Annotated in this window: 51 protein-coding genes, 4 tRNA genes, 1 other RNA gene and 2 pseudogenes (1 of these 58 only partly in view); 23 read left to right on the top strand and 35 right to left on the bottom strand. The window is 67.2% G+C overall.

Annotation, left to right across the window (positions count from 1 at the left end):
- Positions 1-35, bottom strand: the start of a protein-coding gene (locus AC1DZQ_RS06085) for a DUF488 domain-containing protein (protein ID WP_476962665.1). Its footprint begins 355 nt before the window's first position; 35 of the gene's 390 nt are visible here — the first part of the coding sequence; its start codon is at positions 33-35; its stop codon lies off the left edge, out of view.
- 95 nt (positions 36-130) lie between these two features.
- Between AC1DZQ_RS06085 and valS the strand changes: the two genes are divergently transcribed.
- Positions 131-2,749: a valine--tRNA ligase gene (gene valS, locus AC1DZQ_RS06080; RefSeq protein WP_476962664.1), complete on the top strand. Its 2,619-nt coding sequence runs from the start codon at positions 131-133 to the stop codon at positions 2,747-2,749.
- A gap of 127 nt (positions 2,750-2,876) precedes the next feature.
- On the opposite strand, the gene AC1DZQ_RS06075 is transcribed toward valS, so the two are convergent.
- The 7 genes from AC1DZQ_RS06075 to AC1DZQ_RS06045 form a co-directional block, all read right to left on the bottom strand.
- Entirely contained in the window at positions 2,877-4,784 is a 1,908-nt protein-coding gene (locus AC1DZQ_RS06075) for a glycoside hydrolase family 15 protein (protein WP_476962663.1), read from the bottom strand.
- 352 nt (positions 4,785-5,136) lie between these two features.
- Positions 5,137-5,754 (bottom strand): mycothiol-dependent nitroreductase Rv2466c family protein, encoded by a 618-nt coding sequence (locus tag AC1DZQ_RS06070; protein WP_476962662.1) that lies wholly within the window; start codon positions 5,752-5,754, stop codon positions 5,137-5,139.
- 129 nt (positions 5,755-5,883) lie between these two features.
- Positions 5,884-7,167, bottom strand: coding sequence for an ATP-dependent Clp protease ATP-binding subunit ClpX (clpX, locus tag AC1DZQ_RS06065; protein WP_476962661.1), 1,284 nt, complete (start codon positions 7,165-7,167; stop codon positions 5,884-5,886).
- 131 nt (positions 7,168-7,298) lie between these two features.
- Positions 7,299-7,958: an ATP-dependent Clp protease proteolytic subunit gene (locus AC1DZQ_RS06060; protein ID WP_026266422.1), complete on the bottom strand. Its 660-nt coding sequence runs from the start codon at positions 7,956-7,958 to the stop codon at positions 7,299-7,301.
- A 38-nt stretch (positions 7,959-7,996) separates the two neighbouring features.
- On the bottom strand, positions 7,997-8,635 hold the full coding sequence (locus tag AC1DZQ_RS06055) for an ATP-dependent Clp protease proteolytic subunit (RefSeq protein WP_028277848.1): 639 nt from the start codon (positions 8,633-8,635) through the stop codon (positions 7,997-7,999).
- A gap of 298 nt (positions 8,636-8,933) precedes the next feature.
- Entirely contained in the window at positions 8,934-10,328 is a 1,395-nt protein-coding gene (gene tig / locus AC1DZQ_RS06050) for a trigger factor (protein WP_476962660.1), read from the bottom strand.
- A 67-nt stretch (positions 10,329-10,395) separates the two neighbouring features.
- Positions 10,396-10,470 (bottom strand) — tRNA-Pro (locus tag AC1DZQ_RS06045).
- A 130-nt stretch (positions 10,471-10,600) separates the two neighbouring features.
- Here AC1DZQ_RS06045 and AC1DZQ_RS06040 point away from each other — a divergent pair.
- Positions 10,601-10,671 (top strand) — tRNA-Gly (locus AC1DZQ_RS06040).
- 79 nt (positions 10,672-10,750) lie between these two features.
- On the opposite strand, the pseudogene AC1DZQ_RS06035 reads toward AC1DZQ_RS06040, so the two are convergent.
- The 3 genes and pseudogenes from AC1DZQ_RS06035 to AC1DZQ_RS06025 form a co-directional block, all read right to left on the bottom strand.
- Positions 10,751-11,669, bottom strand: a pseudogene (locus tag AC1DZQ_RS06035) (Fpg/Nei family DNA glycosylase).
- A complete protein-coding gene (locus AC1DZQ_RS06030) occupies positions 11,669-12,160 on the bottom strand; it encodes a ribose-5-phosphate isomerase (RefSeq protein WP_476962659.1) in 492 nt (163 codons plus the stop codon). The pseudogene AC1DZQ_RS06035 and the gene AC1DZQ_RS06030 overlap by 1 nt, the downstream one beginning before the upstream one ends.
- Before the next feature lie 216 nt (positions 12,161-12,376).
- Positions 12,377-13,378: a hypothetical protein gene (locus tag AC1DZQ_RS06025; RefSeq protein WP_476962658.1), complete on the bottom strand. Its 1,002-nt coding sequence runs from the start codon at positions 13,376-13,378 to the stop codon at positions 12,377-12,379.
- A 532-nt stretch (positions 13,379-13,910) separates the two neighbouring features.
- On the opposite strand from AC1DZQ_RS06025, the gene pepN reads away from it, so the two are divergent.
- Together pepN and AC1DZQ_RS06015 are read left to right on the top strand one after the other, a co-directional pair.
- A complete protein-coding gene (gene pepN / locus AC1DZQ_RS06020) occupies positions 13,911-16,466 on the top strand; it encodes an aminopeptidase N (protein ID WP_476962828.1) in 2,556 nt (851 codons plus the stop codon).
- Between the two features lie 81 nt (positions 16,467-16,547).
- Positions 16,548-17,033, top strand: coding sequence for an OsmC family protein (locus AC1DZQ_RS06015; RefSeq protein ID WP_476962657.1), 486 nt, complete (start codon positions 16,548-16,550; stop codon positions 17,031-17,033).
- 33 nt (positions 17,034-17,066) lie between these two features.
- On the opposite strand, the gene AC1DZQ_RS06010 is transcribed toward AC1DZQ_RS06015, so the two are convergent.
- Positions 17,067-18,080 (bottom strand): NAD-dependent epimerase/dehydratase family protein, encoded by a 1,014-nt coding sequence (locus tag AC1DZQ_RS06010; RefSeq protein ID WP_476962656.1) that lies wholly within the window; start codon positions 18,078-18,080, stop codon positions 17,067-17,069.
- Between the two features lie 132 nt (positions 18,081-18,212).
- On the opposite strand from AC1DZQ_RS06010, the gene AC1DZQ_RS06005 reads away from it, so the two are divergent.
- Both AC1DZQ_RS06005 and AC1DZQ_RS06000 read left to right on the top strand, forming a co-directional pair.
- Positions 18,213-18,872 (top strand): mechanosensitive ion channel family protein, encoded by a 660-nt coding sequence (locus tag AC1DZQ_RS06005; RefSeq protein WP_476962655.1) that lies wholly within the window; start codon positions 18,213-18,215, stop codon positions 18,870-18,872.
- A 4-nt stretch (positions 18,873-18,876) separates the two neighbouring features.
- Positions 18,877-19,335: a globin gene (locus AC1DZQ_RS06000; RefSeq protein ID WP_476962654.1), complete on the top strand. Its 459-nt coding sequence runs from the start codon at positions 18,877-18,879 to the stop codon at positions 19,333-19,335.
- A gap of 21 nt (positions 19,336-19,356) precedes the next feature.
- Here the strand turns inward: AC1DZQ_RS06000 and AC1DZQ_RS05995 are convergent, their stop codons facing one another.
- Positions 19,357-20,016, bottom strand: a complete 660-nt coding sequence (locus AC1DZQ_RS05995) for a DUF8185 domain-containing protein (RefSeq protein ID WP_476962653.1) — start codon at positions 20,014-20,016, stop codon at positions 19,357-19,359.
- A gap of 62 nt (positions 20,017-20,078) precedes the next feature.
- Between AC1DZQ_RS05995 and AC1DZQ_RS05990 the strand changes: the two genes are divergently transcribed.
- Entirely contained in the window at positions 20,079-21,041 is a 963-nt protein-coding gene (locus tag AC1DZQ_RS05990) for an acyl-CoA thioesterase (protein WP_476962652.1), read from the top strand.
- Between the two features lie 110 nt (positions 21,042-21,151).
- Here AC1DZQ_RS05990 and ettA read toward each other — a convergent pair whose 3' ends face one another.
- The 3 genes from ettA to AC1DZQ_RS05975 all read right to left on the bottom strand — a co-directional run bounded on the left by ettA (position 21,152) and on the right by AC1DZQ_RS05975 (position 24,050).
- Positions 21,152-22,834, bottom strand: a complete 1,683-nt coding sequence (ettA, locus tag AC1DZQ_RS05985) for an energy-dependent translational throttle protein EttA (RefSeq protein WP_476962651.1) — start codon at positions 22,832-22,834, stop codon at positions 21,152-21,154.
- A gap of 74 nt (positions 22,835-22,908) precedes the next feature.
- Positions 22,909-23,019: a DUF6993 domain-containing protein gene (locus tag AC1DZQ_RS05980; protein WP_476962650.1), complete on the bottom strand. Its 111-nt coding sequence runs from the start codon at positions 23,017-23,019 to the stop codon at positions 22,909-22,911.
- Between the two features lie 452 nt (positions 23,020-23,471).
- A complete protein-coding gene (locus tag AC1DZQ_RS05975; RefSeq protein WP_476962649.1) occupies positions 23,472-24,050 on the bottom strand; it encodes a single-stranded DNA-binding protein in 579 nt (192 codons plus the stop codon).
- A gap of 243 nt (positions 24,051-24,293) precedes the next feature.
- Between AC1DZQ_RS05975 and AC1DZQ_RS05970 the strand changes: the two genes are divergently transcribed.
- Positions 24,294-24,366, top strand: a tRNA-Arg gene (locus AC1DZQ_RS05970).
- A gap of 178 nt (positions 24,367-24,544) precedes the next feature.
- Here AC1DZQ_RS05970 and AC1DZQ_RS05965 read toward each other — a convergent pair.
- Positions 24,545-25,561 (bottom strand): magnesium and cobalt transport protein CorA, encoded by a 1,017-nt coding sequence (locus AC1DZQ_RS05965; protein WP_476962648.1) that lies wholly within the window; start codon positions 25,559-25,561, stop codon positions 24,545-24,547.
- 191 nt (positions 25,562-25,752) lie between these two features.
- Here AC1DZQ_RS05965 and AC1DZQ_RS05960 point away from each other — a divergent pair, with 191 nt between their 5' ends.
- Together AC1DZQ_RS05960 and AC1DZQ_RS05955 are read left to right on the top strand one after the other, a co-directional pair.
- A complete protein-coding gene (locus tag AC1DZQ_RS05960; protein ID WP_476962647.1) occupies positions 25,753-26,223 on the top strand; it encodes a LapA family protein in 471 nt (156 codons plus the stop codon).
- Positions 26,224-26,288: 65 nt separating this feature from the next.
- Positions 26,289-26,921 carry a GNAT family N-acetyltransferase gene (locus AC1DZQ_RS05955; protein WP_476962646.1) on the top strand — a complete coding sequence of 211 codons (633 nt, stop codon included), beginning with the start codon at positions 26,289-26,291 and terminating at the stop codon, positions 26,919-26,921.
- Here AC1DZQ_RS05955 and map read toward each other — a convergent pair.
- Positions 26,918-27,685, bottom strand: a complete 768-nt coding sequence (map, locus tag AC1DZQ_RS05950; protein ID WP_476962645.1) for a type I methionyl aminopeptidase — start codon at positions 27,683-27,685, stop codon at positions 26,918-26,920. The genes AC1DZQ_RS05955 and map overlap by 4 nt on opposite strands.
- Positions 27,686-27,762: 77 nt before the next feature.
- On the opposite strand from map, the gene AC1DZQ_RS05945 reads away from it, so the two are divergent.
- Complete coding sequence (locus AC1DZQ_RS05945; RefSeq protein WP_476962644.1) at positions 27,763-28,446, top strand: DNA alkylation repair protein; 684 nt, start codon at positions 27,763-27,765, stop codon at positions 28,444-28,446.
- On the opposite strand, the gene mptB is transcribed toward AC1DZQ_RS05945, so the two are convergent.
- Positions 28,443-30,083: a polyprenol phosphomannose-dependent alpha 1,6 mannosyltransferase MptB gene (gene mptB / locus AC1DZQ_RS05940; RefSeq protein WP_476962643.1), complete on the bottom strand. Its 1,641-nt coding sequence runs from the start codon at positions 30,081-30,083 to the stop codon at positions 28,443-28,445. The two genes, AC1DZQ_RS05945 and mptB, sit on opposite strands and share 4 nt — an antisense overlap.
- A 168-nt stretch (positions 30,084-30,251) precedes the next feature.
- Between mptB and orn the strand changes: the two genes are divergently transcribed.
- From orn to def, 4 genes are all read left to right on the top strand, one after another.
- Positions 30,252-30,884, top strand: a complete 633-nt coding sequence (gene orn, locus AC1DZQ_RS05935; RefSeq protein ID WP_476962642.1) for an oligoribonuclease — start codon at positions 30,252-30,254, stop codon at positions 30,882-30,884.
- Positions 30,885-31,085: 201 nt separating this feature from the next.
- Positions 31,086-31,158, top strand: a tRNA-His gene (locus tag AC1DZQ_RS05930).
- 200 nt (positions 31,159-31,358) lie between these two features.
- Complete coding sequence (locus tag AC1DZQ_RS05925) at positions 31,359-32,513, top strand: acyl-CoA dehydrogenase family protein (protein ID WP_476962641.1); 1,155 nt, start codon at positions 31,359-31,361, stop codon at positions 32,511-32,513.
- Between the two features lie 39 nt (positions 32,514-32,552).
- Entirely contained in the window at positions 32,553-33,125 is a 573-nt protein-coding gene (gene def / locus AC1DZQ_RS05920; protein ID WP_476962640.1) for a peptide deformylase, read from the top strand.
- Between the two features lie 176 nt (positions 33,126-33,301).
- On the opposite strand, the gene AC1DZQ_RS05915 is transcribed toward def, so the two are convergent.
- The 8 genes from AC1DZQ_RS05915 to rnpB all read right to left on the bottom strand — a co-directional run bounded on the left by AC1DZQ_RS05915 (position 33,302) and on the right by rnpB (position 40,793).
- A complete protein-coding gene (locus AC1DZQ_RS05915) occupies positions 33,302-34,003 on the bottom strand; it encodes an alpha/beta fold hydrolase (RefSeq protein WP_476962639.1) in 702 nt (233 codons plus the stop codon).
- A gap of 9 nt (positions 34,004-34,012) precedes the next feature.
- Positions 34,013-34,471 carry a DUF1579 family protein gene (locus AC1DZQ_RS05910; protein ID WP_476962638.1) on the bottom strand — a complete coding sequence of 153 codons (459 nt, stop codon included), beginning with the start codon at positions 34,469-34,471 and terminating at the stop codon, positions 34,013-34,015.
- A gap of 84 nt (positions 34,472-34,555) precedes the next feature.
- Positions 34,556-35,428 carry a polyphosphate kinase 2 gene (gene ppk2, locus AC1DZQ_RS05905; protein WP_476962637.1) on the bottom strand — a complete coding sequence of 291 codons (873 nt, stop codon included), beginning with the start codon at positions 35,426-35,428 and terminating at the stop codon, positions 34,556-34,558.
- A gap of 168 nt (positions 35,429-35,596) precedes the next feature.
- Complete coding sequence (locus AC1DZQ_RS05900) at positions 35,597-36,394, bottom strand: HNH endonuclease family protein (protein ID WP_476962636.1); 798 nt, start codon at positions 36,392-36,394, stop codon at positions 35,597-35,599.
- A 125-nt stretch (positions 36,395-36,519) separates the two neighbouring features.
- Positions 36,520-36,729 (bottom strand): hypothetical protein, encoded by a 210-nt coding sequence (locus AC1DZQ_RS05895; RefSeq protein WP_476962635.1) that lies wholly within the window; start codon positions 36,727-36,729, stop codon positions 36,520-36,522.
- Between the two features lie 88 nt (positions 36,730-36,817).
- Positions 36,818-38,308 carry a glyceraldehyde-3-phosphate dehydrogenase gene (locus AC1DZQ_RS05890; protein WP_476962634.1) on the bottom strand — a complete coding sequence of 497 codons (1,491 nt, stop codon included), beginning with the start codon at positions 38,306-38,308 and terminating at the stop codon, positions 36,818-36,820.
- 231 nt (positions 38,309-38,539) lie between these two features.
- Complete coding sequence (locus AC1DZQ_RS05885; RefSeq protein ID WP_476962633.1) at positions 38,540-40,207, bottom strand: GMC family oxidoreductase; 1,668 nt, start codon at positions 40,205-40,207, stop codon at positions 38,540-38,542.
- A gap of 192 nt (positions 40,208-40,399) precedes the next feature.
- Positions 40,400-40,793: RNase P RNA component class A (gene rnpB / locus AC1DZQ_RS05880), an RNA gene on the bottom strand.
- 110 nt (positions 40,794-40,903) lie between these two features.
- Here rnpB and AC1DZQ_RS05875 point away from each other — a divergent pair.
- The 3 genes from AC1DZQ_RS05875 (at position 40,904) to AC1DZQ_RS05865 (ending at position 43,495) form a co-directional block, all read left to right on the top strand.
- Positions 40,904-41,749 (top strand): SPFH domain-containing protein, encoded by an 846-nt coding sequence (locus tag AC1DZQ_RS05875; RefSeq protein WP_476962632.1) that lies wholly within the window; start codon positions 40,904-40,906, stop codon positions 41,747-41,749.
- A 25-nt stretch (positions 41,750-41,774) separates the two neighbouring features.
- On the top strand, positions 41,775-42,668 hold the full coding sequence (locus AC1DZQ_RS05870; RefSeq protein WP_476962631.1) for an alpha/beta hydrolase: 894 nt from the start codon (positions 41,775-41,777) through the stop codon (positions 42,666-42,668).
- A 62-nt stretch (positions 42,669-42,730) separates the two neighbouring features.
- Positions 42,731-43,495, top strand: coding sequence for a YaaA family protein (locus tag AC1DZQ_RS05865; protein ID WP_476962630.1), 765 nt, complete (start codon positions 42,731-42,733; stop codon positions 43,493-43,495).
- A gap of 60 nt (positions 43,496-43,555) precedes the next feature.
- Here the strand turns inward: AC1DZQ_RS05865 and AC1DZQ_RS05860 are convergent, their stop codons facing one another.
- A complete protein-coding gene (locus AC1DZQ_RS05860; RefSeq protein WP_476962629.1) occupies positions 43,556-44,293 on the bottom strand; it encodes a zinc ribbon domain-containing protein in 738 nt (245 codons plus the stop codon).
- A 62-nt stretch (positions 44,294-44,355) separates the two neighbouring features.
- Positions 44,356-45,285: a Nif3-like dinuclear metal center hexameric protein gene (locus tag AC1DZQ_RS05855; protein ID WP_476962628.1), complete on the bottom strand. Its 930-nt coding sequence runs from the start codon at positions 45,283-45,285 to the stop codon at positions 44,356-44,358.
- 99 nt (positions 45,286-45,384) lie between these two features.
- Between AC1DZQ_RS05855 and msrA the strand changes: the two genes are divergently transcribed.
- The 3 genes from msrA to epsC all read left to right on the top strand — a co-directional run bounded on the left by msrA (position 45,385) and on the right by epsC (position 47,529).
- Positions 45,385-45,909, top strand: a complete 525-nt coding sequence (gene msrA / locus AC1DZQ_RS05850) for a peptide-methionine (S)-S-oxide reductase MsrA (protein WP_476962627.1) — start codon at positions 45,385-45,387, stop codon at positions 45,907-45,909.
- A gap of 65 nt (positions 45,910-45,974) precedes the next feature.
- Positions 45,975-46,910 (top strand): cysteine synthase A, encoded by a 936-nt coding sequence (gene cysK, locus AC1DZQ_RS05845; protein ID WP_476962626.1) that lies wholly within the window; start codon positions 45,975-45,977, stop codon positions 46,908-46,910.
- Positions 46,911-46,944: 34 nt separating this feature from the next.
- Positions 46,945-47,529: a serine O-acetyltransferase EpsC gene (epsC, locus tag AC1DZQ_RS05840; protein ID WP_018773413.1), complete on the top strand. Its 585-nt coding sequence runs from the start codon at positions 46,945-46,947 to the stop codon at positions 47,527-47,529.
- Positions 47,530-47,543: 14 nt separating this feature from the next.
- On the opposite strand, the gene AC1DZQ_RS05835 is transcribed toward epsC, so the two are convergent.
- Both AC1DZQ_RS05835 and gndA read right to left on the bottom strand, forming a co-directional pair.
- Positions 47,544-48,386, bottom strand: coding sequence for an oxidoreductase (locus AC1DZQ_RS05835; protein WP_476962625.1), 843 nt, complete (start codon positions 48,384-48,386; stop codon positions 47,544-47,546).
- A 115-nt stretch (positions 48,387-48,501) separates the two neighbouring features.
- Positions 48,502-49,938: an NADP-dependent phosphogluconate dehydrogenase gene (gene gndA, locus AC1DZQ_RS05830; RefSeq protein ID WP_018773415.1), complete on the bottom strand. Its 1,437-nt coding sequence runs from the start codon at positions 49,936-49,938 to the stop codon at positions 48,502-48,504.
- Positions 49,939-50,214: 276 nt separating this feature from the next.
- Between gndA and AC1DZQ_RS05825 the strand changes: the two genes are divergently transcribed.
- Positions 50,215-50,943: a FadR/GntR family transcriptional regulator gene (locus tag AC1DZQ_RS05825; protein WP_476962624.1), complete on the top strand. Its 729-nt coding sequence runs from the start codon at positions 50,215-50,217 to the stop codon at positions 50,941-50,943.
- 41 nt (positions 50,944-50,984) lie between these two features.
- Here AC1DZQ_RS05825 and AC1DZQ_RS05820 read toward each other — a convergent pair whose 3' ends face one another.
- From AC1DZQ_RS05820 to AC1DZQ_RS05810, 3 genes are read right to left on the bottom strand one after another with little or no spacing between them, the layout of a single operon-like run.
- Positions 50,985-52,049 (bottom strand): L-idonate 5-dehydrogenase, encoded by a 1,065-nt coding sequence (locus tag AC1DZQ_RS05820; protein ID WP_476962623.1) that lies wholly within the window; start codon positions 52,047-52,049, stop codon positions 50,985-50,987.
- Entirely contained in the window at positions 52,049-52,819 is a 771-nt protein-coding gene (locus AC1DZQ_RS05815) for an SDR family oxidoreductase (protein WP_476962622.1), read from the bottom strand. Before AC1DZQ_RS05815 ends, AC1DZQ_RS05820 begins: the two co-directional genes overlap by 1 nt.
- 13 nt (positions 52,820-52,832) lie before the next feature.
- Complete coding sequence (locus tag AC1DZQ_RS05810) at positions 52,833-53,792, bottom strand: NAD(P)-dependent oxidoreductase (RefSeq protein ID WP_476962827.1); 960 nt, start codon at positions 53,790-53,792, stop codon at positions 52,833-52,835.
- An 83-nt stretch (positions 53,793-53,875) separates the two neighbouring features.
- Here AC1DZQ_RS05810 and AC1DZQ_RS05805 point away from each other — a divergent pair, with 83 nt between their 5' ends.
- Positions 53,876-54,940 carry a D-2-hydroxyacid dehydrogenase gene (locus AC1DZQ_RS05805; RefSeq protein WP_476962621.1) on the top strand — a complete coding sequence of 355 codons (1,065 nt, stop codon included), beginning with the start codon at positions 53,876-53,878 and terminating at the stop codon, positions 54,938-54,940.
- Positions 54,941-55,162: 222 nt separating this feature from the next.
- On the opposite strand, the pseudogene AC1DZQ_RS05800 reads toward AC1DZQ_RS05805, so the two are convergent.
- Positions 55,163-55,395 (bottom strand): annotated as a pseudogene (locus AC1DZQ_RS05800) (hypothetical protein); the annotation flags it as partial.

The following is a 55,395-nucleotide window of genomic DNA, read 5'->3' as shown; positions in this document are numbered from 1 at the left end:
AAGATTCCGGCAGAACTTCCTTGAGAATTGCCCATCTGCGCATGCTACTGCAGGGCCGCTAGCAGTCCTCAGTACTCTCAAACATCCCACCGTTGGTACGTTCGGGTGGAAATAATGGAGAATTGAGCCCATGGCTGAAGACACGCAGGGTACAGACACGCCCACCACCGCCCCCATCAACGTTCCGGACAAGCCCGCCCTGGAGGGGCTGGAAGTCGCGCTCACGCAGCGCTGGCTTGACGAAGGGACCTACAAGTTCAACCCGGACACCACCCGGGAGCAGGTCTACTCGATCGACACTCCCCCGCCCACGGCGTCGGGATCCCTCCACGTCGGACACATGTTCTCCTACACGCAGACCGACGTCGTGGCGCGCTACCAGCGCATGACCGGCAAGAACGTCTTCTACCCCATGGGCTGGGACGACAACGGCCTGCCCACCGAGCGCCGCGTGCAGAACTACTACGGCGTGCGCTGCGACCCCACCGTCACGTACGACGCCGGCTACCGCCCCCCGGCCGAGCCCGCCAAGAACCAGCGCGACTTCGACGTCGTCTCGCGCCGGAACTTCATCGAGCTGTGCGAAGAGCTCGCTGTCGAGGACGAGAAGGTCTTCGAGCACCTGTTCCGGACCCTGGGCTTGTCCGTGGACTGGGACCTGACCTACCGGACCATCGATGACAAGTCCCGCGCGATCTCGCAGCGCGCCTTCCTGGCAAACCTGGCCGCCGGCGACGCGTACATGGCCGAGGCGCCCACCTTGTGGGATGTCACGTTCCGCACCGCGGTGGCCCAGGCCGAGCTTGAGGACCGCGAAGTCGCCGGCGCCTACTACCGCTACCCGTTCTTCACCGAAGACGGCGAGAAGATTTACATCGAGACCACCCGACCGGAGCTGTTGGCTGCCTGCGCCGCGCTTGTGGCGAACCCCGACGACGAGCGCTACAAGCCGCTGTTCGGCAAGAAGGTCACCTCTCCACTGTTCGGCGTCGAGGTAGAGGTCAAGGCCCACCCGCTCGCCAAGGCGGACAAGGGCTCTGGCGCCGCGATGGTCTGCACCTTCGGTGACCTCACCGACGTCACCTGGTGGCGCGAACTGCAGCTGCCCACCCGCGCAATCGTGGGCCGCGACGGCCGCATCCTCGGCGAGACCCCGGAGTGGATCACCACCGAAGAAGGCCGCGCCAACTTCGCGGCCATCGCCGGCAAGACGGTGTTCAGCGCCAAGGAAGCCGTGGTGGAGCTCCTGGCGGCCGCGGACCTGCTCGACGGCGAGCCCAAGAAGATCATGCACCCGGTGAACTTCTTCGAGAAGGGCGACAAGCCCCTCGAGGTCGTTACCTCGCGCCAGTGGTACATCCGCAACGGCGGCCGCGACGAGGACCGCCGCGAAAGGCTGATCGGCCGCGGCAACGAGATCGAGTTCCACCCCGCCTTCATGCGCTCCCGCTACGAGAACTGGATCTCGGGGCTCAATGGCGACTGGCTCGTGTCCCGCCAGCGCTTCTTCGGCGTGCCGGTACCGGTCTGGTACCCCCTGGATGCCGCCGGCAACCCCGAATACGATGCACCGATCGTCCCGTCCGACGCGCAGCTCCCCGTGGACCCCGCGGCGGATGCGGCCCCCGGCTACGAGGAAGCCCAGCGCGATGTGCCTGGCGGCTTCACCGGAGACGCGGACGTCCTCGACACCTGGGCCACGTCCTCGCTGACGCCGCAGATTGTGGGCGGCTGGAGCACCGACGAGGCGCTCTTCGCGAAGGTCTTCCCCTTCGACGTGCGCCCGCAGGCCCATGACATCATCCGAACCTGGCTGTTCTCCTCCGCCGTCCGCGCGGACGCGCTGCAGAACACCGCACCGTGGAAGCACGCGGCCATCTCCGGCTGGATCCTGGACCCGGACCGGAAGAAGATGTCCAAGTCCAAGGGCAACGTCATTGTGCCCACGGATGTGCTGGAGGAGTACGGCTCGGACGCGGTGCGCTACTGGGCGGCCTCGGCCAAACTCGGCGCGGACACCGCCTACGAGATCGCGCAGATGAAGATCGGCCGCCGCCTGGCGATCAAGCTGCTCAACGCCTCCAAGTTCGTCCTGAACCTGGGTGCCACCGAGGACTCCGTCGTTTCCGGTGACCTGTCGGTCCTGAGCAACCCGCTGGACCGGGCCGTCCTGGCCCAGCTCGCCGACGTCGTCACCCAGGCCACCAAGGCGTTCGAGGGCTACGACTACGCCCGTGCCCTGCAGATCACCGAGAGCTTCTTCTGGAACTTCACGGACGACTACGTGGAGCTCATCAAGGACCGCGCCTATGGTGCGGCCGGCGAGGAGCAGCAGGCGTCCGTGCTGGCCGCCCTCGCGACGAGCCTGGACACCCTCCTGCGGCTCTTCGCGCCGTTCCTGCCGTTCGCCACGGAGGAAGTCTGGGGCTGGTGGCGCACCGGTTCCGTGCACCGCGCCCAGTGGCCCTCCGCCATAGCGGTCGACGGCGACACGACCCTCCTGGCCACTGTCGGTACCGCGCTCAGCGGCATCCGCAAGGCCAAGTCAGAGGCCAAGGTCAAGCAGCGCACCGAGGTGCTGTCCGCGACGATCACGGCCTCGGAATCCCTCACGACCCAGCTGAAGGCTGGCCTCGCCGACCTCAAGGCCGCCGCCAACGCGCGTGAACTGGCGCTCGTCGCCGGCGAGGGCGAACTGGCCGTCAGCGACGTCGTACTGGCACCTGCCGAGCCGCCTGCCCAGGCATAAGGCCGGCGGGCCATCCGGAAACTGATTTCCGGAGACTGACGCTGATTTCCGGAAACTGACGGGGGCGCCGTGCCAGGGAAACCTGGCACGGCGCCCTCATTTGTTCCCACCAAGCCCTCCGGCAGGGTTAGGGCGCAGCGGCGCGGTCCTCGGCCTGGCTGATCGCCCAGGCAGCGTTGACGAGGCCGATGTGGCTGAAAGCCTGCGGGAAGTTGCCCAGGAGCTCGCTGCTGTCCGGGGCGACCTCTTCGGCCATCAGGCCCAGGTCGGTGGCAAACGCGGCCGCCCGCTCGAAGACGGCCCGCGCGCGTTGGGGGCGTCCGGCGAGGGCCAGGGCGTGCGCCAGCCAGAACGTGCACAGCAGGAACGTGCCCTCCTCCCCTGCCATGCCGTCGTCGGCCAGGTAGCGGTAGACGAGGCCGCGAGGGTCCGTCAGCCGGTCCTCGATCGCCTCAATTGTGGCGATGATGCCCGGATCATCGGCCGGCAGGAATCCCACGATGGCGAGCATTAAGGCGGAGGCATCGAGGTCCTCGGAGCCGTACGCCTGGGTGTAGGCATGCGCCGCCGCGCTCCATCCCTCGGTGCGGATGGACGCCGCAATCTCATCCCGCGCCTGGGTCCAGCGCGGAATCCTTTCGGTTGACTGCAGGATTCCTGCCAGGGAGATCGCGCGGTCCACGGCGACCCAGCACATGAGCTTGGAGTGCAGGTAGTGGCGCGGTTCGCCGCGGACTTCCCAGATGCCGTGGTCCGCGGACCGCCAGCGGGCGGCGGCCGTGTCCGCGGCGTCGGCGAGGAACTTCCGGGTCTCCGGTGCCAGCTCCGCGAGATACTCCGGCAAGGTCGCGGCGGCGTCGAGGAGCTCGCCGTAGACGTCGAGCTGGCGCTGGTTCCAGGCGCCGTTGCCCACCCGGACCGGGGAGCTGGCGCGCCAGCCCGGCAGGTGGGCGAGCACGCGTTCGGGGAGTTCCCGCTCCCCGCCAATGCCGAACATGATCTGCAGTTCCTCGCCGGCGGCCAGTTGGTTGGCGGCCGCGGTGGCCAGGAACTGGAAGAACCTTCCGGCCTCGTCCGGGCACGCCGCCACCCAGAGGGCCTGCAGGGTCATGCTGGCGTCCCGGATCCAGCTGTAACGGTAGTCCCAGTTGCGTGTGCCGCCGGCCACCTCCGGCAGCGACGTGGTCGGGGCGGCCACGATCGCGCCGCTCGGGTAGTAGCTCAGCGCCTGCAGGATCCTTCCGCTGCAGGCGACGAGCTCCTGCCACGGGCCGCGGTAGTTCTGGTGAATCCCGGACCAGCTGGTCCAGCCCTGCACGGTGTCCTCAACCCTGCGCCCAATCTCAGCCTGGCTCCAGAACATAGGGGCGCCGTTCCCGCCTGCCTTGGCGTCGCCGGTCTTGGCGTCGCGGGTCTGGGAATCGCGGGTCTGGGAGTGGAGGGCAAAGCCTGCAACGTCTCCGGCGCGGAGGCTGAGGCGTGCGCGCACAGTATCAGTCTTGGCGTCGGTACTCAGCTGGAACGCTGCCGGGGTCGAGACCGACAGCACCACGTCCCCCGCACGGACCAGGAACCCGCCGTCGGCGCCACGGAGCAAGGGCCAGGTGAGCACCGGCCTGGCGAGGCCGTAGTCGGGCCGGGCGCACAGGACGACGTCGACATCGACGGAGCCCTGTGTGCAGGACACCTGGCGCAATAGGGTGCCCGGGGAGTCTGCGCCGAGCTCGTGGCCGCGCCGGCCCTCCCCTAGGGCGAGGGCATCCGTGACGGTCACGCATCCCCCGGCGGTGGTGTGGGTGGTTTCCAGGACCATCGTGGGTCCGAGGTAACGCCGGGTCGTGGAGTGGGCGCCGGCGGGCCGGATCGACCAGAATCCCGCCTCCGGGCCGAGGATCCGCCCAAACACCGAGGGGCTGTCAAAGCGGGGGAAGCACAGCCAGTCCACGGAGCCGGCCACGCTCACCAGCGCACCTGAGCAGCAGTCGGACAGGAGGGCGTAAGCCGCGATTGGTTCACTGCTCTGGACGCTACTCATTGGCACACTCTGACCAGTTTTCGGGCAAAGGGGAAGCCCCATCAGCGTTAGCCGTTGGTGGGGCTTCGACTTTTCGATTGTCACGTGACGTCTTAGACAATCTGGCGGGATCCTTAGACTTCCAGGTCTTCCTACCTCGTCACTGGTAGCCATCATCTGACTTTGCCGAAGGCTGCGTCGGATGAGTGTCACTGAATCTTTGGTTCCCGCGTCCCTCTTCTTGCGAAGTGGGTAAGTTCTATTGTTGTCCCCCGGTTTGCGATGCACAAGGGCCCCGGTAGAACTACATCGGAGTAGTTCTACCGGGGCTCCCGAAAGGCCGGGCAGGGTGCCCGTCGCGCTGCCTTCAGGCCTAGTTGAAGACCGGGCTTTCGGTCCGGCTGCGCTTGATTTCGAAGAAGTAGGGGAAGGATGCCAGGGTCACCGTGGCGTCCCAGATCTGTCCGGCTTCCTCGCCGCGCGGGATGCGGGTCAGGACAGGGCCGAAGAAGGCCGTGCCGTTGAAGGCGACGACGGGGGTGCCGACGTCCTGTCCGACCAGCGAGATGCCTGCCTCGTGGCTGGCGCGGAGCTGCGCATCGAATTCGTCGCTCTGGCCGGCGGCCGCAAGCTCGGCCGGCAGGCCTGCCTCGGCCAGGGACTTGGCGATCACCTCGTCGATATCCTTGATGCCCTCGTTGTGGATCTTGGTGCCCATGGAGTCGTAGAGCGGCTTGATGTACTGCGCACCGTGCTGTTCAGCGGCGGCGGTGATGACGCGGACGGGAGCCCACGCCTTCTTCATGAACTCGCGGTACTGCTCGGGCAGCTCCTCGCGGCCCTCATTGAGCACGGCGAGGCTCATCACATGCCACTCGGTCTTGATGTCGCGGACTTCTTCGACTTCGCCAATCCAGCGGGAGGTGACCCAGGCGAAGGGGCACATCGGGTCGAACCAGAAGTCGGCTTTGTTGGTCAAGGTTTCAGACACAGGTGTTCTCCTTTAGGAAGTCTGCGGGGATGGCGCGCTGGCGTGGATCACCTACACGGCGCACCAAAGGTCACAGCGACCGGTACGGATGATTTATTCCGAGTGAGCTATTCCAATTGAGGCAGGCGATCAGGCGGACTTGCGGCGCTTGACCTCGTCGTGGGCGATCAACGTGGGCGCTGCCTTCTTGGTCACGACCTCTTCCGTGATCACGACGCTGGCGACGTCGTCGCGGCTGGGGAGGTCGAACATGACCGGGAGCAGGACTTCCTCCATGATGGCGCGGAGCCCACGGGCTCCGGTGCCGCGCTCCAGTGCCTGGTCGGCAATGGTGTTGAGGGCCTCGTCCTCGAAGATGAGCTCGACGCCGTCGAGCTGGAACATCTTTTGGTACTGCTTGACGAGGGCATTCTTCGGCGTGGACAGGATCTGGATGAGCGCCGCGCGGTCCAGGTTGGAGACGGTGGTGATGACGGGCAGGCGGCCGATGAATTCCGGGATCAGCCCGAACTTGAGCAGGTCTTCCGGCATGACCTCGCCGTAGGAATCCGTGGTGTTCTTGACTTCGTTGAGCGGGGCGCCGAAGCCGATGCCCTTGCGCCCGGACCGCGAACCGATGATGTCCTCGAGCCCCGCGAAAGCGCCGGCCACGATGAACAGCACGTTGGTGGTGTCGATCTGGATGAACTCCTGGTGCGGGTGCTTGCGTCCGCCCTGCGGCGGGACTGAGGCCACCGTGCCCTCGAGAATTTTCAGGAGCGCCTGCTGCACGCCCTCGCCCGAGACGTCCCGGGTGATGGACGGATTTTCGCTCTTGCGTGAGATCTTGTCGATCTCATCGATGTAGATGATGCCCTGCTCGGCCTTCTTGACGTCATAGTCAGCGGCCTGGATGAGCTTGAGGAGGATGTTCTCAACGTCCTCGCCGACGTAACCGGCCTCCGTCAGGGCCGTCGCGTCGGCCACGGCGAACGGGACGTTGAGGCGGCGGGCGAGGGTTTGGGCCAGATACGTTTTGCCGCAGCCGGTGGGGCCGATCAGCAGGATGTTGGACTTGGCGATCTCGACGTCGTCGTGGTGCACGCCGTCGGCGAGGCTGCCGCTCTTCGGCGCGTGGCCGGCCTGGATCCGCTTGTAATGGTTGTAGACCGCGACGGCGAGCGACCGCTTGGCGGGTTCCTGGCCAATCACATATTCCTGCAGGAAATCAAAGATCTCGCGGGGCTTGGGCAGTTCGAAACTGCCCAGGTCAGCTACTTCCGCGAGTTCCTCTTCGATGATCTCGTTGCAGAGTTCGATGCACTCGTCGCAGATGTAGACGCCGGGCCCGGCAATGAGCTTGCGGACCTGCTTCTGGCTCTTTCCGCAGAAAGAACACTTCAGCAGATCAGTGCTCTCGCCAATCCGAGCCATGTGTGAACCCCTTTAGTAGCTTGCTGCTGGCTGTGACATGATCCACTCTAGGTCACTTTGGGCCCGTTGGGTGGAAAGCGGACACCGGTGCGGCCAAGTAAAACTGCCGCACCGGCGTCGCGAATTGCTGATTAGCGCGCGATTGCCTGGGGCTTGATCTTGCGGGAATCCAGGACCTGGTCAATGAGGCCGTACTGCATGGCCTCGGCGGCCGTGAGGATCTTGTCCCGCTCGATGTCATTATTGACCTGCTCCGGCGTCCGGCCGGAGTGCTTGGCCAGCGTGTCCTCGAGCCAGGAGCGCATGCGCATGACCTCGGCGGCCTGGATCTCCAGGTCCGAGGCCTGCCCGCCCTGTCCGCCGGACAGTGAGGGCTGGTGGATCAGCACGCGGGCGTTCGGCAGCGCCAGGCGCTTGCCCGGCGTGCCGGCCGCGAGCAGCACGGCGGCGGCGCTGGCCGCCTGGCCAAGGCAGACGGTCTGGATCTCGGGCCGGATGTACGTCATGGTGTCGTAGATCGCGGTCATGGCGGTGAAGGAACCGCCCGGCGAGTTGATGTACAGCGTGATGTCGCGGTCCGGGTCGGTGGACTCGAGCACCAGCAGCTGGGCCATGACGTCGTCCGCCGAGGCGTCGTCGACCTGCACGCCGAGGAAGATGATGCGGTCCTCGAACAGCTTGGTGTACGGGTCCTGGCGCTTGAAGCCGTAGGGGGTGCGCTCTTCGAACTGGGGCAGCACGTAGCGGCTGCTCGGCAGGTTGCCGGCAGTCGAACCGAAGTTGTAGTTCATGTTCATTGCTCCTGAATTCATTGCTGTCTACCTGCCGGTCAGTTCTCGGTGGCTGTCGCAGCGCCGCCGCTGTTGCCGGAGCCGTTGGCGTTGGTTCCGCCGCCGCCGGCCACGGATCCGGCGTGCGCCGCGATCTTGTCGAAGAAGCCGTATTCGAGGGCTTCCGGGGCCGTGAACCACTTGTCGCGGTCGTTGTCCTTGAGGATGGTGTCCACGCTCTGGCCGGTCTGGTCAGCGGTCAGCTCGGCCATGACCTTCTTCATGTGCAGGATCAGCTCGGCCTGGATCTTGATGTCCGACGCCGTGCCGCCGATGCCGCCGGAGGGCTGGTGCATGAGGATGCGGGCGTTGGGGGTGGCGTAGCGCTTGCCCTTGGTGCCGGAGGAGAGCAGGAACTGGCCCATGGACGCGGCGAGGCCGGTGGCAACCGTGACAACATCGTTCGGGATGAACTGCATGGTGTCATAGATGGCCATGCCGGCGGTGACGGAACCGCCGGGTGAGTTGATGTAAAGGTAGATGTCCCGTTCGGGATTCTCCGCCGAGAGCAGCAGCAGCTGGGAGCAGATCGCGTTGGCGTTGTCGTCGCGGACCTCGGAGCCGAGCCAGATGATGCGCTCTTTCAGCAGGCGGTTGTAAATGTAGTTATCCTGGGCTGCCGGATCGACCGTGGCCATCCGGGGTGCCCCTGCTTGCTGTGACATATGTACTTACCTCTCGCTGGCGACGGTGACGCCACTGGACGACGTCACTGAACTTTCCTACAGCGACACTAACCGTTTTCACGCCCGCTTTGTTCGCTGGCGCCGGGCTGTTCGCTGACGGCGCACGATTGCCGGGACCGCGCACGCCGGGTCCCGATGGCGCGGCCTTCGCGGCCCTGAACGGAGCGTCCCGGCGGGGCATGGCCGCAAAGGCGCGGGCTTAAAACGAACGGCCCCCGGATCGGTGATCCGGGGGCCGTCAGCGGTAATGCTAGAACTTCACTGCTGCGGGGTCATCGCTCGGCGTGGCCTCGGTGGCTGCATCTTCTGCGGCTGCTTCTTCCTCAACGGACTCGGCGGCCGGGGCAGCCTCGTCGCCGGGGCGGACGAAGTCGCTCAGGTCAACCTTGTTGCCCTCGGAGTCGGTAACCTCGGCCTGGCCCAAAACGACGGCCAGTGCCTTGCGGCGGCGGACCTCGGAAACCATCATGGGCACCTGGCCGCTCTGATCGATGATCTGGGCGAACTGGTTCGGGTCCATGCCGTACTGGCTGGCGGTGGTGACGATGTAGTCGATCAGCTCGTTCTGGCTGACGTTGACTTCTTCCTTTTCGGCGATGGCGTCAAGGATGATCTCGTTCTGGAAGGCGCGCTCGGTGTTGGCCTTGACCTCGGCGCGGTGCTCCTCGGTGTCGTGCTCACCTTCACCGTGGGCGTTTTCGGCGTTGAAGTGCTGCTCAAGCTGCTCTTCGACGATCGAGGCCGGGACGGGAACCTCGACGAGCTCAACGAGCTTGTCCAGGACCTTGTCGCGGGCCTCGACGCCCTGGTCTACAACCTTGGACTCGGCGGCCTGCTTGGCGAGGTCCTCACGGAGTTCGGCCAGGGTGTCGAATTCGCTGGCGAGCTGGGCGAAGTCGTCGTCGGCGACGGGGAGCTCGCGCTCCTTGACAGCCTTGACGGTGACCTTGACCTGAGCGGACTCGCCGGCGTGCTCGCCGCCGACCAGCGTGGTGTCAAAGATGGCGTCTTCGTCGGCGCTGAGGCCGGTGACGGCCTCGTCGAGGCCTTCGAGCATGGTGCCGGCGCCAACCTGGTAGGACAGGCCGGAGGCGGAGTCAACGTCGGCGCCGTCGATCGAGGCTGCGATGTCGATCGTCAGGAAGTCACCATCGGCGGCCGGGCGGTCCACGGACTTCAGCGTGCCGAAGCGGCCGCGGAGCTCGTCCAGCGCCTTGTCGACGTCGGCGTCCGAAGACTCGGCGGCGGCGACCTCAACCTTGATGCCGGCGTAGTCGGGCAGTTCGATCTCGGGGCGGATGTCAACCTCGGCGTGGAACTTGAGTTCGCCGTCGGTGGCGGACGGGTCCGGAACCTCGGTGATCTCGACCTCGGGACGGCTCAGGGGGCGGATGCCGGTTTCCTGCACGGCGGCCTGGTACCAGCCGTTGAGGCCTTCGTTGATGGCCGTCTCCAGGACGTAGCCGCGGCCAACGCGCTGGTCAATGAGCTTGGAGGGGACCTTGCCCTTGCGGAAACCGGGGACCTGGATCTGCGAAGCAACAGTCTTGTATGCCTCTGCGATGCTGGGCTTCAATTCCTCAAAGGGGACCTCAACATTGAGCTTGACCCGCGTGGGGGTGAGGTTCTCGACAGCGCTCTTCACAGTCTAAGTACTCCTGGTGTGGGGGGATAGGGTTCTGCATTGCCACGTGCTGGCAGTGCTTGCAGAGTCGGGGTGACAGGATTTGAACCTGCGACTTCCTGCTCCCAAAGCAGGCGCTCTAGCCAAGCTGAGCTACACCCCGTAAGTGCACAGAACAGTCTACGGTCATACTGCGCCCATTTGCACATTTGACACCGGGGCCCTGCATTAGGTTTAGTTGTATCCGGCTTGAACAGCCGCCCGGAAGTTTGCCGGAGTGGCAGTGAGATCCCGGGGACGTAGCTTAATGGTAAAGCCTCAGTCTTCCAAACTGATTACGCGGGTTCGATTCCCGTCGTCCCCTCAGAAATATGACGAAATAAAGCCCCTCTCCGGAGGGGCTTTTTTCATGCACACTTCCTGCCTGGGGCATATATGCCGGCTCAGGCCTGCTGGCAGGCGGGGCACCAGTAGAGCTTACGGGCGCCGAGTTCGGTCAGGGCCACCGGCGTCCCGCAGTCCCGGCAGTCGAGTCCGTGCCGCCGGTAGACGAAATGCGACTCTTCCGGGGCGGGCAGAACGCCACGGGAGGCGCCGGTCCCGGTCCTGTTCCAATAGAGCCGCGGCGTCGTGATGATCCGGCCGTCCCGGACGCCGTCGGACATCATGGCCGCGGTGTCGTCCCAGAGCCGGTGCGTTGCGTCCGGTGACAATTCGACCCCGGGCAGCCAGGGGTTGAGGCGCTGCCGGAACAGCAGTTCGGCCCGGTAGACGTTCCCGACGCCGGCAATCACCTTTTGGTCCATGAGTAGGGCCGCCAGCGGCGTGCGTTTGCCCGCCACCGTGGCGGTGAAGGCGTCCCGGTCGCCCGGAAGGTTCCGCAGCGGGTCCGGGCCAAGCCGCGCCAGCACGGCGGCCGCCTCCGCTTCCGTGATCGCCTCGCACGTGGTCGCGCCCCGCAGATCAGCCCAGCCGTGCGCACCGGCGAGCCGGACACGGACGGCGCCAACCGGCGCCGGCGGGCCGGAGTACGCGGCGGACTCGGCCGCACCGCCGTCGTCGTAGACTTCCCGCTCCCCCACCTTCCGGGGTGCGCCGATGCTGGACGCGCCGCGGAAGGTGGCGTCGCCGCCGAAATCCCAGGCGCCATAGAGGCCTAGGTGGACGTGCAGGACCAGCCCGTGCTCGAACTCCAGGAAGAGGTGCTTCCCGTGCGCCACGGAACCGACGAGGGTGTGGCCGTCCAGCAGCGCCGCACCCTGGGCAAACCGGCCCTGCGGGCTGGAGACCGCGAGCCGCTCCCCCCGTGAAAACGTCCGCGAACTGGCGGGCGAGCCGGTGGACGGAATGTCCTTCCGGCACTAGTCGATGACCTCGCCGGTGCGCTCGTACGTGGCGATCTTGCCGATCCGGCGGACGTGGCGCTCATCGTTACTGAAGGGTTCGGCCAGGAACGCCTCGATGATTTCCGTCGCCTCGTCCACGCTGTGCTGGCGGCCGCCGACGGCGACCACGTTGGCGTCGTTGTGCTCACGCGCCAGCTGGGCGGTGGAAAGGTTCCAGGCCAGCGCGGCGCGGACGCCCTTGACCTTGTTGGCGGCGATCTGTTCGCCGTTGCCCGAGCCGCCGAGGACGATGCCCAGGGCGTGGGTTCCGGCGTCCTGGTCCGCGACGACAGCGAGGGCGGCGTTGATGCAGAACGACGGGTAGTCATCCAGGGCGTCGTAGACCGTCGGTCCATGGTCCACCACTTCGTAGCCCTTGGCGCTGAGGTGGCTGACCAGGTGGGCGCTGAGCTCCATTCCGGCGTGGTCGGTAGCAATGTGCACGCGGGGCAGGTCAGAAATGGTCACGGCTGTTCCGTTCGGTTGCGGCGCCGGGCGGCGGCGGGGGCGGTTGGGGTCTGGTCCAAGCGTACTAGGCCGGGTTATCCGGGACGGTGCTGCAGCCGGCCGGGCGCCCCACTGGAGGGTCGTGTTACGCGGCCGTGTCACGCCGTCGTGCTTCACCGTTGATTTGCACCGCGGTGCTACACGGCGGTGCTACACGGCGGGTGTCCCGCCGCGGGGCTACACGGCGGGCGTCCCGCCGTTCCGCCGGGCCCTGTCCGCCACCCGGGAAAGCGTTTGGGCAATGTTGTCCGCCGACGTGGCGCTTCCGCCGCTCACCGCCAGCCGGCGCCCGTCGGAGCGGTCGATGACCACCGCCGGGCCGCTGCTGACCAGCAGCGCCGTGGTGTTGCCGTGGATCCGGTATCCCCACCCGCCATAGTCCGCCGCCGTGACATCCCTGGGCGTTGCGGCGTCGATGGCCGCGGCCGGAACCTCCATCACCCGGACGAACCCTGCCGCGAAGACGTGCAGGCCGCTGCGGTCAACCCGGATCCGGGCGACCAGGAACGCCGCGGCCACCAAGGCAGCGGCCACCAGGATGACGGACAGCCACGGCACGGCGATGGTGAGCAGGGCGGCGGGCAGAAGTGTCGCGATGCCGAGCATGACGAAGATCGAGCTGCGGGCGTGCACCCAGAGGCTGACCCGGTCCCTGGCCAAATCCGGATCCCGTTCGCGCTCGAGCGCCTGCCGGACGGCGAGGTCGTCATCGACGGACCAGCGCTCGTCGGCTTTGAAGACGAACCCCATGACGACGCCCAGGCCGAGGGCCGCGCCGCTGCCGAGGGCCAGGACCGAGGCGTCCACATGGGATCCCCGCGCATCGGGCAATCCGAGCTGGCCCACGAGCATGGCGGCGAGGACGGTGGTGACGAAGAGGCTCATGGACAGGCCGGCGCCCATCATGATGCGGCGCATCATCGCGGGGCGGGACAGCGGCACGGCCTGCAGCAGCACGGCCCAGCCGATCACCACGATCAGCGAGGCACCGGCGCCCGTGACTGCGGTGAACGGCGCGAAGTCGGCGGCACCGGCGTCGGTCCAGCGGATGGCCAGCGGCTCGGGCAGATCCCGGCGCACCAGAAGCGCACACACCACAAATCCGGCCGCCAGCATGATTGGGAAACCGATGGCAAAGCGCATCGCCCTGGCATCAACTGAGTCACGGATCTTTCCCATACCCCAACGCTACCGCGGCCGCACCTTGAGGGATCTGGGGACGTGCGCGCAGGTCAGGAGGCCGACGGGAGGGAACGTGGCTCATCTGACACGAATGGCCGCTAAGCACGTTCCGTAGCGGCCATCTGTGGTGAACCGATGGGGTGCGGGCCCGCGCAGCCCCGCAAAGAACCCGCCCGAGGCCGACGCCGAGGTCCCCGCCCCTAGGCCGAGGCCGACGCCGAGATCCCCGCCCGAGGCCGAGGCCGACGCCGAGTCTGAGGTCCGCCGCTGAAGCCGACGCAACGCAGTGCCCGCCACATCTAGCCGCGCCGCCCCAATCCGCACCCATCTGACACGAATGGCCGCTAAGGCATCGGTCTAAGGGCCATTCGTGGCAAATCGTGGACTGGGTGCAGAGGCTTTGGGGGTGACATTGTGACCGGGCTACCTTGCCAAAGGCTCCTGACGTGAAAGAATGATTTCACAGTATCGCCGGCGGCTGCGGCCGGCCGGCTGTATCCATCTTCTTCTGGAGGCCCCTTTGCCCGGTATGAACCTGACCCGCGCCGAAGCCCGCGAGCGCGCCGCCCTGATCGACGTCGACTCCTACGAGGTCAGCCTGGACCTGACCCGCGGCGAGAAAGTCTTCGGCTCCACCACGGCCGTGACGTTCCGGGCCAAGCCCGGCTCGTCGACCTTCATCGACGCCGTGACCCACGCCGTGCACAGCGTGAGCCTCAATGGCCGCGAACTGGATCCGGCCGAGGTCTCTGACGGCGTCCGGATCGAGCTCCCGGACCTGGCGGCCGAGAACCACCTGATCGTGGTGGCCGACGCCCCGTACATGAACACCGGCGAAGGCCTGCACCGCTTCGTGGATCCGGTGGACAACGAGGTCTACCTCTACACCCAGTTCGAGGTCCCGGATTCGCGCCGCATGTTCGCCGTCTTCGAACAGCCCGACCTCAAGGCCAGCTTCACCTTCACAGTCACGGCCCCCTCGCACTGGGACCTCGTGTCCAACTCCCCCACCCCAGTGCCGGTCGAGACCACCCCCGGCGCCGACGGCGGCGCCCGCTCCGTGTGGGAGTTCACGCCGACTCCGCGGCTCTCCTCCTACGTCACCGCGCTGATCGCCGGGCCGTACCAGTCGGTGCGCAGCGAGGTCACGTCGGCGGAGGGCCGGGTCACCCCGCTGGGCATCTTCGCCCGCAAGTCGCTGATGCAGTACCTCGATGCCGACAACATCTTCGAACTCACCCGGCAGGGCTTCGAATTCTTCGAGGCCCAGTTCGGCTGCCCCTACCCGTTCGAGAAGTACGACCAGCTCTTCGTGCCGGAGTTCAACGCCGGCGCCATGGAAAACGCCGGGGCCGTCACCATCCTGGAAGGCTACGTCTTCCGCGGCAAGGTCACCGACGCCCAGGTGGAACGCCGCGCCATCACCGTCCTGCACGAACTCGCGCACATGTGGTTCGGCGACCTCGTCACGATGCGCTGGTGGAACGACCTCTGGCTCAACGAGTCTTTTGCCGAGTACATGTCCCACCTGGCCGCCGTGGAGAACACTGAGTTCGGTCACGCCTGGACCACGTTCGCCTCCGTGGAGAAGTCCTGGGCGTACCGGCAGGACCAGCTGCCCACCACGCACCCGATCTTCGCCGAGATCAACGACCTCCAGGACGTCGAGGTCAACTTCGACGGGATCACCTACGCCAAGGGCGCCTCGGTGCTGCGCCAGCTCGTCGCCTGGGTGGGCCCGGAGGAATTCATGTCCGGGGTGCGCGAGTACTTCAGCAAGCACGCCTGGCAGAACACCGAGCTCAGCGACCTCATGGCCGAACTCGAGAAGGCCAGCGGCCGCGACCTGGAACGCTGGGGCCAGCTCTGGCTCGAGACCGCCGGCGTCAACACCCTGACACCGGAAATCTCGGCGGACGCGGACGGCACCATCGGCTCCTTCGCCATCGTGCAGTCGGCGATCGAGAGCGAGCCGACGCTGCGGCCGCACCGCCTCGCCGTCGGCTTCTACAACCTCAACGGCGCCGGCAAGCTGGAGCGCGTGCACCGCGAAGAGCTCGACGTCGACGGCGAGCGCACCGAAGTTCCGGCCCTGGCCGGCCTGATCCAGCCCGACCTGATCCTGCTCAACGACGACGACCTCGCCTACGCCAAGGTCCGCCTGGATCCGAAGTCCCTCGCCACCGCGACGGCCCACCTGAAGGACTTCAGCCAGAGCCTTCCCCGCACGCTCGTGTGGGGCTCAGCCTGGGACGCGGCGCGCGACGGCGAATCCCCGGCCCGCGGGTACGTGGACCTGATCCTCGCCAACATTGCCGAGGAATCCGATTCCTCCGTGATCCTGGTCCAGCTCCGGCAGCTCGCCACCACGCTGACCTTCTACGTGGCCGAGGAGCACCAGGAAGCCACCGCCGTGGCGGCGGCCGACAAGCTCTGGGGGCTCGCCTCGGCCGTGCCTGCCGGCTCCGACGCCCAGCTGCAGTTCGTGAAGTCCTACGCCCTGCTGGCCCGCAGCGCCGGGCAACTGGAGACCGTGTCCGGGCTGCTGGACGGCTCGCTCACCCTCGACGGGCTGAGCGTGGACCAGGACCTGCGCTGGGAGCTGCTGACGTCCCTCGTGGCAGGCGGCCGCGCCGGACAGGAGCGGATCGACGAGGAGCTGGCGCACGACAACACCTCCAACGGCCAGAACGCGGCGGCCCAGGCCAAGGCCGCCATCCCCACTCCGGAGGCCAAGGCCGAGGCCTGGGAATCGATTGTGGTCAAGGGCGACCTGTCCAACGCCCTGCAGGGCTCCGCGGTGGCCGGCTTTACCCGGGTCCTGGACACGTCCCTGCTCGAGCCGTACGCCGAGAAGTACTTCGAGGCCGTCCCGGGCATCGTGGCCAACCGCACCCACGCGCTGGCCTCGCAGATCGTCGTCGGGCTCTACCCGGCCCAGCTGACCACGCAGGCCACGGTGGACCGCACGGATGAGTTCCTGGCCGCACTGCCGGAGGGCAGCTCGGCGCTGCGCCGGATGATGCTGGAGAACCGCGACGGCGTTGCCCGCGCCCTGCGGGCCCGCCAGGCCGACGTGGGCTAGGAGCCGCGCTCCCCCGGCAATCCTGGAACCCCGGCGCCGCCCCTGTGCGGCGCCGGGGTTCCGTCGTTCTAGGCTGGAGTCATGAGCCTTGACGAACACCGCTATGCGCTGACTGTCCGCTGGACCGGGAACCTCGGGGCCGGTACGTCCTCCTACCGCGGATATTCACGCGACCACGACGTCGAGATCCCCGGGCTGCCGGTGTTGCACGGCTCAGCCGATCCGACCTTTCACGGGGACCGGCAGCGCTACAACCCCGAACAGCTGCTCCTGGCCGCACTCTCGCAGTGCCACATGCTCTCCTTCCTGCACGTGGCCGTGAAGCACGGCGTGGTGGTGACGGCCTATGAGGACCGGGCCGAGGGCCTGATGCGGACCAACCGGGACGGCAGCGGGCAGTTCGAATCCGTCACACTGAAGCCCCGGGTGACCGTGGCGGAACCGGCGGCCCCGGATGTCCTGGAGGAGCTCCACGTCGAGGCCAACAAGGTCTGTTTCATCGCCCGCAGCGTCAACTTCCCGGTGCTGCACGAGCCCACGGCGGTGGTGGAGGGCCAAGCAGACTGAACAAGCGTGGACTGAACGCCTCAGGCGGGACCGTCAGCCGCGCCCGGCCGAGGCCTCTGCCCGGTACTCGGACACGATCCGGCGCTCCGTCTCCGGGCTCATTCCGGCCTTGCGTTCACGGCCGAGCCCGCGGCGGCATTCATCTTCCAGGGTGTCCCGCAGCGTGTCCATCCAGGGCCGCAGCCACAGCCCGGCTGCCCGGGCGGCGTCATTGCTGCGGGTCGCGAAACCCTCGTGGCCGGGCGGCAGCCACAGCGGCAGCGAGTCCGGCCCGGCCCAGTAGTTCGCGCCGTGGGACACCAGCCAGTCCTCGGGGGCGACAACGACCCCGGAGTCGGCGTCGGCGAGCTGACGGGCTTCCTCCAGGTAGGCGGCAAAGGGCACCGGCTCACCGACGGCGTTCAACGCCCCGGTGGTCCCGTTTTCGGCGGCGGTGAGGATCCAGGCCGCGAGGTCGCGGACATCGATGATCTGGGTGGCGTCAGCGGGGATGTCCGGGACCAGGACGGGATCATCGTCCCGGGCAAAACGGGCAGGCCAGTACCCGTAACGATCAGAGCCGTCCCCCGGTCCGCCGATCAGCCCGGCACGGCAAAGGTGCGCCTTGTCCCCTGCCAGTTCCCAGGTCAGGTGCTCGATCGCGGACTTGGCTTCGCCGTAGTTATCCATGCTGAGTTCCGTGCCCGCAGCCAGCGGCGGGAGCACCTGGGCGTCCTCGGCGGCTCCGGCCACGGAATGGTCCGCGTAGACCGAACAGCTCGAGATGAAGGTCCAGTGCCGGGCCGAGCCGGCCAGTGCCTCGAGCGCCTCCCGCGCCTGGTCAGGGTCCCGCGAGACGTCGACGACGGCGTCCCAACCGCCGCTGGCGGCGGCCCCCTCGTAGGCAGTCTTCCCCTGCGAGCGGTCCGCGCGCAGCCACGTGGCGCCGTCGGGCGGCGGGGAGGCGGTACCGCGGGCCAGGCAGGTGACGTCGTGGCCGGCCGCCAGGGCCTGCCGGGCTATTTCCGCTGACAGGAAGACGGTGCCGCCGAGAACCAGGATGCGCATGGGGTCACGCTACGGCGCTAATGTTGAAGTAGACCAGAGTGTTATGCGCCCGGCGAACGCCCGGCGCCTATCCGGACGCCCAGCCCGGCTGCCGGCAGCCGGGACGCAGCAACAAGGAGTTTTCCCCCACTGATGATCAGCCTGACCACCATCGAACCAATCACCGCTCAAGAAATCGCCGCCGTCAACCTGCCGGGCGCCCTGATAAGCCTGGGGATCGGCGTCTCCGTGTGGCTGCTGGCATCCTTCGTGATCGCCGGAATCACCAAGCGTGTCGCCGAGGGCAGCACATTCTTCAAGAAGCGGCACTTCCGCTGGGTGACTCCCGCTCTGCGGGCACTGGACCACGAGCGCCGGGTCCAACGGGCCCACACAATTGGTGCACTGCTCAATAGCGTTGTCGGCGTCCTGGTGGCCGTCCTCACCATTGTGTACGTGCTCAAATACCTGAACGTGGACATTGCACCGCTGCTGACCAGCGTCGGTATCCTCGGTATCGCCATCGGCTTCGGCGCTCAGCAGTTGATCCGCGACTTCCTGGCCGGCATCTTCATCACCCTCGAGGACCAGTACGGGATCGGCGATGTCATCGAGACCTCCGAGGTGGTGGGCACGGTCGAGGCCATGAACCTGCGGATCACCCGCGTCCGCGCGGACGACGGCACCATCTGGTACCTGCGCAACGGCGAAATCCTGCGCGTGGGCAACCGTTCCCAGGGCAATTACATCGCACCGACTGCCCCGCAGGCCGACGAGGCCGATTCCACGCCGCAGCAGCAGGCCGGAGAATAGAGCCATGACGATTCCCAGCGCTGGCGAACCCAGCCAGCCCAGGCAGCTGCTGCAGAACGACCCGTTCAGCCAGCCCGGCTATACGGACAATTTCTATGACGCCGTGGGCGGACACGAGACCTTCGTGAAGCTCATCGATGTCTTCTACGACGGCGTCGCGACCGATCCGCTGCTGCGCGCCATGTACCCGGAAGAGGACCTCGGCCCGGCCAAGCGGCGCTTCCTGATGTTCCTGGAACAGTACTGGGGCGGTCCCACCACGTACGGCGAGGAACGCGGGCATCCGCGGCTGCGGATGCGCCACATGCCGTTCCGGGTGACACCGGAGGCCAAGGAACGCTGGCTGTTCCACATGCGCGCCGCGGTGGATGCCCTGCAGCTGCCGCCGTTGTACGAGGGAACGCTCTGGGACTACATGGAGCGGGCAGCCCTGTCCATGGTGAACAGCCCGTCGGAGGCCTGAACGGAGGGTGCCGGAGGCTTCCTAGAGCCCGGTACCGGTCCGGACCAGCACGTGGCCGCGGGTGCCGCTGAGCCGGAACCAGCGCCCGGCCCGGTAGAGCCGTTGCTCGCTCTCTGCCAGGAAGCCCAGGGTCAGCGCGGCGAACGCGGCTCCGGCCGGCAGGCCGCCGGCGTCGGGCAGTTCCCGGCCCCAGACCGTTGCCCGGGCGTTGTTGACGATCAGCGCACCGGGCTTGTCCGGGATGATCGCGGCGATCTCCCTGATGCCGGCCTCGGCGGCGGCCCGCAGGGCAGCGTCCTGGACGGTGCCGAGCAGTTCCCAGCCGGCCCGCGGCGCCCCGATCCCGGCCCAAGACTCGCTGACGGTCATCGGCGGGACGGGAAGTTCGACGTCGTGCTCCCCCGCCCGCGCCAAACGGTCCAGAACGGCGGACAGCGGCACCGTCACGTCAGTGTCCGCCGGCTGTGCCAGCGCCATGGTCCGCAGACCCAGGATGGTGGGGGTGGATTCGCCCAGGAGCCGGGGCCGCAGGACGCAGACGTAGGCGGCCAGGACCGGGCCCGCGGCCTGGAGCCGGATGGCGCCGTCGTCAATGGACTTGGCGCGCGTCGCGAAGGTGCGCAGGTCGTCGAGGTCGCGCGGATCGGTGAACTGCAGGGGCTGGGTTAGGACATCAGACACACTACTGACTCTACCGGCTGCGCTTCTTTGGAGCGGCGCCGGACCCCGTCTAGAGTCAGAGCATGACTGAAGCCGAAGCCGGACTGCTGGGGCTCCCGACCCAGGACCCCACCTCCTCGCTCATCCAACTCCTCAACCTCGGCGAGCTCGAGGGCGCACGGACGGACGAGGACATCTTCATGGGCCCTTCCCAGCAGCAGCCACTGCACCGCGTCTTCGGCGGCCAGGTGCTGGCACAGTCCCTGATAGCCGGCAGCCGCACTGTCGATCCGGACCGCAGTGTGCACTCCATGCACGGCTACTTCCTCCGGCCAGGCGACGCCAACCAACCGATCACCTTCGGCGTGCAGCGCCTGCGCGACGGCCGGTCCTTCTCGGCCCGCCGGGTCCACGCCTATCAGGAGGGCATGCCCATCCTGTCGATGATCGCGTCCTTCCAAGCCGAGGACGAAGGGATCGAGCACCAGTCCGAGATGCCCGCCGGGATCCCGGACCCCGAGTCCCTGCCCAGCACCGCCGAGCTGCTCGGCAAGTTCGATCACCCCGTGGCCCGGCACTGGGCCTACGAGCGGCCCTTCGATATCCGCCACGTCGATCCGGCGCTCTACGTCTCGGCCAATGGACCCAAGGAAGCGCGCAACGCCGTCTGGATGAAGACCTTCGGTCCGATGCCCGACGACGCCGGCCTGCACCGGGCCGCCCTGGCCTACGCGAGTGATTACACCCTGCTGGAGTCGGTTCTCCGCAAGCACGGGATGAGCTGGATTACGCCGGGGATGTCCGTGGCGAGCCTGGACCACGCCATGTGGTGGCACCGGCCGGTTCGGGTCGACGAATGGCTCCTGTACGTCCAGGAATCCCCCAGTGCCCAGGGCGCGCGGGGTCTCGCCACCGGCAAGATTTTCAGCCGGGACGGCCGGCATGTGGCGACGGTGGCGCAGGAAGGCATGGTCCGCGTCCCGAACGACTTCAAGAACAACGACTTCAAGAACACAGTGAAGGGCGGCGCGCAGGCGACCGTCTAGTCGAGGGCGGCTAGGCCGCCCATCCGCTGGCTCGCACTAAGACTCCACGGCACACAAAAAGCCGGCTCCCGCGGGAGCCGGCTTTTTCGTGGCGCTCAAGCCGTGTGGGCTTAGTCGCGGGTGAGGCGGCGGTGCGTTACCCGGTGCGGCTTGGCCGCATCCGGGCCCAAGCGCTCCACCTTGTTCTCCTCATAGGACTCGAAGTTACCCTCGAACCAGTACCACTTGGACGGGTTCTCCTCGTCGCCTTCGTAGGCCAGGATGTGAGTGGCCACCCGGTCCAGGAACCAGCGGTCGTGCGAGACGACGACGGCGCAGCCCGGGAATTCGAGCAGGGCGTTTTCGAGGCTGCTGAGGGTTTCGACGTCGAGGTCGTTAGTCGGTTCGTCGAGGAGCAGGAGGTTGCCACCCTGCTTGAGGGTCAGCGCAAGGTTGAGGCGGTTGCGCTCACCACCGGAGAGCACCCCGGCCTTCTTCTGCTGGTCCGGGCCCTTGAAGCCGAAGGCGGCCACGTAGGCACGGGACGGCATTTCGACGTGGCCGACCTGGATGTAGTCGAGGCCGTCGGACACGACTTCCCACAGGGTCTTATTCGGGTCGATGCCGCCGCGGCTCTGGTCGGCGTAGGAGATCTTGACGGAATCGCCGATCTTCAGTTCGCCGCCGTCGAGCGGTTCCAGTCCCACGATGGTCTTGAAGAGCGTGGACTTGCCGACGCCGTTGGGGCCGATGACGCCGACGATGCCGTTGCGGGGCAGGGTGAAGGACAGGCCGTCGATCAGGGTGCGGTCATCGAAGCCCTTCTGGAGATCCTTGGCCTCCAGCACGAGTCCGCCGAGGCGCGGTCCCGGCGGGATCTGGATCTCTTCGAAGTCGAGCTTGCGGGTGCGGTCCGCCTCGGCAGCCATTTCCTCGTAGCGGGCCAGACGGGCCTTGGACTTGGTCTGGCGTCCCTTGGCGTTGGACCGGACCCATTCGAGTTCCTCGGTCAGGCGCTTGGCCTGCTTGGCGTCCTTCTTGCCCTGGACTTCCAGGCGGGCGCGCTTCTTCTCGAGGTACGTGGAGTAGTTGCCCTCGTACGGGTAGAGGTGGCCGCGGTCCACTTCGGCGATCCACTCGGCCACGTGGTCAAGGAAGTACCGGTCGTGGGTGACGGCCAGGACGGCGCCGGAGTAGCTGGAGAGGTGCTGTTCCAGCCACAGCACGCTCTCGGCGTCCAGGTGGTTGGTGGGCTCGTCGAGCAGCAGCAGGTCCGGCTTCTGCAGCAGGAGCTTGCACAGCGCGACGCGGCGGCGCTCACCACCGGAGAGCAGGGTGACATCGGCATCGGCGGGCGGGCAGCGCAGTGCGTCCATGGCCTGTTCCAGCTGGGAATCGATGTCCCAGGCGTCGGCCGCGTCGATCGCTTCCTGCAGCTGTCCCATTTCCTCGAGAAGGGCATCGTAGTCAGCGTCGGGGCTGGCCATTTCTTCGGAGATCGCGTTGAAGCGCAGGATCTTGCCGTAGATCTCGCCGACGCCTTCCTGGACGTTGCCCAGGACGGTCTTGTCTTCGTTCAGCGGCGGCTCCTGCAGCAGGATGCCTACCGTGTAGCCGGGGCTGAGCCGGGCCTCACCGTTGGAGGGCGTGTCCAAACCAGCCATGATCTTGAGAATGGTGGACTTACCGGCACCATTCGGGCCGACAACGCCAATCTTGGCCCCCGGGAAGAAGGACATGCTTACGTCATCGAGGATGAGTTTTTCGCCGACAGCCTTACGGGCCTTGGTCATTGTGTAGATAAATTCCGCCATGCCTACAAATCTAGTGGTTCGGCGGGGATAACTCACATTCCGTCAGCCCCGACGCGCCCCCTGGACGGCCCGGCTCAGTCCTGGACGCCTACGAGGCAGCCGCCGGAGGCCAAGCCCGGCAGCACGCTGACCGCGACGCTGCCGTTGCGGATCTGGGCAACGATGCAGTTGCTGCCGGCGCGCACGGCGGCCTCGACGGCGTCGGCGGCCCGCCCGCAGTTTGGGGCTGTCCCCCGCCGCGGACGGCCGCGTTCAGGACCGTCTCGACGGTGGATTTCAAGTCGGATCCGGATGCCGTGGCCTCGCCGGCGCGCGTCGGCTCAGGCAGCACCGAAGACGCAACGGAAGGCGTGCCTTCAGAATGCTTGGCTCCAGAGGCCCCGGCGCCGCTGCCGCCTGCCGAGATCGAACAGGCTGACGCTGCGATCAGGAGCACCGCGGTTGCGATCACCGGAACGGCCCGGCCGCGGCGACGTGCGGCGCCGCGGCCGGCGGTAGTAGCGGCTGCCGGTCCCGCAACGGTGGTGGCCGCGGCGCGTCCCGCGGCGATCCTGGCGTGTGGCATCCGGCAATTCTGCCACGCGGTGGTGCCCCGATCCGGGGCCGATCGGCATTGCCCCGCCGACCCCGCCGGAACTCAGGCCGCGGCCCCTTTCAGTTCTCCCGTTTCCTGGTCCACCTCCTCTTCCTCACCGCTCGCGTCATCGATGAATGTCGCGTGACTGTCAGTGTCGTCCTCGCCGTCTCCGCCGGCGTCTCCGCCTGAATCCCCTGGCTGGCGCTGTGGTCCGCCGTCGTCGCCGTCCCCGCTGCCAGGCGCACCGGTGGCACCGGGTCCGGCTGCTGTCTGGCTTCCGGCCCCGGCTGAGCGGGTGAAGTTGGCAGAGCCCCACATGAGGTCGTGGCCGACTGACTCCGCATTAATTTCGGCGTCGTGGTAAACCCTGCCGTCCTTTTCCCAGCTGCGCATCTTCAGCCTGCCAACCACGATGACCCGCTGGCCTTTCTTGATGCTGCAGCCGATATTGCCGGCCAGTTGCCGGTAGCCCTGGACAGTAAACCAGTTGGTGTTGCCATCCACCCAGGTGCTGGAGCCGCGGTCGTAGCGGCGCTCGGTGGCGCCGAACCGGAAGGACGCTGTGGCCACGCCACCAGGGGTGGTCGCGCTTCTGATCTCCGAGGCCACGAAGCCACGGACCGTAATGTTGTCGCTCATTCTCATGTCCTGTCTCGAATTGTCGTGCCCTGCCGGGCAGTTCCAGCATCCCGCCGTGGTCCGCGGGCGACGAGGGCCCGGCGGTGCCATGTGGAAAACTGGCTGCCGGCAACGGCGTGGGGAGTCATGTTGGGGAGTAGTCCGGCCGCAGAACCAGCCACCGGCCAGCGTTGACCCCCACAGGCCGTCCGGCACTGTAAACTTTTTGAGGCGTCCCCGGCAGCAGCCGGTGGGCACCAGCGTGCCCCAGTAGCTCAGGGGATAGAGCAGCGGCCTTCTAATCCGCCGGTCGGGGGTTCGATTCCCTCCTGGGGCACAAGAGAGCGGCTCTGACCTGCGACAACGCAAGGTCAGAGCCGCTTCCTATTTCAATCCGGGGTCTTGGGATCCACTGCATGCCCACTGAAATCCCTGACCCGCGCTGAAAATGGCGTAGAGCCTCACCCTTGGCCCCCAGGCTCGTCGAACCTTTCCTGCGGGTCCCGGCCGGAGCCTCAGATCCACTTGTTGTGTTTGAAGGTCAGAAACAGAATCCCGCCCATGCCGATCATGAGCGCGAGTGCCATCGGATAGCCAAAGATCCAGTCAAGCTCTGGCATGTCGCGGAAGTTCATGCCGTAAATCGACGCGATCAACGTCGGCGCGAACAGGATGGCAGCCCACGACGAGATCCGCTTGACCTGCTCGTTTTGGGCGAAGCTCGATTCCGTCAGGAGCCGCATTTCGTCGTTCTGCCGCTGGGCAACGAGGGCTGCATTGACGGCCAGCGCGTTTTGCAGCAGCGCACGAAAGGCAGACACCCGCTCCCCCAGCCTGATGGCGTGATCAAGGACGTCCCGGAAATGGTCCTGCAGTTCGGGGTCCGGCACCCCGTCCGGTCCGCTGCCCATCAGGGTCTGCAGGATTCCGGCCAGCGGGGCCGTGGCACGCTGGAACGTGATGACCTGGCGGGAGAGTTCATAGATCCTGCGCGATACGCCCGGATCAGCGGCGAACAGGTCGTCTTCGATTTCATCGATGTCGTTTTCCAGCCCCGCGGCCACCGGCTCGTACTCGTCCACCACCTGGTCCAGAATCGCATACAACACCGCATCCGGACCGAGCGCCAGGAACTCCGGCTCGGACTCCATCCGCCGGCGCACCCGGGCAAGATCGGGAGACTCTGCACGACGGACAGTCACCACGAAGTCCGGGCCGGCGAACACATGGATCTCGCCGAACTCGACCTTCTCCACTTCGTCCAAGTACCGGGCAGGCCGCAACACCAGGAATAGCGTCTCACCGTAGTGTTCCAGCTTGGCCCGCTGGTGGCCGGCGAGCGCGTCCTCGACGGCCAGGTGGCTCAGGTCGAATTCCTCGGCCACCGAGCGCAGCTCCTCAGGTTCCGGCCGGTAGAGCCCGATCCAGGCCATGCCCTGTCGCTGCCGCAGGAGAAAATACGTCTCTTCGAGGCCTTCCGGGTCGGCGGTCCGGTGACCGTCCACGTAGACGGCGTTGTCAATAATGGTCACGGCCGCGCCTCCTCTTCAAGGCATTCGCTTTGCTGTGACGCTATACCGTCCCCGGGCCGGTGCCAACAGCCCGAACCCCGCGCCAACTGCCCGGACACCGCGCCAGCCATCAGCACGCTTAGTATTGAGATACCGGCAGGCCGTCAGGGAAAGCCTGTGCGCCCTGCCCGCAATCGAAAGGTACGGCCGCCATGACCGAGACACCCCGCAGGTTCGACTCGAACCATTCCGACGACGCCCCCGCCACCCAGTACCCGGGGGCGGCTGATGCCGCGTCCGGATCCGGGACCGGGCCCGTGACCTCCGAGATTGAAGCGTCCCGTGCAGAGGCACCCTCGGCGCCGGCCCCCGCCCCGGAAACGCGCCAGGCCCCGGTTCCTGCCCCGGAATCGCGCCAGGTCACCCGCGCGGGGATGGTCTGGGCCGCGGTTGCATGCGCGCTGGTGGTGCTGATCCTGCTCATCGCCTTCATCCTGCAGAACCAGGAATATGTGCAGGTGAAGTTCTTTGGCTTCGAAGGCTCGGTCCCGCTCGGCATTGCCTTGTTCATCGCGGCCGTGGGCGGGGGCGTGCTGGTCGCCATCGCCGGAGCCGCCCGCATCATTCAACTCCGGCTCGCCGCGCATCGTGTCCGCCGCCAGGCCAGCCCGGGCACGCGCTGACGAGCACGCGCTGACACCGCCGCTGACGCGCACCCGCTAGAACCGCCAGGCGCTACCCTCTTTCCATGGGCGAAGCAGAACCCCGGACCCAGGCAGCCATCACCACCGCCGCGGCGGACTGGCCCGACGTCGAGCGTCTCTTTGGCGTCCGCGGCGAACCCTCACGCTGCTGGTGCCGGTTCTTCGCCCTGACCGGCCCCCAGTGGTCCGCGTCCACCCCGGATGAGCGGAAGAACCAATTGCGGGACAAGTTCGACGGCGGCCAGCCGGCGCCCGGGGTGCTGGCTTTCCGCGACGGGAATCCAGTGGGCTGGTGCGCTGTCGAGCCTCGCGGGTGCTACCCACGGATCGTGCGCTCGAAGGTTCTGGCGTCCGCCCCCGACGCCACCCGCGATCCCGGCGCCAACCAGGTGTGGTCCGTCAGTTGTTTTGTTGTCTCCCCCGGCCAGCGACGGACCGGTGTGGCGGGGGCGCTGCTTGCCGCCGCCGTCGAACACGCTTTCGCCCACGGCGCCACCGTGGTGGAGGGTTATCCGGTTGACCCCGCGCAACGGCCCAAGGCCGGTCCGTCAGACCTCTACCACGGCACCCTCGGACTCTTCCAGGCGGCCGGCTTCACGGTGGTCAGCGACGCGGTGCCGGGACGCGCCGTCGTCCGCCTGACAGTGCCTCCGCCCGGCGCGGACCGCGGGCCCTAGGGCAGGGTCAGGATTACGGGCCCGTCGGCGGTGATGGCCACCGTGTGCTCGCTGTGCGCCGCGCGGCGGCCGTTTGCTGACCGGAGGGTCCATTCGTCGTCGTCATGGTAGTAGTCGTCCTTGCGGCCGAGAATCAGCATCGGCTCGATGGCGATGACCAGACCCTCGGTCAGTTTGATGCCGCGGCCGGGACGTCCGTCGTTGGGCACGGGCGGCTCTGCGTGCATGGTCCGGCCGATCCCGTGGCCGCCGTGGTCGGCGAGCAGCCCGTAGCCTGCCCGGCGCGCTGCCCCGCCGATCGCGTAGGCGAGGTCGCCCATCTTGTTCCCGATCCTTGCCGCTTCGATCCCCCGGGCGAGGGCGGCGTCCGTGGCCTCGATGAGGGCCTGGTCCACCGGGTCCGGGGTCCCCACGATGAAGCTGACGGCGGCATCGCCGCACCAGCCGTCCAGGAACGCGCCGCAGTCCACGCTCAGCAGGTCCCCGTCCTGCAGCCGGTACTCGTTGGGGATGCCGTGCACGACGGCGTCGTTGACGCTCGTGCAGATGACCCCGGGAAACGGCACTGCCGCCCACCGCGGCCGGTAGTTCAGGAACGCCGGTGTGGCGCCGGCGTCGGCGATGGACGCCGCGGCGACCTCGTCCAGTTCCTTGAGCGAGACGCCGACGGCGGCGGCCTCCCGGACCCGGGCCAGGGTGGTGGCGACCACCCGTCCGGCCTCGCGCATCAGTGCGATCTCTTCGGGACTCTTGATCATGGACATGGGTTTCCTTCCGACGCGGAACCACGGCTTGCTGGGTTCAACTCTAGGGCCCGCCGCAGGATGTCTACAGTGGCCTCATGACCACCACGGAACTGACTGACGCGATCCGCGGCCGGCTGCAGGCGGCGGCGGATCCTGGCCGCGCCGCGGGGGCGCAGGCCTACATGAAATCGCAGATGCCGTTCCTGGGCGTGCGGGTTCCCGAGGTACGCAGGATCGTTAAGTCCGCGGCCGCGGAGCACCCGCCGGGCGGTCTGGCGGATCTGCAGTCCACGGTGCTCGTGCTGTGGCGGAATGCCTGCTTCCGTGAGGAACGCTATGCCGCGATCGAGCTCACGGGGCTCAAGCCCGCCGCCGGGCAGCTCAGCATGCTGGCCGTGTACGAGGAAATCATCCGCACCGGGGCGTGGTGGGACCTGGTGGACGGGGTGGCGCACCGCCTGGGCGCGCTTTTGCAGGCGCACCGGACAGAACTCACGCCGGTGCTGGGGCGCTGGAGCAGGGACGGGGACTTCTGGGTCCGGCGGGCCGCCATCACCGCTCAGCTGGGGGCGAAGGCCGCCACGGACACGGCCCTCCTCGCCGCTGTGATCGAGGCCAACCTCGATGACCCGGAGTTCTTCATCCGCAAGGCGATCGGGTGGGCGCTGCGCCAATACGCCAGGACGGATCCGGCCTGGGTGCGGGCGTTCGTGCAGCGGCACTGGGACGAACTCAGCCCGCTCTCCCGCAAGGAAGCGCTCAGGAACCTGCCGGCCTAAATGATCGGCCGCGTGGTGACCGGCTCGTCCGACTTGGTGAACAGCAGCTTGGTCTTCCGGTCCAGGAAGATCAGGTACAGCGCAAACAGCAACGCGATGATCGCCGCGGCGTTGCGGGCCAGCGCCAGGGCAAGGCCCAGGTCCGCGGTCTGCAGGTACGGGAAGACATCGAGCTGGTCCGAGATCGCGTACACCATGAAGAAGGACACGATGAAGTAGAGCGCCTTGACCTGCCAGTCGTCGCGGATGCCGGTGACGGCGAAGAGCGGGATGAGCCAGACGATGTACCAGGACTGGATCATCGGGGACAGCAGCACGACGGCGGCGAACGCCAGGGTGAGGCGGCGCATCAGCCGGTCGTAGTCACCGCGGAAGATCTGCCAGGCGACGATCCCGACGGCGAGCAGCTTGCCGGCGTCGAACGCCCACTTGGCCAGTCCCCAGCCGTCGAGCCCGAAGGCGTTGGAGATGGAGGCCACGATCAGGCCCACCAGGCCAACGGGCGCGTACCAGATCCAGATGCTGCCGGGGGCGGACAGCCCGTTGATCCAGCCGAAGCCGAAGCCATTGACCCGGCTCATGAGATACAGCAGGGCAAGGCTGATGCCGGCCGTGAGGGCCCAGAAGACGAACTTGCGCGGCCAGCTGGCGCCCTTGCCTGCCCAGAGCAGGCCGATGAACGGCAGGAAGACCACCGTGATCGGCTTGACGGAGATGGACAGCGTGACCAGCACGATTCCGAGGATGACCCGGCGGGTGGCGCAGTAATAGAGGCCGGCCAGGGCAAGGCCGATCATGAGGGAGTCGTTGTGGACGCTGGCGATGAAGTTGGTGAGGAACAGCGGGTTGGCTGCCGTCAGCCACAGGGCCCGGTTCGGGTTCACGCCGTGCAGCTCTGCCAGTTTGGGCACGTAGATCACGCACAGGACAACGCCCACCAGGGCGGCGATCCGGAACAGCATGATGCTGCCTTCGGGGTGCACGTTCGTGGCCCAGACCACGAACTGCTCGATCCACAGGAACAGCTGGCCGTACGGGACGGGGGCTTCGGTCCACATTCTGTCGGCGCCCAGCTGGAAGTAGTTGGACAGCGCCGAGATGCCGTTTTCGTACGGGTTGAAGCCCTCCACCATGAGCCGGCCCTGGCCGATGTACGCGTAGACGTCGCGGCTGAACAGCGGCACGGAGAACATCAGGGGCAGGCCCCAGGCCGCCGTCGCCTGGAGCGTGGCCTTGCGGGCGCCAGCCCCCCAGACCCGGACGCGCTGGCCGAGCCGCAGCCAGGCGCGGACCAGCAGCATGCCGCCGAAGGCCAGCAGGACAATGCAGAGGGCAACGCCGAGGGCCTCGGTGCGCATCCAGATGAACAGCGGGACGCGCCGGAGTTCGGACGCGGGGGCAAGCCAGCCGACGCCGATCGAACCGATCGTCATGAACAGCGAGCCCAGGAACCCGGCAAGGATCGGGGACCGGGGGTTGTCGACGTCGCCAACGGCCCCTTCCGCCCCTTGGGAGAGCGCAGCCGGGGAGGGCGCAGTCGAATCGAGCCCCGTCCGGCGGGACGTGGACGGGCGGGACGTGGACGGGCGGGACGTACCGGCAGCCGTTTCCCCCGCCGCAGGCACAGGCGCCGTCATGTCAGGATCGTCCAATCTGTTGTGGGCCATAATTCCGCCCACAGCCGGCCACATTGTCCGGCCCGGGGCGCCGCGTTGAATAATAAGTTGACGAAATAATTCGACGGCCGCGTAGACGAAATCCTAGCACCGGACGGCCCTGCGGCGTCGGAACGGTAGGCTGAGCGGGTGCCTATTACTAACGAACGCATCGTCTGGATCGACTGCGAAATGACCGGCCTGGACACCAAGAATGACGCCCTCATCGAGGTGGCCGCCCTGGTGACAGACTCGGAGCTCAACATCCTGGGTGACGGCGTCGACGTCGTGATCAAGCCCGACGACGCAGCGCTGGCCCAGATGAACGACTTTGTCCGCGACATGCACACGCGCTCGGGCCTGCTGGCGGAGCTGCCGCACGGCAAGACCATGGCCGAAGCGCAGACAGCCGTGCTCGCCTACATCAAGAAATGGGTGCCGGACCCCCGGAAGGCCCCGCTCGGCGGCAACTCCGTGGGCACCGACCGCGTGTTCCTTGTCCGCGACATGCCCGAAGTGGTGGAGCACCTGCACTACCGGGTCATCGACGTGAGCACCATCAAGGAACTCTCCCGCCGCTGGTTTGCCCGGGCCTACTTTCAGTCCCCCGCCAAGCTGGGCGGGCACCGGGCCCTCGGCGACATCAAGGACTCCATCGACGAACTCCGGTATTACCGCGAGGCCGTGTTTGTCCCCGCGCCGGGCCCGGACAGTGCCACGGCCCAGCGGATCGCCAAGCGCGTCATGGGCGGCGAAGCAGCAGAGGCCACCCCGGCGGAGTAGCGGCCGCACACCCCTCCCCCGCGCAGCGGAGCCGATGGAACGCCGCGGGGGAGGTGGCGCAGAAAGGTAATCTGCGCCACGTTTCGGGGAAATTTTGGTGAAAATCGCAAAAGTGGCAAAACCACCCCCAAACAACAGGTAAGCTATTTGTCGTTGCCTTTCCAGCCAGCCGGTTCGCCGGAGGGCCTGATATGGCACATGGTGGGCGTAGCTCAGTTGGCAGAGCGCCTGGTTGTGGTCCAGGAGGTCGCGGGTTCAACCCCCGTCGCTCACCCTCATGAAGGACGGCAGTGATTGTCCGACCTTTTCCAAAGGCCGCACCGGATATCCGGTGCGGCCTTTGTTGTCTGTACTGTGTTTTTTGGCTGTGTCCCTGTCCGTGCCTGTCCTGGGATCGCCGCCTGAACAGGCCGGCCGGGCGGGGCCCGAAGTACGGCGCAGTTGTCCCGGGATCTGTCATTGGAAGGAAACGCAGTGAAGCGCAAGCTCTTTGAAGAAGACCACGAGATGTTCCGCGAGATGGCCGCGGAGTTCAATGTGCGCGCGGTTGCCCCGCACTACGCCCAGTGGGACGAGGACCACATGATGTCCCGGGAGCTGTGGTCGGCGGCCGGTGAGCAGGGCCTGCTGGGCCTGGCCGTGCCGGAGGAGTTCGGTGGCATGGGGATGTCCGACTACCGCTTCCGGGCTGTGCTCGACGAAGAATTCGCTAAGAGCAACCACCTCGCGGTCGGTCTGGCGTTCCACCTGCACGATGACATGGTCCTCCCCCACCTGCTGGCCTACGGCTCCGATGACCTCAAGGCCCGCTGGCTGCCGGGCATGGTTTCCGGCGAAAAAGTCACCTCCGTCGCCTGGACCGAACCGGGCGCCGGCTCCGACCTGCGCGGCATCCGCACCAAGGCCGTGCGCGACGGTGACGACTGGCTGATCAGCGGCCAGAAGACGTTTATTGGCAACGGCATCTCCGGCGACGCCTCCCTGGTCCTGGCCCGCACCGACGGCGGCAGCGGGCGCGGAAACCGCGACTCGTTCTCGCTCTTCATGGTCCAGAAGGGCGAGGGCTACAACACCGGCAAGCAGCTGGACAAGATGGGCCTGAAAGCCTCCGACACAGCCGAACTGTTCTTCGACAACGTCCGCGTCCCGCACGCTGACCTCGTGGGCGAGGAAGGCAAGGGCCTGCAGTACGCGGCCGAACAGCTCCCCCAGGGCCGGCTGGCGATCGCCGTGGCCAGCTCCGCCGTCGTGCGCGCCACTTATGAGGCGACCGTCCGCTACACGAAGGACCGCAATGCGTTCGGCGAGCGGATCATCGATTTCCAGAACAGCCGCTTCGAACTCGCCGACATCCTCACGGAGGTCGAGGTCACCGAAGCGTACGTGGACCAGGCCATCCTGGCGTTCAACGCCGGGGAGCTCGACGCCGCAGGCGCTGCCCGTGCCAAACTGTGGGCGTCCGAGCGCGCCAAGTCCGTCACGGACCGCTGCCTGCAACTGCACGGCGGCTACGGCTACATCATGGAATACCCGGTGGCCCAGGCCTACCTCGCCGCCCGGCTGCTGACGATCTTCGGCGGCACCAACGAAATCATGCGCGACGTCGTCGGCCGCACCATCGCCGGCTGACCGGCCGAGTCTCCCCCAGCACCTGAGGAACCACCTGATATGACCGTCCTGCCCATCACGATCTGGGGCGAGCCCGTGCTGCACCGCCGGGCCGCGGAAGTCGACGTCTTCGACGACGGGCTCCGCACCCTGATCGCCGACATGTTCGAGACCAACGACGCGGCCAACGGCGTCGGGCTGGCGGCCCCCCAGGTGGGGGTCGGCAAGCGGCTCTTCGTGTACAAGTACGACAACGACGACGGCGCCCCGGCCACCGGCGTCGTGGTCAATCCTGTCCTGACACTTTCGAAGATTTCCGGCGCGCTGCCGGACCCCGACGAGGAAGAGGAAGGCTGCCTGTCCTTCCCCGGCGGCCAATATCCGCTCAAGCGCGCCGAATGGGCCAGGGTCCAGGGCTTCGACGGCGACGGGAAGCCGGTGGAATTCGAGGCGACGGGCTGGTTCGCCCGGGTCATCCAGCACGAGTACGACCACCTCGACGGCAAGCTCTACGTCAACCGGCTGATCGACCGCTATGCGCGCAAGGCCATGAAGCAGGCCAAGCGCAGCGGCTGGGGCGTTCCCGGCCTGACCTGGATGCCGGGAGTGGATCCGGACCCCTTCGGCCACTGACGGTGAGCCCTTAGACGCCTGAAAGAGCCGCGGCGGGCGCGGATTTTCCCCGCGTTTGACGCCGATGCGCAGGAAATCGCCGGCGGTTTGGCGGGACGCGCTGGCGGCGGGTTCCAAAGGTGGGGAATTTCGGCGGAATTTCCCCAGTTCAGCAGTGACCCGGCCGGCAAGTTCCTCTAGGTGCGGTCGACGGCGGCCAGGATGGCGGCGCCGAGCTCGGCCGGCTTGGTGAACTGCGGCCAGTGGCCGGTGGGCAGGTCCACGTAGTCGACCTCGCGGATCCGTCCGAGCTCCGCCACGTACGGGTGGCCCCCGGCAATCATTTCCCGCAGCATCGTAGACGGGAATTCGCAGGCGATGACGGTGGCCGGGACCCCGAAGCGGCGTTCATCCTTGAGCTGCTGCCGGTCCTGGGCCACGCCGCGGGGCTGCGGGATGGCGCGGGCGCGGAACATGGCGCGCAGGTCGTCGGTCAAGTCGGTGAGGTCCGCGTCTTCGAAGAACTCCCACGGCGGCAGCGGAACATCGTCACCGTCGGCCGGGAGTTCGTCGTTGATGAGACCGCCGTCGGCGAGCGGACCGCTGTCCACGTAGATTGCCCGGGCCACCCGGTCCGGGCGGACATCGACGGCGCCGTGGATGATGGCGCCGCCGCCGGAGTGGCCCACCAGGACCACCGGCGCGTCAAAGGAATCGATCTTCGCCACGACGGCGTCGATGTGGGTACGCAGGCCGATGCCGGCGCGCAGCGCATCGGCCGACTCCAGGCCCGGCAGCGTCAGCGGGTAGACCTTGTGCCCGGCCGCGGTGAGCGGCGGGGTGACGTCCTCCCACGACGAGGCGTCCAACCAGAATCCGGGTACGAGGATGATGTCCATGCCGGTACCCTACCGGTCGAGTACCAGCTCCACCACCTGATAGGGGTCCTCGCCGGGGACGAGGTTGTGCATGGTGATGCGTCCGCCCTGGCCCTCCGCCGGGTGCAGGTGGATCTGCCAGCCCCAGTCCGGGCCGGTCGGCGCCGCGTAGGAGCCGTTGAGCCGGAGGACACCGTCCCCGCCCACGGTCCCAGAGAACTGCATCAGCGCCTGGCCCGTGTGCCAGGAGTCCAGCCACACCGCGGTGGCCGGATCCGCGTCGGAGGCTCCGCCGGCCAGGATTAACAGGCCTTCCTGCGGGCTCTCACCGTCTGACCAGGTGTAGGCGACACTGGCAAAGTGCGCCGCGGTCACCTGCACTGTGGCGGTGGCCGCCGAGTCCTTGTAGTCGTCCGTGGGCATGAGCCGGAAGCGGTTTTGTCCCTGCCAGGTGCCAAGCAACGGCGTCACGTATCGCACAATGTCCATGCTGCAGTCTACTGAGCCAGTCAATTCAGCAGCGCAATTGGGCAGCGTCAATTTGGGCAAGGTCAGCCCCGCCTTCTCCTCCGCTCAGTCCTCGGCCGGCTTTTCCAGCCGTGCCGCGAAGTCCGGGACATAGCGAAACAGTTCCCGCGGCGGGCGCTTGTAGTTGACGGCCTTCGGCCGCTCCGGCAAGGTCACCTGCTCTGTCCGTACTTCGGTGTAATCGATGCTGGATAGTAGGTGGGCGATGAGGTTGATCCTGGCCCGGCGTTTGTCTTCGGCTTCCACCACGTACCACGGTGATTCCGCTGTGTCTGTCTGCACGAACATGTCGTCCTTGGCCCGCGAGTAGTCTTCCCACCGCAAGATTGCCTCCCGGTCCATCGGCGAGAGCTTCCATTGCCGCATGGGATCATCCAGACGGGATTTGAACCGCCGCTCCTGTTCCGCATGGCTGATCGAGAACCAATACTTGAAGAGCAGGATGCCGTCCTGGATGAGGAGCCGTTCAAAAACCGGGCACTGCGCCATGAAGCGTTTGTGCTCCGCCGGGGTGCAAAAGCCCATGACGTGTTCGACGCCGGCGCGGTTGTACCAGGAGCGGTCCATCAGGACGATCTCCCCGGCGGCCGGGAGATGCGCTATGTAGCGCTGGAAGTACCATTCACCGCGTTCGCGCTCCGTCGGTGCCGGCAATGCGACTATCCGGGCAAACCGCGGATTCAGGTACTCGGTGACCCGCTTGATGGCACTCCCCTTGCCGGCCGCGTCCCGACCCTCAAAGATGACAAGGATCCGCGCCCCGGTGCTCCGGCCCCACTCCTGGAGGGCAACCAGTTCTGCCTGGAGCCGCAGAAGTTCGGCCTCGTAGATCCCGACGCCGAGCCGGGGCCTCCGCCGTGCGGAGCCCTTCTTGTGACCGGCGTGCCCCTTGCCAGGACCGTCCCTGCGATGTGCCATGGCTTCCGTTCCAGTAGTCCGGCGGGCGGTTTGTCCAGCCGCGCCCATTCTCGCCGGGTAGCAGACCGGCTACAAGGGTCCTCCAGCCCGAAAGCCGCGACTGGCGGAACTCCTATGCCTGGGCCATGAATCCCTGCGACGGGCACGGCGCGACAGAGCACAGAGCCGTTACCGCGGGACGATCGTCTGCTGCCCGGGGCACGAGGTGAGGATCCGTTTCATCGCCTCCTTCTCTGCGGCGGTGACCCACAGCCGGTAGGCGGCCTTGACCGAGATCTGGCGGGCCACGTAGTGGCAGCGGAAAGCCTTGTTCGGCGGCAGCCAGGTGGCGGCGTCGGAGGCGCTCTTGTCCTGGTTGGCGGGACCGTCGACCGCGATCAGGTTGAGGGGATCGTTGGCCAGGTGTTCGCGCTGCTGTGCGCTGAGCTGCTGGGCGCCTTTTTGCCACGCGTCCCCCAGCGCCACGACGTGGTCGATCTGCACCGCTGCGCTGGTCTCGGCGCCGCGCCGGAACGCGATCATGCGGCCGGTGTACGGTTCCTGAAATGTGCCGCCGGCCACCTGGCACCGGGAGCCTCTTACGAATTCGGCGGCGGTCAGGTCGCGGCGGAGGATGTCGTTGCGCGTATCGCAGCCGTTGTGGTCGACGTCGAGCCAGGCCTGGCCGAAGGCGCCCCGGTCATAGTTGTCCCGTGCCGACCGTCCCTTGACCGCGAGGGTGTCGAGCACGCCGGCCGCGCTTCCCTCCGGCACGGGCCGGACGGCGTCCACCGCGTTCATCCACCCGGTGGCAAGCACGGGGGCCTCGGTGGGACCCGGGATCTGCGGCTCCGCGGCAGCGAACTGGCCGGCCGTGAAGAACCAGGCCAGGCCTCCGAGGACAGCCAGGCCGGCCGCAGCCAGAATTATCCACGCCTGGCGGGAGCGGCGCCGGGCGCGGCGGAATTCCGTCCAGGTGACGGTCATGAAGGCGGCCGCTCGCGGCGTTCTGGCTGCACGCCCTGAGCCTACGCGGGCCCTCCGACACGAGGGCGGTTGTCCACAGTGTTGGGGACCGGAGGCGTGTTGGGGCCGGTGGCGGAACGCCGGGGCTATTGCTCCCGTGTGACCCGTTTCAGGTCGTCGTTGGCCAGATCCAGCAGGCCCTGAAGCTGGCTCACCCGGTCGTCGTTGACTTCACCGGACTGGCGTTTGACGAGGGCGTCGTCCAGCAGCCGCTTGGCTTCTTTCGCGTTGCTCCGCGCGACGTCCAGCGCGTGTTCCAAGGTGGTCTCGTGTTCAACAGCCGGGTTCGGTTCCATGGCTCCATTGTGGTTCCCTTTCCCGGCCGATTCCAGTGCATCGGCCGGGAAAGGAGGAACAAGTCCCGGTCAGGGACGATTGCCCTGACTAGACCTCTACGGGCAGCCCGGCGGCCTCGAGGATGGAGGCGGCGTCCTTGGCGGGGAAGGACGGCGGGTTGACCCCGGCCATTTCCTCCATGACGCGGACCACCTGGCAGCTGTAGCCGAACTCGTTGTCGTACCAGACGTACAGCACGAGATTCTTGTCGTTGGAGATCGTGGCCAGGCCGTCGACGATGCCTGCCCGGCGCGAGCCGACGAAGTCCGTGGAGACAACCTCAGGCGAATCGATGTAGTCGATCTGCTTGCGCAGCTCGGAGTGCAGCGACATTTCCCGCAGGTAGTCGTTGACTTCGTCCTTGGTGGTGCCGTTTTCCAGGCTCAGGTTCAGGATGGCCAGCGACACGTCCGGGGTGGGGACGCGGATGGAGCTGCCCGTGAGCTTGCCGAGCAGTTCCGGCAATGCCTTGGCGACGGCCTTGGCGGCGCCGGTCTCGGTGATCACCATATTCAGCGCGGCAGAGCGTCCACGGCGGTCGCCCTTGTGGAAGTTGTCGATCAGGTTCTGGTCGTTGGTGAAGGAGTGGACTGTCTCCACGTGCCCGTGCACCACGCCGTAGCGGTCGTTGATCGCCTTGAGCACGGGGGTGATGGCGTTGGTGGTGCAGGAGGCCGCCGAGACGATCGTGTCCGAGTCGGCGATCGTGCCGTGGTTGATGCCGTGCACGATGTTCTTCAGCTCACCCTTGCCCGGGGCGGTGAGGAGAACGCGGGCAACACCTTTGCTCTGCAGGTGCTGGGACAGGCCCTCGGCGTCGCGCCAGCGGCCCGTGTTGTCCACGACGAGCGCGTCGTGGATGCCGTACGCGGTGTAGTCCACCGTGGAAGGGTTGTCCGAGTAGATGACCTGGATCTGGACGCCGTTGGCTGTAATGGTGTCGTTTTCGAGGTCCACCTTGATGGTGCCTTCGAACGAACCGTGGACGGAGTCGCGGCGCAGCAGGCTCGCGCGCTTGCTGAGGTCGTTGTCGGAACCGCGGCGGACCACGATGGCGCGCAGGCGCAAGCCGTGGCCGCCGCCCGCCTTTTCGATCAGGAGGCGGGCCAGGAGCCGGCCGATGCGGCCGAAGCCGTAGAGGACGACGTCGGTGCTGGTGCGGTCGTCGCCGCCGCGCTTGCCGACAACCTCGGCGAGTTCCTCGCGGAGGAATGCATCCAGGCTGGCGCCATCGCCCTCGGCGCGGTACTTCTCGGTGAGGCGCGCAATATCAATGGCCGCTGCGCCGAGGTCCAGCTTGGTCAGTGCCTCCAGCAGCGGGGCCGTCTCCTCGAGGCGGAGTTCTTCCTTGCTCATCCGGCGGGCGAAGCGGTGGGCCTTGAGGATATTCATGGTGGATTTGTTGATCAGGCTGCGACCGTGGATGGAGGTCACCACGTTGTTCTCGCGGTACAGCCGGCCGATCACGGGGATCATGGCCTCGGCGAGCGCCTCACGGCCCATCCACGTATCAAGACAAGAATCTGACGTCTGGCTCACAGAACTACCTTCCTAGAATCCACCCCCTACGTCCTCGTAGGGGGAAGTCGGCCGCCGGAGGGTGTCCGGTACCGGGCACCGGCGGGGATTCGGTCCACCCCGGGCGCCTCATCGAGCGCAAAGAAAAAACCGCCGGCTGCGAACGCAGACCCGGCGGCAGAACTTCTACGTTCACCATCAATTCTACGGGCGACCCGGTACGGTCAGGTGCCCTGTTGCGCGTGAATTGACTCACACGCTGTCTGGGGCCCTGTAGAAGTGGGCAAAACCATCCGCGCCGGGCGTCAGCCTGGCTGCGTCCTCGAGGATCATGTCGACGGCTTTTTCCGCGATCATGATGGTGGGTGCCTGCGTGTTGGCGCTGATCAGCCGGGGCATGATCGAGGAGTCAACCACGCGCAATCCCTCCAGCCCGTGGACCTTCAGCCGCGGGGAGACGACGGAATCATCGGAGGTTCCCATGGCACAGGTGCCGACCGGATGGTAGGAGGTCCGTCCGTAAGAGCGCACGAAATTCACGTACTCGTCGCGGGTTGCCACGCGGGAGCCGTCGCCGATGTGCTCCTTCTTGACGAACGCTGCCATCGTTGACTGCTCCATGATCTGCCGGCTCTGCTTCACGCCGGCGATCGTCATCTCAAGATCGTAGTCGTCCGCTAGGAAATTCGGATCGATGAGCGGTGTCATTGTGGGATCTGAGGACGCGACACGAACTGTCCCCCGGCTGCGGGGGCGCAGGAAGTACGAGTTCAGCGTCGCCCCGAATCCGGGCCGCAGCGACGCGAAGCCCGGCTCCGACCTCGCCGCGGGCAGGAAGTGGAACTGCAGGTCCGGGGTCTTCTCATGTGTGTTCGCGTAGCTGAAGCCACCCGCCTCGACGAGGTTGGACGCGAACGGTCCCGAGCGGAAGGCCAGATACTCGAGGCCCGCCAGGACGGTCGCAGGGCGCACGCGATTGAATCGGTCCAGGCTGTGGTCGTCGGTGAGTTCGTAGATGATGTCCAGGTCAAGGTGGTCCTGCAGGTTCTTCCCGACCCCGGGCAGGGCGTGGACGGTGTCGATGCCGGCGGCAACAAGGTCTGCCGGGTCGCCTATGCCCGAAAGCTGCAGCAGCTTGGGCGAACCGAACGCGCCGCTGGCGATCAGCACCTCGCGCCGGGCACCGTAGGTTCGCGCGACTCCGCCTTCAATCGTCTGGATGCCGACGGCCCGGCCGTTCTTGATGATCACCTTGGAGACCGTCACGTTGACGCGGACCGTGAGATTGCGGCGCCCGCGCGCGGGTTTGAGATATGCCGCCGCCGCGCTGCACCGGCGGCCGTTCTTCGTGGTGGTCTGGTAGAAGCCGACCCCGTGCTGTTTGGCGCCATTGAAGTCGCTGTTATATGGCAGGCCGAACTCCTGGCCCGCCTGTACGAACGCTGCCGAGAGCGTGTGCGGACGCCGGAGGTCAGAGACGCCGAGTGGTCCTTGCGTTCCATGGTGGGGTCCTGAGAGCCTGGAGTTTGACTCCGAGCGAATGAAATACTTGGACACCTCGGCGGCGGACCAGCCCTCGCATCCGTAGTCCGCGACCCACCCGTCGTAGTCCTGGGCCACTCCGCGGGTGAAGACCTGGGAGTTGATGGACCCGCCGCCGCCGAGCCCGCGGCCTTGAGGGAGCTGGATGCTGCGGCCGTTGCTGTGCTTTTGCGGAACGCTCCGATACTGCCATTGGTAAGGGCCTCCCTTGAGTCTCGGGAAGCCCGCGGGCATGTGGATGAATGGATGGCGGTCGGACCGGCCCGCCTCGAGCAGCAGCACGCGCATCGAAGGGTCTTCGCTAAGTCTGCCGGCCAGGACGCTGCCGCCTGTGCCACCGCCGGCGATGACATAGTCGTATGCTGCGTCGTCCGGCACTTTGACTCCTCAACCATCGCCCATGCACCGTTACCTGAAGCGTTCATTGAAGTGTCGGGTCTCGCCGGGGTGATGTCAACCATGCCTCAAGGTTTTCCCAAGCTTGATACCGTGCAGGCACGCGACCCCGGCCGGCAGCCTGTGACGGCCGAATCCCGCTCCAGGCAGGAATGGACTTTCCGGCGGGTTAGTTGGATGGGTTGACCGATACGCCGGGTTCTGTGTTCCCGCGCTGTTACCGGCGCGGGAGTAGCGGCCATCCATCTACGGACGCCGTTGCCGACGCCCTCCAGCGGCCTACCCGGACACTCGGGCGAGCAGCCCTCAAACGTGCCCTGTCTGGCCTTGCTCCGGGTGGGGTTTACCTAGCCTTCCCGGTCACCCGGGAAGCTGGTGGTCTCTTACACCACCGTTTCACCCTTACCTGCCCTGCTGCCTGTGCAAGCACACGCCGCACGCAGGCGGTCTGTTCTCTGTGGCACTGGCCTGCGGGTTACCCCGAGTGGGCGTTACCCACCACCCTGCTCTGCGGAGCCCGGACGTTCCTCGAGCCACTTGCGTGACGCGCGGCCGCCTGGTCAACCCATCCGCAGTTCATTCTACGTTCTCCCGGCCGGCGCAGCCGCACCGCAGCCTTTCGGGGCGGCCGGTGGGAGAATTAAAGCAGGATTCCTGCTAGTCAAGGAAGAGATCCCGATGAACTGGATCGCTATTATCATCTGGCTGCTTGCGATCGTCCTGGTGGTCATAGTCGCCAAGATGTCGATCAAGATTGTGCGCCAATACGAACAAGGTGTCCTGTTCCGGCTGGGCCGGGTGGTCGCGGTCCGGATGCCCGGCCTGCGGTTCATCATCCCGGTGGTGGACCGTCTTCAGCTGGTGAGCCTGCGGATCGTGACAATGCCGATCCAGTCGCAAGGCATCATCACCCAGGACAACGTCAGCGTCGATATCTCGGCCGTGGCGTACTACCGGGTGATCGACTCCGTGAAGTCCGTCGTGGCGATCGAAGACGTGGCGGCGGCCATCAACCAGATCGCCCAGACCACACTGCGGAAGGTGGTCGGCCGCCACAGCCTGGACCAGACGCTGTCGGAGACCGAGCGCATCAATAGCGACATCCGGGAAATCCTGGACGCACTGACCCTGGAATGGGGTGTCGAAGTGACGCTCGTCGAGCTCAAGGACATCCAGCTCCCCGAGAGCATGAAGCGGGCGATGGCCCGGCAGGCGGAGGCCGAGCGGGAGAAGCGGGCCAAGATCATCGCGGCCGAAGGAGAGGCGATCGCCGCCGTGGCGCTCGGCACGGCATCCGACACGATGATGGCCCACCCCGTTGCCCTGCAGTTGCGGAATCTTCAGTCCCTCGTTGAGATCGGGGTGGACAAGAACTCAACCGTCGTCTTCCCGGCTCCCCTGATGAGCACCATCGCCGAACTGGCCGCCTTCCTGGCACGCGAGGACCATGTGGCCAGGACAGCGATGACGGCGACGCCAGAGGCACCGACAACGACGCCGGCGCCGCCGATCAGGGCTGCGTAGTCCGCGCCGGACCTACTATCGAGGGATGGACAAGGCTGCGCTGACCCGGCGCCGGCTGCTTGAGCTGGCAGGAATCGGCCTTGGCGCGACCGCCCTCACAGCCTGCACTGCCGGCATCGCCCCCACCGAGACGTCTCCGCCCGCGCCAGCCGGCCCGACGGCGACAGCGCCACCAGCCCCCGCCGGCCCGTTGACGGTCCGCACCAGCACAGGGTCATTCGTCTCGGCTTTCCGCCCGGGGACCGCGACCCACTGGTCGCTGGCAAAACCGGAGTTGCCGCCCGGCGGCGCGCAGCCCGAACTGCCCCTGGCTGTGTTTCTTCACGGGCTCAACGGCAGCCACACCGCTCTGCTGGAGGACCTGGCGGCCCACGAGGCCCTGCAACGGCACCTCGACGCCGGCGGCGCGCCCTTCGCGATCGCGGCGGTGGACGGCGGAAACACCTGGTGGCACGCCCGCGCCGACGGCAGCGACACCCAGTCGATGCTGGTGAAGGAGTTTGTTCCGTTCCTGGGCCGCCGGGGCTTCGACCTTGGCAGGATCGGCCTCTTCGGCATCTCCATGGGAGGCTTCGGGGCCCTCCTGCTGGCCTCGCAGGGCCGGCTGCCCGGGGTGCGGGCCGTCGCGGCGATGAGTCCGGCGGTCTGGGACCACTACGACCCACGGGAGGGATCCGCGTTCGACGGCCCGGCCGACTTCGCCGCCAACGACGTGTTCGCGCTCCGGCCCCGGCTCGCGGCGGTGCCCAAGCGGATCGACTGCGGCACCGGGGACGAGCTTGCCGCCACAGTTCGCCAGTACCGGGCGGAACTCCCGGGTGAGATCGAGGGCGGCTTCCGGCCCGGCGGCCACGACTACTCCTACTGGCGCACCATCCTGCCCGACGTGTTGTCATTCATGGGCTACAACCTCGCCTGAACCCGCCGCCGCCGGGCCCTGGACTGCGGTCCCGGGCAGGCCGCCGCCGGTAAGATCGTACGGTGCTAATTCTGCTGYCGCCCTCCGAGGGCAAGACCCCCGCGACGGGCGGGGATACCGCCGACTGGACCGCGTTGAGCTTTCCCGACCTCAACAGCTCCCGAGCCAAGGTCCTGGACGCGCTCGGCACCGTCAGCGCCCACGAGGACGCCCTGGCGCTGCTGGGCGTCGGCGCGTCCCTGAGTGCCGACGTCGAACGCAACACCCGGCTGCACGCAGAACCTGCCGCCCCGGCCCACCAGGTGTATTCCGGGGTGCTCTTTGACGCGCTGGGCTACGACTCCCTGACCCCGGCGCAGCGGAAGAGAGCAGATGACTCGGTGCTGGTGATCTCCGCCCTGTGGGGCGCCATCCGCTTCGCCGACCGCGTGCCCGCCTACCGGCTGTCGATGGGGACGTCGCTTCCCGACGTCGGACGGCTGGCCTCGTTCTGGAAGCCGCAACTGGGCGACGCCCTGGCCGCGGCCGCCGCGGGTGAGCTGTTAGTGGACTGCCGGTCCAGCACCTACGCCGCGGCGTGGGCTCCCCCGCCGGAACAGACGGTGGCCGTGAACGTCTTCACCGAGACCGCCGGCGTGCGCAAGGTGGTCAGCCACTTTGCCAAACACACCCGGGGCGAGCTGGCACGGCATTTGCTCAGCCGCCGGGGCAAGGCCCCCCAAACCCCCGCGCAGCTGCAGAGGGCGGCGGCGGAGAAATGGGCTGCGGAACTCATTGAGGGCACGGCCCGGAAGCCGCACACCCTGAACATCATCCTGCCCAACTAGCTCGCAGCAGGGGCCGTTCTCAGGCGTCAAAACGGCCCCAGCTGCCAGTCAGTTGGGTGGTTAGACCCACTCGGCCGAGCGGACCAGGATGCAGCCGGAGTCCGGGCAAAAGACGATGTCGTCCTCGGCGGCGGCCTTGATCTCGGCCAGGTCGCCGGGGCTGAGGTGCATGCCGGAGCCTTCCGAGGTGCCGTGGAAGAGCCGGGCAGCCCCGACGCCGCGCTTGGCCAGGGTCTTCTCGTAGACGGCGAGCATTCCGGCGTCGAGTCCCGCGGCGAACTCGGCACGCTGTCCGCGCACCACCGTGGCTTCGGCGGCGATCTCGGCCAGCTGCTCGTCCAGCTCGGCACGGATGGAGCCGAAGGAGCCCTGGATGTCGTCCACGATCTGCTGCTGGGCCCCCTGGCGGGCGCGGAGCGAGTCGAGCCGTTCGAGGACTTCGAGCTCGACGTCTTCGAGGTCCGAACGGCGCTTGTTCAGGGAGACGAGGTCGCGCTGCAGGGCGACGAGGTCCTTGGACAGGCCCGTGCCGCTGTTGAGCCTGGCCTCGTCGCGTTCGATCCGGGAGGCGACCTGCTCGACATCGGCCTCGGAGCGCTTGAGTTCAAGTTCCGCGTCGTGGACGGCCACCTTCGCGGCACCGAGTTCACCGTTGGCCACGCTGAGGGCGGCCTCCAGGTCCGTGATCCGGGAATCGCTTTCAAGGCTTCGTCGGCGGTTGGACAAGGACTTGAGCTTGGCATCGAGTCCCTGCAATTCGAGCAACTTCAACTGTTCCGCCGGTGCTGCCTTGGCCACTATTTACCTCCGCTAAATCCAATCCGGCCGAAGCCGGGCACCGTCTCGGCGCTCCTTAGACTCTAGTCCCCGCCCGGAGTCAGAATGAAGTCCCACGGGTCGCTGTTGGTGGTACTGACCCGGATCTCGACGTCGTGGCCCTGGTCGGTGAGCACATTGCCCAGCGCTTCGGCGGCCGCAGGCAGCCACAGCCATTCGCTGGCGAAGTGGGAAACGTCGATCAGGTACGGCCGGTCGTTGACCGCCGCCTCCCGGGCTTCCGATGCCGGGTGATGCCGCAGGTCCGCCGTCACGTAGACGTCCGCGTTGCTGGCCCGCACCTCGCCGAAGAGGGAATCGCCGGCGCCGCCGCAGACAGCCACCCGCCGGATCAGCCCGTCCCGGTCCCCAGATACCCTGACGCCGCCGGCCACCGAGGGCAGGATGCCGTAGACGCGGGCCGCGAAATCACCCAGCGTCAGGACCTCTTCGAGGTCGCCGACGCGGCCGATGCCTTCCTCGGGGAGCCCGTTCGCGGCAGGCGTCAGCGGGGCCACGTTCTGCAGGCCCAGCGCATCGGCCAGGACGTCGGAGACACCCCCGACGGCGGAGTCACCGTTGGTGTGCACGGTCATCAGCGCGGTCCCGGACTCGATGAGGCGGTGCACGGCCTTGCCTTTGGCCGTGTTCGCGGCGACGGACGTCACGCCCTTGAGCAGCAGCGGATGGTGGGTGATGAGCAGCTCGGCACCGAAGTCGATGGCTTCCTCGATCACGTCAATGGTCGGATCGACCGCGAACATGACCCGGCGCACCTCGGCGCCCGGGTGGCCGGCCACCAGGCCCACCTCGTCCCAATCCTCGGCGAGGGATTCAGGCCAGAGTTCCTCCACCGCCAGCTGGATCATGCCCAGCGTCGCGGCGCCGGGGGCGTCCGCGGTGCCGGTATCGCCGTCGACGGCGGCAGCAGGGCCGTCGGATTCCGCTGAAACATCGGTGTTCACAGGTTCCATACCCCCATTTTTACCCTATCCGCGGGCGGCCCGGTCACTCGTAACACTCTCGTAAGGTGGGTGGGGAATCATCGGGGCCCTCGAACCATTGAAGAGATCATGAGAACTTTTGTCCTCGGCGGAGGCTGCTTTTGGTGCCTCGACGCCGTCTACCAGAAAACCAAGGGCGTCAGCTCGGTCGTCTCGGGCTACACCGGAGGCCATGACCACAACCCCGACTATTACTCTGTGTGCTCCGGAACCACAGGCCATGCCGAGGTGGTGGCGGTGACGTTCGACGAGGACGTCATTCCCGCCGAGGTCATCCTGGACATGTTCTTCGTCCTCCACGACCCCACCACGCTGAACCGGCAGGGCTACGACGTCGGGACCCAGTACCGCTCCTCGATGTTCTACGAAACCACCGAGGAAAAGATCCTGTTCGAGGAGGCGATCGAACGGAACCAGGCCCTGTGGCGGCACCCGATCGTCACCGAGGTCAGCAGGCTGCCGAAGTTCCATGTGGCCGAGGAAATCCACCAGGACTTCTTCGCCAAGTACCCCGAGGAGGGCTACTGCCAGGTCATCATCAACCCGAAGCTGGCCAAGGCGAGGAAATATTACTCTGCGTGGCTTAATGCTTAGCTAGGGCCTCTAGGCGCTCGTTAGGCTGACCTCAGTCAACCCTCTTCAAAGACAGGCATACATACATGGCACCGATCTATGACGATGTAACCCAGCTGGTAGGCGGAACTCCGCTGGTCCGGCTGAACCGGCTGACCGAAGGCCTTGACGCCACCGTGGCCGTCAAGCTGGAGTTCTACAACCCGGCCAACAGCGTCAAGGACCGGATCGGCGTCGCCATCATTGACGCTGCCGAGAAGTCCGGTGCCCTCAAGCCCGGCGGCACCATCGTCGAAGGCACATCCGGCAACACCGGGATCGCCCTGGCCATGGTGGGCGCGGCCCGCGGCTACCGGGTCATCCTGACCATGCCGGAAACCATGTCCACCGAACGCCGGGTCATGCTGCGCGCCTACGGCGCCGAAATCGTCCTGACTCCCGGTTCCGAGGGCATGCGCGGCGCCGTGGAGAAGGCCCAGGAGATCGTGGCCAACACGGAGAACTCCATCTGGGCCCAGCAGTTCGCCAACGAGGCCAACCCGGAGGTCCACCGCCGCACCACGGCCGAGGAAATCTGGGTTGACACCGACGGCAAGGTCGACATCTTCGTCGCCGGCGTCGGCACCGGCGGAACCGTCACCGGCGTCGGACAGGTCCTGAAGGAACGCAAGCCTGGAGTCCAGATCATCGCCGTTGAGCCGAAGGACTCCGCCATCCTCAACGGCGGCGCCCCGGGTCCGCACAAGATCCAGGGTCTCGGCGCGAACTTCGTCCCGGAAATCCTGGACACCAACGTCTATGACGAGGTCATCGACGCCACGCTGGAAGATTCCGTCCGCGTCGCGCGCGAACTCGGCATCAAGGAAGGCATCCTGGGCGGCATCTCCTCCGGCGCCATCGTCTGGGCGGCCCTGGAGCTCGCCAAGCGCCCGGAGAACGCCGGTAAACTCATTGTTGCCGTGGTTTGCGACTTTGGTGAGCGCTACATCTCCACCGTGCTGTACGACGACATCCGCGGCTAAGTCCGCTGTCCCACGATTGCCCAGAAAGGTCTTTGTGAGCTTCTTCGCAAGACTGAAGGAAGACCTCGACGCCGCCCGGTCCCACGACCCGGCGGCTCGAGGTTCTTTTGAGAACTTCTTCGCCTATTCCGGCCTGCACGCGATCTGGTTCCACCGCCTGACGCACCGGCTGTGGCAAAACCCGGCCCTGCGGTTCCCGGCCCGGCTCATCTCCCAGCTCGCCCGGTTCCTGACCGGCATCGAGATTCATCCCGGCGCGACAATCGGCCGGCGCTTCTTCATCGACCACGGCATGGGTGTGGTCATCGGCGAGACGGCCGAGATCGGCGAGGACGTCATGATCTATCACGGCGTGACCCTCGGCGGCCGCTCGCTCGCCAAGATTAAGCGCCACCCCACCATCGAGGACCGCGTGGTGATCGGCGCGGGCGCCAAGATCCTGGGCCCCATCACCATCGGCCGGGACAGCGCCGTCGGCGCCAACGCCGTGGTGGTCAAGGACGCCCCGGCCGAATCAATCGTCACCGGCGTGCCGGCCACCTGGCGGCACCGCGACGCGCAGCGCGAGACCAAGCCCGCCGTCGACCCGGCCGAATACCTGATCGAATACCGGATCTAGGCCGAATAGCGTATCTAGGCAGCCTGACCCGGGATCCGCTTGTAAATGTTCCACAGGACGGCGTCGAACGCCCGGTCCGGCAGCAGGTGGCGCAGCAGCAGGATCCCCCGGGCGCTGGCACCGACCGGGTACCGGGTCTTGGGCCGCCGGGCGGTCGCAGCGTGCAGGATCGCCTCAGCCACCAGCTCCGGCCGCGCCGAGGTTGCGGGGTTGTCCGTGGTGCCCAGCGCCGCCGCCACCACCTTGGCCTGGGCCGCGTAGGGGCCGTTCCCGGAGCTGGCCAGCAGCCCCTGCGCCGCAATGGCGCCCCACTCGGACTGCGTCCCGGCGGGCTCGATGATGGCCACATCAACGCCGTGCGGCTTGAGCTCGATTCGCAGCGAATCGCTCAGGCCTTCCACAGCAAACTTCGTCGCGTGGTACCAGGCGCCCAGCGGCTCATACATCTTGCCGCCGATTGATGAGACGTTGATGATCCTGCCCGCCCGCGCGGCCCGCATGGCGGGGATCACGAGCTGCGTCATGCGCGCCAGGCCGAAGACGTTCACGTCGAACTGCCGCCGCCCCTCGTCCAGTTCCACCTCCTCGAGCGACCCGTAGGTCCCGTAGCCGGCGTTGTTGACCAGGACGTCGATCCGGCCGTGCGCGGCCAGCACGTCCCCGACGGCGGCGCTCATCGAGGCGTCATCGGTCACGTCCAGGGCCACTACCTTGACCCCGGAGGCCTTCAGCGGCTCCATTAACTCCACCCGGCGGGCCCCGGCATAGACGGTGAAACCGGCCGAGGCAAGCTTTTTCGCGGTTTCGAAGCCGATCCCGGTGGAGGCGCCGGTGACAAACGCTACGGGCTGGGGCATGAGACAAACTCCTTGGGCGCTGAACTCCTGGGGCAGGTGCGGCCGGAAACACGGACGGCCGGCGCCTCCCAGAGTATCTGGAAAGTGCCGGCCGTCGCGTCGGAACCGGGTTGGGCTAGTGGGTGTCGACTGCCTCGATCTCGGACTTGTCCTCGCCCCAGAGGGTGTGGAACGTGCCCTCGGCGTCGACGCGGCCGTAGGTGTGCGCACCGAAGAGGTCGCGCTGGCCCTGGATGACGGCGGCCGGCAGGCGCTTGCGGCGCAGGCCGTCGTAGTAAGCCAGCGAGGAGGAGAACACCGGCACCGGGATGCCGAGCTGCACCGCGGTGGACACCACCCGGCGCCAGGCCGGGAGGACCTCGGCGATCGCCTTGGTGAATGCCGGGGCGAAGAGCAGGTTGGCCGGCTTCTCCGCGGCGGCGTAGGCCTTGGTGATCTCCTTGAGCAGTTCGGCACGGATGATGCAGCCGCCGCGCCACAGCGAGGCGATTTCATCCAGCTTCAGGTCCCAGCCGTATTCCTTGGCCGCGGAGGTGAGCATGTCCAGTCCCTGGGCGTAGGAGACCAGCTTGGAGGCGTAGAGCGCCTGGCGGACGTCTTCGACGAAGCTCTCGGGGACCTCGACGGCGGCCTCGCCGCCGGCCAGCAGCTCCTGGGCCAGCACGCGCTGCTCGGCCTGGGAGGACAGGGCCCGGGCGAAGACGGACTCTGCGATGCCCGACGTCGGGGAGCCGAGCTCGAGCGCGGAGATGACGGTCCAGCGGCCGGTGCCCTTCTGGCCGGCAGCATCCACAACGACGTCGACGAACGGCTTGCCGGTCTTCGCATCGACGTGGCCGAGGACCTCGGCGGAGATTTCGATCAGGAAGGAGGCGAGGTCGCCCTTGTTCCACTCTTCGAAGATCTTGGCCTGCTCGGCCGGTTCGATCCCGGCGCCGGAGCGCAGGAGGTCGAAGGCCTCGCCGATGACCTGCATGTCCGCGTATTCGATGCCGTTGTGGACCATCTTGACGAAGTGGCCGGCGCCGTCGGTGCCGATCCAGGCGCAGCAGGGCTGGCCGTCGACGTGGGCGGCGATCTTTTCCAGCAGCGGGCCGAGGGCGTCGTAGGACTCCTTGGACCCGCCCGGCATGATCGAGGGGCCGTTGAGGGCGCCTTCCTCGCCACCGGAGACACCGATGCCGACGAAGTGCAGGTCCTTCTTGGCGAGCGCAGCCTCGCGGCGCCGGGTGTCCTCGTAGTGCGAGTTGCCGGCGTCAATGATGATGTCGCCCGCTTCCAGAAGCGGCTCGAGCTGCTCGATCACGGAATCGACCGGCTTGCCGGCCTTGACCATGATCAGCACGCGGCGCGGCTTCTCCAGCGAATCAACGAGTTCCTGGAGGGTCTCGGTGCGGACGAAGTCGCCCTCATCGCCGTACTTGGCGAGCAGGGTGTCTGTCTTTTCCACGGACCGGTTGTGCAGGGCAACGGTGAAGCCGTTCCGGGCCAGGTTGCGTGCGAGGTTGGCCCCCATCACCGCGAGGCCGGTAACACCGATGTGTGCTGACATCAAAACTCCAATTCATTTTTGTACACCATGATTTCTGTAGACCATGTGTACGGCGATTCATGTGCGACGTTAGTCGAGGACTCGGGCAGGTGCGCCGCAGAGGGCGGAACCCGCCCTTGGGATTTTGTTGCTGTCCATAAACCATATGTATTTCCGCAGGCTGCGGGAAAGTAGCGCCCACGTAGCGGAATACTGCGCGTCATAAACAGTCTATGATCACCGGCGCCCGCCCCGCCGATCGGCCTGGACCGGGCCCGCAGCATTATGCTTACGACTATGTCAACCAGCCTCCATCATCGTGCGATTGAGCACCTCGGGACCCGGATTGTGGCCGGCGAGCTGCCGGCCGGGCATGTCATGCTTGCCGAGCACCTTGAGGACGAACTCAAGGTCTCCCGCTCGGTGGTCCGCGAGGCTGTCCGGGTCCTCCAGTCCCTGGGCCTGGTGGAGACCATCAAGCGCGTCGGCATCCGGGTGCTGCCCTCGAGCCGGTGGAACCCCTTCGATCCGCTCGTGATCCGCTGGCGGCTGGCCGGCGAGGGTCGCGGCGCCCAGCTGCGCTCCCTGGCCGAGCTCCGCACCGCCGTCGAGCCGGTGGCCGCCGAGCTGGCCGCCGCCAACGCGCCCGAGGAGCTCCGCCGGGAGCTCGTGGAGATCTCGCACGCCATGCGGGACGCCGGTCAGGCCGGGGACGTGCCCCGGTTCCTCGAGCTGGACATCCTGTTCCATTCCCTGCTGCTGACGGGCTCCGGCAACGAGATGTTTGCCAACATGGTCGGCCAGGTGACCGAGACCCTGACCGGCCGCACCATCCACGGCCTGATGCCGGACCACCCGCGCGAGACGGCCCTGAAGTGGCACGTGGAGGTCGCCGAAGCCATCGCCGCCGGGGATGGCGCCGCCGCCCGCGAGGCCTCGAACCGGATCATGCGCGAGACCATCTCGGAGATGGAGCCGAGCTGGAAGAACCAGCCGCGGGTCTTTGTCCCGGTCGAGCGCCACTAGCGCACCACAGCCGGCCCGGCCCTCGACGACGGCGGCGCGCCTCACTCCGGGGCCGGCCGGAAGTCCAGCAGGACCTTTCCGGAAACAGCCGCGTTCCTGGCGACGTCGAACGCTTCCAGTCCGCGGTCCAGCGTAAAGGCGTGGGTGACCACGGGATCCACCAGCAGCGATCCGTCGGCGAGCGCCGTTAGGACCTCATCGATTTCGTCATTGAAGCGGAACGAACCCACCAGCTCCAGCTCGCGCGTGATGGCCAGGGAGATCAGCACTGGCTGCGGGCCGGAGGGCAGCAGACCCACCATGACCACCCTGCCGCCGCGGACCGCGCCCTTGATCGCCGAGGCCAGGCCCTGGTGGGTGCCTGAGGACTCGATGACGACGTCGGCCTCCACCGCCGCGATCGCCCCGGCCTCGTCCCCCTTGAGGACGGCGTCGGCTCCCACGGCGCGGGCTATTTCCAGCGGCCGCTCGTGCATGTCCACGGCCACGATCCGCCGCGCGCCGGCGCGTTTGAGGACGGCCACGGCCAGGGCACCGATGGGGCCGCTGCCGACCACCAGCGCCGTCTTTCCCGCCACATCCCCGGCGCGCGACACGGCGTGCCAGGCAACGCTGGCCGGCTCCGCCAGGGCCGCGGTCCGCAGGTCCAGCCCCGCCGGCAGCGGCCGGAGCATCCGGGCAGGCAACGTGGCGTAGCGGCTGAAAGCCCCGTCCGTGTGGGGAAAGCGCGCGGCGCTGCCCAGGTAGGTGCAGCCCGGTGAAAGGTTGGGGCGGTCCTCCGGGTACCGGGCGCCGCCCGGACCGGGCGTGGCGGGATGCACGGCGACGGCCGTGCCGGGCGCGGGCCCCGAGCCGTCCGCGGCGGCGCGGATCACGGTTCCCACGATCTCGTGGCCCAGCACCATGGGCGCCTTGAGGACGGACTCGCCTGCGGCACCGTGCATCCAGTAGTGGAGGTCGGAGCCGCAGATGCCGCCGAAGGCCACTTCGATGACGGCTTCATCGGACGACGGCGCGGGCACGGCGATGTCCTCGATCCGGAGATCGCCCGCCGCGTGGGCCACCACGGCCGCGGCCGTGGCCGGGAGCTCGGCCACAGGGCCCATCAGACCACCACCGTCATTCCGCCGTCGATGAAGATCGTCTGGCCGTTGACGAAGTCCGAGCCGGAAGAGGCCAGCCAGACTGCCGGGCCGGCCAGGTCCTGCACCGTGCCCCACCGGTGCGCCGGGGTCCGGCCCAGGATCCAGGAGTTGAATGCCTCATCATCCACGAGGTTTTGCGTCATTTCGGTGTGGATGTAGCCAGGCGCGATCCCGTTGATCTGCAGGCCCGAGGCCGCCCATTCCGCGGTCATGGCCCGGGTCAGGTTCCGGAGGCCGCCTTTGGCCGCAACATAGGGGGCGATGGTGGGCCGGGCGAGGTCGGTCTGGACCGAGCAGATGTTGATGATCTTGCCGCGGCCGCGCGGGATCATGTGCCGGGCCGCCGCCCGCCCCACCAGGAAGGCGCTGGTCAGGTCCGTGGAGATCACGCGGTCCCAGTCGGCGACGTCAAGGTCCAGCATCGGCACCCGGTGCTGGATGCCGGCGTTGTTCACCAGGATCTCCAGCGGCCCCACGTTGTCTTCCACCCAGGCGACGCCCCGGGCGGCCTCGGCGTCGCTGGTGACGTCGAAGGCGCAGCTGTGCACCCGGCCCGGCGGGTACTCGGCGGCCATGGCGGCGTCGGCGTCCTTGAGCCGCTCGGCGTTGATGCCGTTGAGCACCACCGTGGCGCCGGCGTCGGCCAGGGCCCGGGCCAGGGCGTTGCCGATCCCGCGGCTGGAGCCGGTGACCAGTGCGGTCCGGCCTGTCAGGTCAAAAAGTCCATTCATGGTTCGCTGATCCTCAGTTGGTCTCTGCTGCTGGATTATCACGTGGGTTGACTGAGTTGCTGTCGCCGGGGCTCGCGCCGGGGCCGTCGCTGAGATTGGCGATGGTTTGCCGCACGACGGCGAGATCCCGGTCCCCCAGCCCCTGGCGCAACAGCGCCGCGTAGAGGTCGACGCCGGCGGCCGCCATCGGTACCGCGGCACCGGCTGCCGCGGCGCTTTCGAGCACGAAGGACAGGTCCTTGTGCATGAACTTGGCGGGGCCGGTGGGCTCGTAGTCCTTCGCGGCGAGCCGTGGCCCCACGATGTCCAGGACCCGGCTGCCGGCCAGCCCGCCCGCGAGCACGTCGTAGAGGGCGGGCACATCCATGCCGGAGCGTTCGGCGAGCTCCGCGGCCTCGGCGAGCGCCGCCGTCGTGGTTCCCACGATCAGCTGGTTGCACGCCTTGGCGAGCGACCCCGCACCGAGTGGTCCAAGCCGCCGCACGGTGCTGCCCATCGCGGTGAAGAGCGGCAGGAGCCGGCGGAAGTCTTCTTCGCCGGCACCTGCCATGACGGCGAGAGTTCCGTCCGCCGCACCCTTCGTGCCGCCGCTGACGGGCGCATCGACGACGACGGCGTTGCCCCCGCTCGCCTCCGCGACCCGTGCGCCGAATTCCTGCACCGCGGACGGCGAGACGCTGCTCATGACCACCACGGCGGTTCCGGGGGCGGGCGGCCTGGCGGCCCAGCCGGCCAGCAGCGCGGCGCTGGCATCCTCAATGTCGGACAGATCCGGCAGCATGAAGACAATGACGGGCTGGTCGCGGAGCGCCTCGACCTTGGCCACGCGGGAGCCGCCCAAGGCCTCGAACGCGTCCAGCGCCGCCGGCGAACGGTTCCAGGCAGTGACGGTCCACCCTGCCGCGAGGAGGTTGGCGGCCATCGGCGCGCCCATTAGTCCGAGGCCGACAAACCCGGCCTCCCTGCGGTCCATCTCCATGCTGCCTCACTCCGTCGTGGCTAATCTTCACAGTGGTTAATTTTTGAAACTGTTCAGCATCCTAGCCTCCATTCAGTATGATGAACACTATGACGACCAAAACCACCGTCGCGATCGCCGTCCCGCTCGAAGCAGAGCTGGTGGAACGCATCCGCGCCGTAGATCCGTCCGTGACCGTCCTCTACGAGCCCGAGCTTTTGCCGCCGGAACGCTTTCCCGCAGACCATGCGGGCGATCCCGACTTCCGTCGGACGCCGGAGCAGGAAGAACGGTACTGGGACATGCTCAACAAGGCCCAGGTCCTGTACGGGCTCCCCAACGAAAGCCCGGCAGGCCTCGCCCGGATCGCCGGCAGCAATCCCCGGCTTGAGTGGGTCCATGCCATGGCGGCCGGCGCCGGCGGTGCCGTGAAGGCATCAGGGCTGGACGCCGCGACGCTGCAGAAGTTCAAGGTCACCACCTCGGCCGGGGTGCACGCCCTGCCGCTCGCCGAGTTCGCCGCCCTGGGCATCCTCAACGGCTTCAAGCGCAGCGCCGAGCTGGCCCAGGACCAGGCCGGCAAGGTCTGGCCCGAGCTCCGCACCCCCACCCGCCTGGTCAACGGCTCCCGCCTGGTGGTCACCGGACTGGGCGAGATCGGGCTCGAGACCGCACGGATCGCCCGCGCCCTGGGCATGAGCGTCAGCGGCACAAAGCGGACCGTGGAGCCCATCGACGGCATCGAGCGCGTCACGGACAACGACGGCCTCTCCGGCCTGCTCGGCACCGCAGACGCCGTCGTCAACACCCTTCCCGGCACGCCGTACACCGAAAAACTCTTCAGCCACGAAGTCTTCGCCGCCATGAAGCCGGGAACGGTCTTCGTCAACGTGGGCCGCGGCACCGTGGTGGATGAAGAGGCGCTCCTGGAGGCGCTAGGGAACGGCCAGGTCTCCTATGCCTGCCTGGACGTGTTTGCCGTGGAGCCGCTCCCGCAGGACAGCCCGCTGTGGACCCACCCCAGGGTGATGGTGTCCCCGCACACCTCGGCCCTCAGCGCAGCCGAAAACCGGCTCATCGCCGAACGCTTCTGCAGCAACCTGCGGACGTACCTCGACGGCGGCGAACTCCCCCACCTCGTGGACACCGTGCACTTCTACTGAGCCCCGCTCCGCAAGCACCCAGGGCGGCCCCACCGGAAACGGTAGGGCCGCCCTTTGCCTGTCCGGCGGGGGCGGGTTCCGCCCAGCGACGCGTGCCCTGCGTGGCGCCGCGCATATTGCCCGTCGACGCACGTCCTGCCTGGCGATGCGTGCCCTGCGTGGCGACGCGTGCCCTGCATGGCGCCGCGCATATTGCCTGTCGAGTCGGGTATTCGGAACCTGTCAACCTCTTTGAGACGGATTCGCTAGTTCGCGGGTTCGTTTCCTGGGGTCGTTGATCCAGCTTTCGGTGTGGACGGTGGGTGCCCGGGGGCGCTGGTGGTGCCTGTGGGGGTTCGCTGCCCATGCGGTGTCCAGGGCCCTCTGGCGTCGTTCCCGGCACTCGGGCCAGGTGCCCTCGTGAACGGATTCCGGGGTGTAGTAACCGATCCCGGAATGGCGGTGCTCGGTGTTGT

Source organism: Arthrobacter sp. P1_C12_2 (assembly GCF_056406415.1).
This window is presented reverse-complemented; position numbering and strand designations above follow the sequence as displayed.

Bases quoted from the DNA above. Each gene is read 5' to 3' on its own strand.
- valS (WP_476962664.1), top strand. From the start codon at position 131: ATGGCTGAAGACACGCAGGGTACAGACACGCCCACCACCGCCCCCATC.
- AC1DZQ_RS06075 (WP_476962663.1), bottom strand. From the start codon at position 4,784: ATGAGTAGCGTCCAGAGCAGTGAACCAATCGCGGCTTACGCCCTCCTG.
- clpX (WP_476962661.1), bottom strand. From the start codon at position 7,167: ATGGCTCGGATTGGCGAGAGCACTGATCTGCTGAAGTGTTCTTTCTGC.
- AC1DZQ_RS06060 (WP_026266422.1), bottom strand. From the start codon at position 7,958: ATGAACTACAACTTCGGTTCGACTGCCGGCAACCTGCCGAGCAGCCGC.
- AC1DZQ_RS06055 (WP_028277848.1), bottom strand. From the start codon at position 8,635: ATGGCCACGGTCGATCCGGCAGCCCAGGATAACTACATTTACAACCGC.
- AC1DZQ_RS06025 (WP_476962658.1), bottom strand. From the start codon at position 13,378: ATGGGAAAGATCCGTGACTCAGTTGATGCCAGGGCGATGCGCTTTGCC.
- pepN (WP_476962828.1), top strand. From the start codon at position 13,911: ATGAACCTGACCCGCGCCGAAGCCCGCGAGCGCGCCGCCCTGATCGAC.
- AC1DZQ_RS06015 (WP_476962657.1), top strand. From the start codon at position 16,548: ATGAGCCTTGACGAACACCGCTATGCGCTGACTGTCCGCTGGACCGGG.
- AC1DZQ_RS06010 (WP_476962656.1), bottom strand. From the start codon at position 18,080: ATGCGCATCCTGGTTCTCGGCGGCACCGTCTTCCTGTCAGCGGAAATA.
- AC1DZQ_RS06005 (WP_476962655.1), top strand. From the start codon at position 18,213: ATGATCAGCCTGACCACCATCGAACCAATCACCGCTCAAGAAATCGCC.
- AC1DZQ_RS06000 (WP_476962654.1), top strand. From the start codon at position 18,877: ATGACGATTCCCAGCGCTGGCGAACCCAGCCAGCCCAGGCAGCTGCTG.
- AC1DZQ_RS05990 (WP_476962652.1), top strand. From the start codon at position 20,079: ATGACTGAAGCCGAAGCCGGACTGCTGGGGCTCCCGACCCAGGACCCC.
- ettA (WP_476962651.1), bottom strand. From the start codon at position 22,834: ATGGCGGAATTTATCTACACAATGACCAAGGCCCGTAAGGCTGTCGGC.
- AC1DZQ_RS05975 (WP_476962649.1), bottom strand. From the start codon at position 24,050: ATGAGCGACAACATTACGGTCCGTGGCTTCGTGGCCTCGGAGATCAGA.
- AC1DZQ_RS05960 (WP_476962647.1), top strand. From the start codon at position 25,753: ATGACCGAGACACCCCGCAGGTTCGACTCGAACCATTCCGACGACGCC.
- AC1DZQ_RS05955 (WP_476962646.1), top strand. From the start codon at position 26,289: ATGGGCGAAGCAGAACCCCGGACCCAGGCAGCCATCACCACCGCCGCG.
- map (WP_476962645.1), bottom strand. From the start codon at position 27,685: ATGTCCATGATCAAGAGTCCCGAAGAGATCGCACTGATGCGCGAGGCC.
- AC1DZQ_RS05945 (WP_476962644.1), top strand. From the start codon at position 27,763: ATGACCACCACGGAACTGACTGACGCGATCCGCGGCCGGCTGCAGGCG.
- mptB (WP_476962643.1), bottom strand. From the start codon at position 30,083: ATGACGGCGCCTGTGCCTGCGGCGGGGGAAACGGCTGCCGGTACGTCC.
- def (WP_476962640.1), top strand. From the start codon at position 32,553: ATGACCGTCCTGCCCATCACGATCTGGGGCGAGCCCGTGCTGCACCGC.
- AC1DZQ_RS05915 (WP_476962639.1), bottom strand. From the start codon at position 34,003: ATGGACATCATCCTCGTACCCGGATTCTGGTTGGACGCCTCGTCGTGG.
- AC1DZQ_RS05910 (WP_476962638.1), bottom strand. From the start codon at position 34,471: ATGGACATTGTGCGATACGTGACGCCGTTGCTTGGCACCTGGCAGGGA.
- ppk2 (WP_476962637.1), bottom strand. From the start codon at position 35,428: ATGGCACATCGCAGGGACGGTCCTGGCAAGGGGCACGCCGGTCACAAG.
- AC1DZQ_RS05900 (WP_476962636.1), bottom strand. From the start codon at position 36,394: ATGACCGTCACCTGGACGGAATTCCGCCGCGCCCGGCGCCGCTCCCGC.
- AC1DZQ_RS05895 (WP_476962635.1), bottom strand. From the start codon at position 36,729: ATGGAACCGAACCCGGCTGTTGAACACGAGACCACCTTGGAACACGCG.
- AC1DZQ_RS05875 (WP_476962632.1), top strand. From the start codon at position 40,904: ATGAACTGGATCGCTATTATCATCTGGCTGCTTGCGATCGTCCTGGTG.
- AC1DZQ_RS05870 (WP_476962631.1), top strand. From the start codon at position 41,775: ATGGACAAGGCTGCGCTGACCCGGCGCCGGCTGCTTGAGCTGGCAGGA.
- AC1DZQ_RS05855 (WP_476962628.1), bottom strand. From the start codon at position 45,285: ATGGAACCTGTGAACACCGATGTTTCAGCGGAATCCGACGGCCCTGCT.
- msrA (WP_476962627.1), top strand. From the start codon at position 45,385: ATGAGAACTTTTGTCCTCGGCGGAGGCTGCTTTTGGTGCCTCGACGCC.
- cysK (WP_476962626.1), top strand. From the start codon at position 45,975: ATGGCACCGATCTATGACGATGTAACCCAGCTGGTAGGCGGAACTCCG.
- AC1DZQ_RS05835 (WP_476962625.1), bottom strand. From the start codon at position 48,386: ATGCCCCAGCCCGTAGCGTTTGTCACCGGCGCCTCCACCGGGATCGGC.
- gndA (WP_018773415.1), bottom strand. From the start codon at position 49,938: ATGTCAGCACACATCGGTGTTACCGGCCTCGCGGTGATGGGGGCCAAC.
- AC1DZQ_RS05825 (WP_476962624.1), top strand. From the start codon at position 50,215: ATGTCAACCAGCCTCCATCATCGTGCGATTGAGCACCTCGGGACCCGG.
- AC1DZQ_RS05820 (WP_476962623.1), bottom strand. From the start codon at position 52,049: ATGGGCCCTGTGGCCGAGCTCCCGGCCACGGCCGCGGCCGTGGTGGCC.
- AC1DZQ_RS05815 (WP_476962622.1), bottom strand. From the start codon at position 52,819: ATGAATGGACTTTTTGACCTGACAGGCCGGACCGCACTGGTCACCGGC.
- AC1DZQ_RS05810 (WP_476962827.1), bottom strand. From the start codon at position 53,792: ATGGACCGCAGGGAGGCCGGGTTTGTCGGCCTCGGACTAATGGGCGCG.
- AC1DZQ_RS05805 (WP_476962621.1), top strand. From the start codon at position 53,876: ATGATGAACACTATGACGACCAAAACCACCGTCGCGATCGCCGTCCCG.